The following is a 56,596-nucleotide window of genomic DNA, read 5'->3' on the forward strand; positions in this document are numbered from 1 at the left end:
AACCCGGGGGGGGGGGGGGGGGGGGTGGGGGGGGGTGGGGGGGGGGGGGGGGGGGGGGGGGGGGGGGGTGTGGCCGGGGGGGGGGGGGGGCGGGGGGGGGGGGGGGGGGGGGGGGGTGGTTGTGTGGGTTTTGGGGGGGGGGGGGGGGGGGGCCCCCCCCCCCCACCGGTGGTACGACGGACCTCAGCTCGCGGCGCAGCTCGCCGCGCGGCGGAGCCCGGCAGGTGCCGGCGTCCGGCGCGAAGCTGGACGCCGGAACGACGACGTGCGCAGATCTGCGGCGCCGCATGATTCCAGACGCTGCCCCTGCGGGTAACTGGTGCGTGGTTCCCGCCGGGTCCACTCACCACCAGGTGTGGCCTGCCTTCGGCAGGTGTTACAACACGGTGTTGTCGAAGCGGCAGCGTCCGCCGTGGACGGGCCACGCCTCCCTCACGTTCACCCAGGGCTCATATGCGCTCAACACCGTGATGAGGTACCCCATGGAGGTGTACATGCAGTTACCCGCTCGCCGGACCCAACCGGCGCTGGCGTCGAAGAGGCCGAGGGCGATTCTGGTCTGGAACTTGTAGTAGATGTAGGTGCCTTGTGTCTCGGCGGAGCCAGAGAGCTTCACCTCGCCCGCGGCTTTGGCATTCTCCCTTCCCGCCTCACCACCGACGGTCAACTCGGCGGCGCCGGTCAGCTTGGTGGGGTCGAAGAACGTGATGTCGACGTCGCAGCGCAGGTACCAGTACTCTCGGTCGCCAACGGTCTCAGGGTACGAGCTGCACGCCTCGCCCTGTTTCTTGCTGGTGGTGTAGGTCCAGAGGGTGGGCACCCCGGGGGCCATGTTGACGGAAAGCTCGCTGAAGTAGCCCTTCTGGAGCTTGCCGATCGGGTCCTCGACGAAGGCCAGGTTCATCTTCAAATCAGCCAGTTTGTAGCGGACCCCATTAGTGGTGACGTAGAGCGAGTCCGTGAGCAGGCCCGAGTTGGTGGCCAAACGCGGCGAGTAGTAGTACGGTACGTAGACCGTCCAGACCTCGCTTCCGGCCACGGAGTAGTCCGGGTGCCGCATCTGGTGGACCACAGTGTAGATATAATGGTTGATGCCCCATTTGACTGTCGTTCCGGTTCGTTCAATCACAAATCTCTCAAGAGTGTGGTTGTCGAACCATCCGCGGTCGATGCGCTCCGGCGGGCAGCCGAAGTATCCGTCCCCCGCCAGGTATCCGGAGGGGATGTTGCCCGGTGTGCCCAAGTTGCCGGCGTAGACGCCGCTAGCCACTGTGATCCGGTCGGCACTGTTCCGGTTGGTTTCGCAGTGCACGACGGGCGCGGCGGCGTCGGCCGGACCCGAGTCGACGACGACCAGCGAGAAAAGCGTCAGGACCAGCGCCATCACCCCGCGCAGTGCCCTGGACGGGCTGGTAACCACGGTCTTCCGGCCCGAGGATGGGCCGTGACGGCGCCTTGACAGGCGTAGCGACATTCTGACTCCTGGGGGTGTCGAGGTGCCCCGCGAGGGTTCGGGGTCGGGCAAAATCCTGTCCTGCCTGCACCGCCGGATCCAATGCCGACCCGGTCCCCCCGATGGGGGATCCGAAGGTGATGGACCGGACCGGCGACCCGGCGACGGTCGAGGTAGGCTGCCTCCGTGGAGCTGGAAACGCGCCACCTGCGGTACTTTCTGGCCCTCGCCGACGAACGCAGCTTCACCAGGGCTTCGGCCCATCTGGGCATCGCCCAGTCGGCTCTCAGCACCCAGGTGCAGCGCCTCGAACGGCACTTCGGCGTGCCGCTGGTCCAGCGGGGAGGTCGACGCCTCGTCCTCACCGCCGCGGGCGAGGAACTCGCCACCCAGGCACGGTTGATCCTCGCCACCATACGGGGCGCCGAGAAGTCCGTCCGCGCCCAGGCCGACGTCGTCGTGCTGCGCGTGGGCTGCCACCGGTCGGCCTGGTGGCCGCACGAGGTCACCCGGGTGGTCGAGGAGCAGGCGTCCGGGTTGCGGGTCCAGACGGAGACCCTCGACACCGCGGACGCCGTCCGCCAACTGGCCGAGGGTCGGCTGGACCTGTGCGTCGGCGCCGACTTCCCGTTCCTGCCATTGACCCCGGCCGCTCCGCTGCGCTTCCGGGAACTGCTGCGGGAGCCGGTCTGGGTCGCCGTGCCCGCCGGGCATCCCCACGCCCACGCCGACCTGGTGCCCCTCGCCGCGCTCACCGACGACGACTGGCTGACCCAACCGTCCGGCTCGTACCTGCGGCGCGGCCTGGAACGGCTCTGCCAGGACGCGGGTTTCGCACCTCGGATCCTCGCCTGTGGCGAATCCTGGGACCTGTCGATACTGCTCGCCCAGGGCCGAGGAGTGACGCTCTGCTCACCGCTGGCGACAGCCTCCGACGGGTTCGTGATCCGTCCCACGGCACCCCTCGCATGGCGGCGCATCTTCGCCGCCTGGCGTCCCGAGGCGGTGGACGACCGGTCCGTGGACGTCGTCGCGGCCGCGGTCCCGAGCCTGCACGACCAGTACGCCGCACGGGTTGCCGGGTATCCCTCCGAGTTCCGCACCACACCGGGTTGACCCGCCCATCGACGTACGCACGATGCGGTGGCCGGGTCCGTGCGGACCCGGCCACCGGTGGTACGACGGGCCTCAGCCGGCGGTGCAGGTCACCGCGGGGACCGGGTTGCTGCTGCCGTTCCAGCTGGCGATGAAGCCGAAGGTGGTGCTGGCGCCGGCGCCGACCTGGGTGTTGTAGTCGACGTTACGGCCGGTGTACGTGCTGCCGCTGTTGGTCAGCGTGGTGCTCCACGACTGGCTGATCGTCTGGCCGCCGGTGAAGGTCCACCGGGTCGACCAGCCGTTCAGCGGCGTCGCGCCGGCGGTCACCGTGATCTCAGCCTGGAAGCCACCCTGCCAGCTGTTGACGATCTTGTAGCTGGCGGTGCAGCCGCCGCTCGGCGGGGGCGGGGTCGAGCTGGTGGACGGGCTCGGGCTGTCCGTCGGGTTCGGGCTGTTGGTCGGGCTGGGGCTGTTGGTCGGGCTGGGGCTGTTGGTCGGGCTGGGGCTGTTGGTCGGGCTGGGCGGGGTGGTGCCGGCGTAGACCGACGCCTCCTTGGCGGTGGCCTTGATGCCGTTGGCGCCGTTGAAGATCCGCTGGCCCCACCAGGTCAGCTGGTTGGGGTTGAAGCCGGTGGCCATGTCGAGGTACTCGACGCCGCCGCCGTTGCCGCTCCACGACCAGCCCAGGTAACCGATCCCGTTGGCCTGGGCGTACGACATGATGGTGTCCTCGTCCGGGTTGCCGTCCGAGTGGTTGAAGCCGAACTCGCCGACCACGATCGGCAACCCGGCGCTGCGGAACCGGCCCAGGTAGTCGGTGATCTCCCCGGCGGTGTCGAAGACGCCGTACATGTGGATGTCGAAGACGGTGTTGCGCTGCGGGTCGGCGTTGAACACGGTGGACGCGTTGTTGCGCATGGTGAACGACCAGTCCTGGCCCCAGTTCGGGCCGTCGACCAGGATGGTGTGGCTGAGGCCGCCGGCCCGCAGCTTCTTGATCGCGTTGGCGGTGTCGTTCGTCCAGGCGCCGTAGTTCTGGTTGCCGTACGGCTCGTTGCCGATGTTGATGATGACGTACTTCTCCTGGCCCTGCAGGGCGCTGGCGATGCTCAGCCAGTAGTTGGCCGCCTTGTCCAGGGTGGTGGCGGCGCCGTCCTCGCCGTAGCCGGTGGTGTCGTGCGCCTCCAGCACGCAGATCAGCTTGTTCTGCTTGCACAGCGAGATGACGTTGGCGACGTCGGCGGTGTCGTTCTTGGCCCACCGGTCGCCGGTGGCCAGCACCACCCGGACGGTGTTCGCGCCGAGGGCCTTGATGTTGGCGAGGGAGGAACTGGTGTACTGCGGGTACCAGGTGTGCGCGTGGTTGACGCCGCGCATCACGAACTCGTTGCCGTTGGCGTCGTAGAGCCGGCCGTTGGAGACGGAGAATCCGGCCGCGGCGTGCGCCGGCTGGACGAAGGCGAAGACGGCCGCCAGGACGGTGAGCAGCGCGGCGCCGGCGACGGTGAGTCGCTTTCTCATGGGCTTTCCTCAGGGGGAAGTCGACCCCGTGCCCTGGCGGGGTCGTGGTGATGGTGGTGACGGTGCGACGACTGCAGCCCGACAGCCGCCGCCTGGCTCCCTGGCAGCGCGAGCTCAGCCTAAGCCGCCGAAAATCGGAAAGCAACCGGTTAAGTTCATCGACCGTTGGCCGGACAGTCCTGTGGCGGCCCACGCCGACCGTGGGCCGCCACAGGGGCGATCATCCCCACCACAGGATGTGACGCCACCGGCTGAACCGGTTAAGCCCGGACACTAACCCCGGCATCGGGCCGCCGTCAAGAGGCGGTTGGCGACGGGCGGCTCGGGGTACCGGTGCACGATCGACGGACGAGAGGGGAATCCAGGATGGTCAGCGTCGGCTACACCCTGATGTGCGAGCAGGCCGGCCCGAAGCAGTTGGTCGACCACGCGGTGCGGGCGGAGGCGGCCGGCTTCGACCAGCTGGTGATGTCCGACCACTACTACCCCTGGCTGGACGCCCAGGGCCACTCCCCGTACGCCTGGTCGGTGCTCGGCGCGGTCGCCCACGCCACCAGCCGGGCCGAGCTGATGTCCTTCGTGACCTGCCCGATCCGCCGCTACCACCCGGCCGTCGTCGCGCAGAAGGCCAGCACGGTCGGGGCGCTGTCGGACGGCCGGTTCACCCTGGGCCTCGGCGCCGGGGAGAACCTCAACGAGCACGTGGTCGGCGGCTGGCCGCACGTGCAGCAGCGGCACGAGATGTTCGAGGAGGCGCTGCAGATCATCCGCCCGCTGCTGCGCGGCGAGACGCTGACCTTCTCCGGCAACCACTTCGACGTCCCCGAGGCGTACCTGTGGGACCGGCCGGAGCGGCCCGTCCCGATGGCCGTCGCGGCCTCCGGGCCGTCGTCGGCCGCGCTCGCCGCCGAGTACGCCGACGGCCTGGTCTCCACCGAGCCGGACCCGCACATCATCCAGCTGTACGACGACGCGGGCGGCGCCGGCCAGCCCCGCTACGGCCAGGTGGCGATCTGTTACGGCCCCGACGAGGCGGAGTGCCGCAAGCTGGCGCACGAGCAGTTCCGCTGGTTCGGCACGGGCTGGAAGGTCAACGCCGACCTGCCCGGCCCCGAGGCGTTCGCCGCCGCCACCCAGTTCGTCCGCGAGGAGGACGTGGCCGAGGGCATCCCCTGCGGCCCGGACGTCGAGCGGCACGTCGAGGCGTTCGCGAGGTTCGTCGACGCCGGCTTCACCCACGTGTCGATCGTGCAGGTCGGCGGGAACACCCAGCCGATGTTCCTGGACTGGGCGCAGGAGCAGCTGCTCCCCCGACTCCGCGCGCTCTGAGCCGGACCGGGCCGATCGCCGCCGCCGGGTGGGCCGATCGCCGCCGCCGGATTGGGCGGCGATCGGCTCCCTGCTCGACCCGACTCTGCAAGGGTGACCTGATGCGCATCGGCAACACGGAGGTCCGGCCCGTCGGCGGCGGGCTCGGCTGCCTCCTGATGATCCTCTTCTCGATCCTCGCCTCGGTGGTGCTGACGGTGCTGCTCAACGTGGTCCTCTGACGCCGGGCCGCCGCTGATCGCCGGTTGTTCCGATTCCGGGGCCCGGCCTGCCTCCGCGCGGCGACAATGGGCGCGGAGGGAGGCCGATGAACCTGCTGACCGTCCTGCCGCTGGTCGTGGTCATGATCGCCGGGCCGCAGCTGATCAGCGCCGTGTTCCTGGCGGCCAGCCGCGACCCGCGGCGCAGCTCGGTGGCGTACCTGGCCGGCGCCGCGCTCGGCATGCTGATCGGCCTGACCATCTGGTACGTGGTCTTCCACGCGGTGAAGGGGGCCGCCGGTGGCGGTGGCGACAAGGACAGCAGCTCCCGGCACCTGATCGACTGGATCGTGCTGGCGCTGCTGATCGTGCTGATGGTGCTGGTCTTCCTGCGCCGCGGCAACAGCCAGCCGCCCTCCTGGATGCGGAAGCTGGAGGACCCGCGACCCGGTTTCGCCTTCGGGCTCGGGCTGCTGCTGTTCCTCGCCATGCCCAGCGACGAGGTCACCATGGCGTCGGTCGCCGGCAGCCTGGCCGGGCACGGCAAGCCCTGGTGGCACCTGCTGCCGTTCCTGCTGCTGACCCTGGTGCTGCTGGCCCTGCCGCTGCTCGCCCTGCTGGTGCTGGGCCGCCGGGCCACCGAGGCGTTGCCGAAGGTGCGGGACTGGTCGAACGCCCACTCCTGGATCATCAGCGAGCTGGTCATCCTGATCTTCGTGGCGATCGTGGTGTCCGACCTGGCGAAGTGACGGCCGTTCGGCGCCCGCGCGCTCAGCCGGGGCCGAGGGCGAGCTCGGCGACCACCGGGTAGTGGTCGGAGGCGGTGTCCGCGTCGCCGCCGCGCACCACCTCCACCCGGGTGGCCAGCGCGGCGAGCGGGGCGGTCGCCAGCAGGTAGTCCAGCCGCATGGCGGCGAACTCGGCGCCGCCGAACCGGGTGGGCACGGTGAACCCGTCCCGCTCGCCGCCGCCGGAGGCCGCCCAGAGGTCCGTCAGGCCCGCCGCCAGCCGGGCCACCGCGCGGGTGTCGACGGTACGGCCGTCCCGGCGCAGATGCCGACGCCGGTACGCCGCGGGCAGAGTGGCCAACCGGGCGGCGTGGTCGACACCCGGTTCCAGCGTGTTGAGGTCGCCCGCGACCAGGGCCAGCGGCCCGGGGGCCCGCCGGACGGCCGCCGCGAGCCAGCCCGCCTCCAGCCGCCGCCGCCCACCACGGTACGGGTACAGATGGGTGCTCAGCACGGTCAGCGGGCCGGCGTCGGTGGCCAGCAGCATCCCCTGTGCGGCGTGGTGGAACGGCCGACGCACCGGGCCGGCGGCGAGCACCCGCCACGGCGGGCGGACCAGCACCGCCACCGGCTGGCCGAACCAGGAGCGGGCCAGGTGGGGCGTCATGCCCACCCGACCCGCCACCTCGGCCAGCAGCCCGCCGCGGTCGAAGCCGCGCAGCTCCTGCAGGGCCAGCACGTCCGGCCGCTGCTCGGCGACGACCCGGACCACCGCGTCCAGCCGGTCAGGGCCGCCGCGGTCCCGCCCACCGGTACGGATGTTCCAGGTCATCACCCGCAGCATGGTGTCACTCGGCCCGGGCGGCCTTGGCCAGCTCGTCGTCCAGCTCGTCCACCTGCTCCGACTCGATCGCCGGCTGGTTGCCCTGGTGCACGTCGGCGTTGGGCTTGACCACCCAGTACAGCAGCCCGATCCAGAGGGCGCTGAGCAGGATCGCGCCCATGAAGTCCGTCGGGTGGTGCATGCCCCGGTACATCCGGGAGGTGGCCACCCCGACCGGCATGATCACCGCCATCGCCACGAACAGCCAGCGCCACCACCGGTCGGTGCGGGCGAACACGATGATGGCGATCGCCGACCAGATGCAGATGGTGGCCGCGATGTGCCCGGACGGGAAGGACGAGGTGGGCATCTGCCCGTCCAGGTTCTCCACGGCCGGACGGGGGCGCTCGACCACCCGGGCCGAGGCGAGGAAGAGGGTCAGCTCACCGATCATCGCCAGCGCCACGAAGAGCACCGGCCGCCAGCGCCGCCAGATCGCCAGCACCAACGGGCAGAAAACAAGCGAGATCAGCAGGATCGCGTGGGTGTCGCCGAACTTGCTCCACCACCAGCTCAGGTCGGTGAGGGTGTCGGTGTGCCGGGCGGCGAACCACTCCGGCACGTCGGTGTCGAGGGTGTCGAAGAAGGTGCCCTTGGCGTGGTAGCTGACGTACATGCCGAAGCCGTAGAGCGCGCCGAAGACCAGCACCCAGCCGACCAGCAGCTCCGCCACCGCCGAGCGCGGGTGCTCCAGCAGGTGCTCCTCGTCCGGCGCGGGGGAGATCTCGTGGCCCGCCTCCGGCTCCAGCCCCTCGGACAGCGGCGGCACCGCCTGGCCGCGCTCACGCCGCCAGAGCCGGAACGCGTACGCGGTGACGCCCAGCCACACGGCGCCGAGCAGCCACCCGGCGAGCACGTCCGAGACGAAGTGGACGCCCAGCGCGATCCGGGTCAGGCCGATCAGGGTCACCAGCACGGCGACGATGGCGATGGCCGGCTTGCGCCAGCGCGGCGCCATGGCCGGCAGGAAGACCAGCAGCAGCGCACCGTACGCGACGAACGAGCCGAGCGCGTGGCCGCTGGGGAAGCTGTTGCCGGGAGCGCTGGCCACCGGCACGTCGACGACCGGACGCAGCCGCCCCACGATGGCCTTCAGCGACGGGTCGAGGATCAGGCCGCCCACCCCGGTGATGATCAGGTAGACCGCCAACCGGGGCTGGCGGCGGATCAGGAGGCCGACGACGGCGATGGTGACCAGCCAGATCAGCACCGGCCGCCCGCCCAGGTCGGTGACCGCCTGGAGCACGGTGACCAGCGCCTTGTGCGGGGCGACCAGCCCGTTGAACCACTCCGCCGTCTCGTGGTCGGCGTGGTAGAGCGGGCCCCACTTGAACCGCACCAGCATCAGCAGCAGTCCGAACGCGACGCCCGCGCCGGCGATCACCACCAACCCGGCGATACTGCGTCCGGCGAAATGGCCGAGCGGCCGTCGGGCCGTAGTCTCCTTGACCGCGGTCACCCCGCACCTCCCTTGTCTTCTGGCGAGGCGCAGTACCCTGGCGGCGTTCCGCGTACACGCGGCACCGGCGCGCCGGGTCTAGAGCGCGGTCATCTCGCCGGTGTCCAGCAGCTCCGCCCGGTCGGCCTCGGGCTCCCACAGGTCCGGTTGGGCCGGCTCCGGCACCCCGATCCGCATCGCCTCCAGCTGGGCGGCGAAGGCCAGCCCGCCGAAGAGCGCCATGCCGGTCAGGTTCGCCCAGAGCAGCAGAGCCATCATCGCGGTCAGCGCCCCGTAGGTCTGGCCGAAGCCGCCGCTGTAGCGCACGTAGCCGGCGAGCAGCACGCTGGCCAGCCACCACAGCACGATGGCGATGCCGGCGCCGAAGAACAGCCAGGACAGGCCGGGCTGGTTGCGTCGGGGCGCGTGCCGGAACAGCACGGCCACCGCCACCACGGTCAGCCCGAGGCTGAGCGGCCAGCGGACCACGTCCCACACGCCGTTGGCGACGTCGCCCCACTCGTAGTGTCTTCGTACCGAGTCGCCCACCGCGCCGCCGCCGACCAGGATCAGGAAGCCGGTGAGGGCGGGCAGGCCGGCGGTCACCGCGAGGACGGCGGCCCGGACGTACTTGGGGATCGCCGGGCGGTCCCGCTCGACGCCGTAGATCCGGTTCGCGCCGCGCTCGATCTGCGCCATGGTGGTGGTGAGCGCCACCAGACCGGTGAGCAGACCGAGGGTCAGCGCCAGCTCGCCGGCCCGCTCGGTGCGCTCGCCCTCGCCGAGCAGCTCCTGGACCACCGACTCGCTCTGCCCGGGCGTGAGGGCCAGGACGGTGTCGGCGACCACCTGGCCGCCCTCCTCGACGCCGAGGTTGGTGATCAGACCGGTCAGCGCGATCATGAACGGCACCACGGCGAGGCAGAGCTGCAGGGCGAAGGCCCGCGAATGGCTGAACCCGTCGCCGTAGCGGAACCGGACGAAGGCGTCCCGCAGCAGGCACCAGCCGCCGTGGCGGCGCAGCGTACGCCAGGCGTCGTCGGCGGAGAGCTCCTCGGTCGCCATCAACCGGGTCTCGGGGACGAGCCGGGTGCTACTCACGGCGCGCCTCCTCCACCAACCGCTCCCCTCGCTTCGCCGCCGCGTCGGCGTCGACCGACAGGTCCGGGTGCTGCTCGGGCCGCGGTACGCAGAGCCAGAGCGACTGCGGCCGGATCTCCGCCGTCAGGTCGGCGCCCGGGTCGATCAGGTCGCCGTCCAGCTGGCGCGGCTGCGGCCGGTTGCTGGTGATCTCGACCTTGCGGGCCCGGTGGACCTCCATCCGGGGCACGCTGCCCCGGCGGCGCATCAGCGCCCAGCCCATCGCCACCCAGTGGCCGAGGGTGCGCGGGGTGAGCACGGCGACGTCGAGCCAACCGTCGTCGGGCTCGGCGTCGGTGAGCAGCCGGACCCCACCCTGCAGCCGGCCGACGTTGGCGATCAGCACTGAGCGCGCCCGGCGGCGCATCGGCGGCTTGTCGTCGACCCGGATGGTGAGCCGCATCGGCCGGTCGCGCAGGTGCTTGGCGGCGCCCACGACGTAGGCCGGCCAGCCGATCCGCGCCTTGGTGGTCTCGGAGGTGGAATCCAGCATCTGCGCGTCGAAGCCCATCCCGGCCATCACCGCGAAGTACTGGTCCCCCACCTGGCCGACGTCGAGCTTGCGCATGCCGCGCTCGACGGCGACCTCCAGGCCGGCGGCCAGGTCGTTGGAGAGGCCGAGGTTGGCGGCCAGCAGGTTGCCGGTGCCCTGGGGCAGCACGGCCAGCGCCGTGTCGGTGCCGACCAGCCCGCTGACGCAGGCCATCACGGTGCCGTCGCCGCCGCAGGCGAAGACCACCTCGGCGCCGTCGGCGACGGCCTGCTCGGTCTGGCCGCGGCCGGGGTCCTCGACCGTGGTCTCGTGCCACACCGGGGCCGGCCAGCCGGCCGCCGCGAGGGTGTCGTCGACCGTACGACGGAACTCGTCGAGATCGGTCACCTTGGCGGGGTTGACCACCACCGCCGAGCGCGGCGCGGCGTTCTCAGCGGTCACCGGGCGCTTGTGCTCTCCACCATCCACGGCGCAAGTGTGCAGCAACTCGGGCCGCCCAGCGAGTCGACGGGGCGGGACGTTGCCTGTGCCGCAATCAGGTTTGGGCGCAGGCGCCACCGCCAGGGCACCCGGGCCCCCGCTCAGGCGCCACCGCCGGCCACCCGGGCCGCCCCTGCCGCCGCCGTGCCGTCCGGTGGCGCGGCGGCGGCAGCCCCCGTGGGCGGTCTCGCTCAGGCGGTGGTACGCAGCGCGAGCTCGACCCGTCGTCGCAGGTCGTCCAGGTCCGCGCCGGCCTCGGTGAGCACCTGCGCGCCGAGCCCGCCGCCCTCGCGCAGCAGCCCGAGCAGGATGTGCTCGGTGCCGATCTGCCGGTGGTGCAGCCGGAGCGCCTCGCGCAGCGACAGCTCCAGCACCCTCTTCGAGCGCGGCGAGAGCGGGCCGCCGAGCTGCCGCCGCCGGCCCCAGCGCCGGCGCGGCCCCGGCGTCGCCTCGCGCAGCGCGTCCGGGCCGAAGGACTCCTCGATCCGGGCGACGATGGCCGCCAGGTCGATGCCGATCTCGCGCAGCGCGGCGGCGTCGGTCTCGGCGAGGCCGGTGCCGCCGGCCGCGGTGTGCCGGCGGATCCGGACCCGCAGGTCGTCCACGCCGATCCCGGCCTCGGCGAGCAGCCGGGTGGCGAGCGCGTCGGGGTCGGCGAGCACGCCGAGCAGCAGGTGCTCGGTGCCGACCGGGCGCTGGCCCTCGGCCCGGGCCTCCTCCAGCGCCCGCCGGACCACGGTGCGGGCCCGGTCGGTGAACCGTTCGAACATCACGCCTCCCAGGTTCCTCTGACCGCCGGTCGCCCGGCGTGCTTCTTGTGGACCGCCTGCCGGCTGACCTCGAGCGCCTCGGCGATGTCCTGCCAGGACCAGCCCTGCCGGCGGGCGTTGTCGACCTGGACCACCTCGAGCCGTTCGAGCAGCCGGCGCAGGGCGAGCACCGCCCGCAGCCCGACCTTCGGGTCGGTGCTCCCGGCGTCCGCCGCCAACTTCGTCGCCTGACTCATGCTGTCAATCTACATTGACGCCGTCCGCGCGTCAACCAATGTTGACAGCGTAGGCGAGAGTGACCGCCGACACCTTGACGTACTGACATTCTGTGCAAAAATTGTCAGCATGTCGAACGAACGGCTGGACACCATCCTCACCGCGGCCTACGAGTGCTTCACCCGGCACGGGGTACGCCGCACCACGATGGACGACATCGCGGCCACCGCCGGTATGTCCCGTCCCGCCGTCTACCAGTACGTCCGGAACAAGGACGACGCCTACCGCCGGCTCGCCGAGCGGCTGTTCGCCGGCTCGCTGGCCGAGGCGCGGGCCGCCGCGGCCGAGCCCACCGGCTCCACGCAGCAGCGGTTGCACGCCGTGCTCGCCGCCAAGCTCGACCTCACCCTGCGGCTGCACCGGGACAGCCGGCACGCCGCCGAGCTGCTGGACACCAGCACCAGGCTCACCGGCGACCTCGCCGAGGCGTACACCCGGGAGCTGACCGACGTGGTGGCCGGCGCGCTGGCCGACGCCGCCGGGCCGCGGGCCGGCGCGGTGGCCGACGTGCTGGTCGCGCTCACCCGCGGCCTGGAGGCCGACCTCACCGACCCCGACCTGCCCCGGCAGCGGCTGCGCGACGGCGTCGCGCTGGTCGTCGCCGGGCTCACCCACCCAGGAGACCCCGCATGACCACCGTCCTGATCACCGGCACCTCCTCCGGCATCGGCCGGGCCACCGTGCACCGGCTGGCCCGTCGCCCGGAGCTGACCGTCTACGCCACCGCCCGCAAGGTGGAGGCGATCGCCGACCTGGCCGCGGCCGGCGCCCGGCTGCTGCCGCTCGACGTCACCGACGAGGCGTCCATGCGTGCCGCCGTCGCCGCGATCGAGGCCGAGCACGGCCAGGTCGACGTGCTGATCAACAACGCCGGCTACGGCGAGTACGGCCCGATCGAGGAGGCCCCGATGGACCGGGTCCGGGCCCAGTTCGAGACCAACGTCTTCGGGTTGAGCCGACTCACCCAGCTGGTGCTGCCCGGCATGCGCCGGGCCGGCCGGGGCCGGATCGTGAACATCAGCTCGATGGGCGGCCGGCTGGTATTCCCCGGCGGCGGCTACTACCACGCCAGCAAGTACGCCGTCGAGGCGATCTCCGACGCGCTGCGCCAGGAGGTCCGCCCGTTCGGCATCGACGTGGCGATCGTCGAGCCGGGGCTGATCCGGACCGGCTTCGGCGCGGTGGCCGCCGAGTCGCTCGGCGCCGGGGCGGACCCGGCCGGGCCGTACCGGGCGATGACCGCGTCGGTGGACGCGTCGATGGCGAAGTCGTACGCCAACCCGGCGCTCGCCGCCACGCCGGACACGGTGGCCCGGGTGATCGAGCGGGCGGTCACCGCCCGCCGCCCCCGCACCCGCTACCTGGTCACCGCCGCGGCCTGGGCGATGGTGCACACCCGCCGGCTGCTCGGCGCCCGAGCCTTCGACGCGGTGAACCGGCTGCAGTTCCGCTGAGCCCGGCTCGCCCGATCCGGCCCCGCCGACGGTCCCTCCCGACTAGCGTCGGGAGGGACCGCGTCTGGCCAGGCCGGGAGGTGCGCCCGATGACCGGATCCGCCGCCCCGCCCGTGGTGGCCGGCGTCGGCCCGTCCGACGAGAGCCTGTCGGTGGTCCGCGAGGCCGCCCGGGAAGCCGCCGGTCACGACCGTGAGCTGGCCCTGTTGCACGCCTTCAACTGGGAGGCGGCCTGGCAGTCGCCCTCGGTCGGCGGGTCCCGGGCGGAGGCCGACGACCTCATCTCCCGGGCCGCCGCCCTGGCCAACCAGGTGGAGCCGGCGCTGTCGGTCAGCGGCGAGATCGTCGAGGGAGCGCCGGTCGCCGCGCTGATCCGGCGCTCCGAGACGGCGTTCCTGGTAGCCATCGGAGACGGCGGAATGGCCGCCTGCGGCGCCTGCGTACCGGCCGACGCGCCCGCCGTCCAACTGGCCGCCCGGGCGGGCTGCCCGGTGCTGGTGGTCCGTCCCGAGCCGCCGCCGCCCGGGCCGGTGCTGGTCGGGGTGGACGGCACGGCCAGCTCGCTCGCCGCGCTGGGCTTCGCCTTCGACTGCGCGGCCCGCCGCGCGGCCCGGGTGCTGGCGGTACGGGTGGTCGAGCCGGGCCGCCCCGACGACGGCGACGGACCGCTGGTCGAGGCGGTCGCCCGGGCCGGCCGTGGGCACCCGCGGGTGCTCACCGAGTGCCACACCGTCCGGGGCGACCCGGGGACCGTCCTGATCGAGCAGTCCCGCTCGGCGCAGGTGGCGGTGGTCGGCGCCCGGGGCGACGAGCCGTCCCGCGGCATGCTCGGCGAGGTCAGCCAGTCCCTGCTGTACCACTCGCCCACGCCGGTCATCGTGGTGCGCGGGCTGGTCTCCGTCGCGCCGGCCGGGGCATGACGCCCCCGGGCACCGGGACCATCGGCCCTGACCGGTTCCCGCCCGGAACGCCAAGCTGGACCGGCCCGGACGAATGCGCGCTTCCGGGTGTGCGACTCCCCGACCCGCGAGAGGCTCAGGCAGTATGGACACCGCTGTAGACCTGCACAGCCCCCTGACCGACGACGAGCTGCGCCGGCTGGACGCCTACTGGCGGGCGGCGAACTACCTCACGGTCGGGCAGATCTACCTGCTCGACAACCCGCTGCTGCGCGAACCGCTGGCCCCCGAGCACGTCAAGCCGCGGCTGCTCGGCCACTGGGGCACCAGCCCCGGGCTGAACCTGCTCTACGCGCACCTGAACCGGGTGATCGTCGCGCGTGACCTGTCCGCGATCTTCGTGACCGGGCCCGGCCACGGCGGCCCCGCCCTGGTCGCCAACACCTGGCTGGAGGGCACCTACAGCGAGCTCTACCACTCGATCGGCCAGGACGAGCGGGGTATGCAGCGGCTGTTCCGCCAGTTCTCCTTCCCCGGCGGGATCCCCAGCCACGTGGCGCCGGAGGTGCCGGGCTCGATCCACGAGGGCGGCGAGCTGGGGTACGCGCTGAGCCACGCGTACGGCGCCGCGTTCGACAACCCCGACCTGCTGGTCGCCTGCGTGATCGGGGACGGCGAGGCGGAGACCGGCCCGCTGGCCGGCAGCTGGCTGTCCAACGTCTTCCTCAACCCGGCCCGCGACGGCGCGGTGCTGCCGATCCTGCACCTCAACGGCTACAAGATCGCCAACCCGACGGTGCTGGACCGCATCCCCACCGACGACCTGCTGGCCATGATGCGCGGCTTCGGCTACCAGCCGTACGTGGTCGCCGGCGACGACCCGGCCACGGTGCACCAGCTGCTGGCCGCCACCCTGGACCGGGCGTGCGACGAGATCGCCGAGATCCAGCGCCGGGCCCGCTCCGGCGGCGTGGTCGAGCGCCCCCGCTGGCCGATGATCGTGCTGCGGACGCCGAAGGGCTGGACCGGCCCCGACCGGGTCGACGGCAAGCAGGTCGAGGGGACCTTCCGCGCCCACCAGGTGCCGATCTCCGAGGTACGCGACAACCCGGCGCACCTGGCCGAGCTGGAGCGCTGGCTGCGCAGCTACCGGCCGGCGGAGCTGTTCGACCCGACCGGCGCCCCGGTCGCCGAGCTGGCCGCCCTGCCGCCGCGCGGCGAGCGGCGGATGAGCGCGAACCCGGTGGCCAACGGCGGCAGCGTGCTGCGCGACCTGGAGCTGCCGGACTTCCGCCAGTACGGGGTGGACGTGCCGCGGCCGGGCGAACCGGCGGTGGGCGCCACCGGCCGGCTGGGCCCGTGGATCCGCGACGTGATCACCAACAACCCGCAGACGTTCCGGCTGTTCGGCCCGGACGAGGTGGCCTCCAACCGGCTCGGCGCCGCGTTCGAGGTGACCGGCCGGGCGTTCGTGGCCGCCACCACCGCCGACGACGACCACCTCTCCCCGGACGGCCGGGTGATGGAGGTGCTCTCCGAACACCTCTGCGAGGGCTGGCTGGAGGGCTACCTGCTGACCGGCCGGCACGGCCTGTTCACCAGCTACGAGGCGTTCATCCACATCGTCGACTCGATGGTCAACCAGCACGCCAAGTGGCTGAAGGTGACCCGCCACATCCCCTGGCGGCAGCCGATCGCCTCGCTGAACTACCTGCTGTCCAGCCACGTCTGGCGGCAGGACCACAACGGCTTCTCGCACCAGGACCCGGGCTTCATCGACCACGTGGTGAACAAGAAGGCCGAGGTGGTCCGGGTCTACCTGCCGCCGGACGCGAACACCCTGCTGTCCACCATGGACCACTGCCTGCGCAGCCGGCACTACATCAACGTGGTGGTGGCCGGCAAGCAGCCCGCCCCGAACTGGCTGACCATGGACGAGGCGGTCCAGCACTGCCGGCGCGGCCTCGGCATCTGGGACTGGGCCAGCACCGACGACGGCGAGGAGCCGGACGTGGTGCTCGCCTGCGCCGGCGACGTGCCCACGCTGGAGACCCTGGCCGCGGCGGACCTGCTGCGCCGGCACCTGCCGGAGCTGAAGGTCCGGGTGGTCAACGTGGTCGACCTGATGCGGTTGCAGCCGCCGTCGGAGCACCCACACGGCCTGCCGGACAACGAGTTCGACACCATCTTCACCCGCGACAAGCCGGTCGTCTTCGCGTATCACGGCTACCCGTGGCTGATCCACCGGCTGACCTACCGGCGCACCAACCACGGCAACCTGCACGTGCGCGGCTACAAGGAGGAGGGCACCACCACCACGCCCTTCGACATGGTGATGCTCAACGACCTGGACCGCTTCCACCTGGTCATCGACGTCATCGACCGCACCCCCGGGCTGGCCGCCCGCGCGGCGCACCTGCGGCAGGAGATGGTGGACACCCGGCAGGCCTGCCGCGACCACACCAGGCAGTACGGCGAGGACGACCCCCGGGTCGCCGAGTGGACCTGGATCCGGGAGAACGACCCCGCGCTTAGGTCGGGCCGGTGAGCGAGGGCCTGCCCGGCGCCGAGGAGATCCTGGTCGGGTACGACGGGTCGGCGGACGCCGCGGTCGCCCTGGACTGGGCGCTCGCCGAGGCGGGGCGCAGCGGTCGACCGGTCCGGCTGGCCTACGTGTTCGAGTGGCTGACGGTGGCCGGCTGGATCGGTCCCGGGGTGGCGCCGGGGATCTGGCCCGACGAGGCGGCCCGCCGGCAGGTGGAGGAGCTGGTGCGGACCACTGCGACGGACGCCGCGAAGCGGACCGGGGCGACGGTGCACGGCGAGGTGTTCGACGGGCCGCCGGGCCTGGTGCTGGAGGAGCGGTCGGCCGAGGCGGGCCTGCTGGTGCTCGGCAGCCGGGGGCACGGCGGGTTCGGCGGCCTGCTCGCCGGCTCCACCGCGGTGACGGTGAGCGCGCACGCGCACTGCCCGGTGGTGGTGGTGCGGCAGGCGCACGCCGACGCGCGGGGCCCGATCGTGGCCGGCTTCGACGGCTCCGACCCGTCCCGGGTGGCGCTCGGCTTCGCCGTGCAGCGCGCCGCCCAACGGGACGTGCCGCTGCGGGTGGTCCGGGTGTTCGAGCCGCCGGACGCGCGGCGGCGGCCCGCCGACCACGACGCCGAGGCCGCCGGCGACCAGCTGCGGACGGAGGTCGACGAGGCGCTCGCCCGGTGGCGGGAGACCTTCCCGGACGTGCCGGTCACCGTCGACGTGCGGCCCGGCGCCCCGGCCGCGGCGCTGGTCGAGGCGAGCCGGCAGGCCCAGCTGGTCGTGGTGGGCAGCCGCGGTCGCGGCGGGCTGCGCGGCGCGCTGCTCGGCTCGGTGAGCCAGCAGCTGATCCAGCACGCCGACTGCCCGGTGGCGGTCGCCCGGGAACGGTGAGCGGGGGTCAGCGGGGGTTGGCCGGCAGCGAGAAGTAGTCCTCCTCCTCCTGGGCCAGGTGCAGCCGCAGCACGGCGTCCAGCCCGTACAGGGCGGCCAGCAGATCGGGAACCTGGTCGGGGCGCAGGTGGCCGTCGGCGGTCTGGGTGAGGTGGCCGCCGATCCGGTCGACCAGGCGGCGGATCTCCACGTGCCCGCGGCTCATCGTGGAGGTCGCCTCGGCGCTGCCCAGCGGCCCGGCCAGCGCCGGATAGAGCTGCCGCTCCTCGGCGCTCTCGTGCGGCAGCACCTCGTCGGCCAGCCGGCGGTGCGTCTCGCGCAGCGCCGGCAGGCACCGCGGCGAGTCCGGGCGGGTGGCCACCAGATCCGCGGTGTCCCGCACCCGGGCCAGCACCTCCCGGACGCCGCGGTGCTCCCGCGCGTACCGGTCCAGCAGGTCCCGGGTGGCCGGTGGCACGTCCCGCTGGCGCAGCCCGCCGCCGAGCGCCCGCAGCGCGTTGAGGATCACCAGCACGTCGATGCCCTCCTGAAGGAAGGCGCCGCCGACCGGGGGCAGCCGGCCGGCCGCCGCGACCAGCATCGCCAGCACCGCCAGCCCCATCCCCACGGCGGCGCTCTGCACCGCGATCCGGCGGGCGTACCGGGCGATCTCCACCGCATCGGCGAGCCGGTCCAACCGGTCCACGGTGAGCACCGCGTCGGCGACGTCCGCCGAGGCGGTCGCCCCGGTGGCGCCCATCGCCACCCCGACGTGCGCCTCGGCGAGCGCCGGGGCGTCGTTCACCCCGTCGCCGACCATCACGGTGACCGCCCGGCGGGACTCCTCCCGGACCCGGTCGACCTTCTCCCGGGGGGACAGCTGCGCCACCGCCTCGTCCACCCCGACCGCCTGGGCGACCTGGTCGGCGGTGCGCGGCCGGTCACCGGTGAGCATCACCAGCCGGGCCAGCCCGGCCTCGCGCAACCGGCGGACGGTGCGCCGGGCGTCGGGGCGTACCGGGTCCTCCAGCAGGATCGCGCCGACCGGGCCGCCCTCGTCGCTGACCCAGACCGTCGACCAGCCGGCCAGCTCGGCGCGTTCCCGGGCCAGCCGCGCCCACTCCGGCGGGTCGCCGTCGAGCTGGCCGACCGTCACCCGCCGGCCGTCCACCCGGCCGGTGACCCCGCGTCCCGGCTGCTCGGTGACCTCGGTCGGCTCGACCAGCGGCAACCCCCGCTCCCGGGCCTGTCGCACCAGCGCCGCGGCCAGCACGTGCGGGGACAGCTGCTCCACCGACGCGGCCAGCCGGAGCACCTCGTCCCGGTCGCCGCCGGGGGCGACCACCGTCTCGGCGGCGCGCGGCCGACCGGCGGTGAGCGTGCCGGTCTTGTCCACCAGCAACGTCCGGGCCCGGCCGAGCAGCTCCAGCGAGCCGCCGTCGCGGACCAGCACGCCCCGCCGGGCCACCCGGGACAGCCCGGACACGATCGCGATCGGGGTGGCCAGCAGCAGCGGGCAGGGGGTGGCCACCACCAGCACCGCCACCGCCCGGACGAACTGCCCGGACAGCAGCCAGGCCAGCCCGGCCAGCAGCAGCGTGAACGGCACGAACGCCGCCGCGTACCGGTCGGCGAGGCGGACCATCGGCGCCTTGTGCGCGGTCGCCTCCTCGGCCAGCCGGACGATGCCCGCGTACGTGCTCTCCGCGGCGTTGCGGGTGGCCCGCAGGCCGACCGCCGCGCCCGCGTTGGCCACGCCGCTGCCCACCTGCTCGCCGGCGCCCCGCTGGACCAGCTGCGACTCGCCGGTCACCACCGACTCGTCCAGGGTGGCGGCGTCCTCCAGCGTCCCGTCCACCGGCACCACGTCGCCCGGCCCGACCAGCAGCCGGTCGGCCGCCACCACCCGGTCCAGCCCGACCACCTCGATCCCGCCGTCCGAGGTGCGCCGGTGCGCCTGGCGCGGCGCGCGCTCCAGCAGCGCCCGCAGGTCCCGGGTGGCCCGGCGCTGGGCGTACGCCTCCAGCGCCCGCCCGGTCGCCACCATCACCGCGATCACCGCGCCGGCCAGGTACTCCCGGACGGCGAGCGCGCCGGCCAGCGCCAGCACCGCGATGACGTCCACCCCGAACTGCCGGTGCCACACCTGGCGCAGCACCGCCCATCCGGCCGGCAGCAGCGCCGCCAGGGTCACCAGCGCCCAGACCAGGTCGGCCGCGGGCCGCCGGCCGGCGAACCAGAGCGCCGCCCCGAGCAGCACCGCGACGGTCAGCAGGGTCAGCGGGGCCCACTCGAGCAGGCCCGGCCGCGCCCCGCCGCCCGACGTGCCGAGCCGGCGCCGCAGCCACCCGACCGGGCGCCGGGCCGCCGGCCGCTCCGGTACGCACTCCCGCTGCTGCGCACCCACCCGCGGATCGTCCCAGCGCCCACCGCCCCGGAGCGGCGGAACCGGCGGAATCACCCGGGCCGAACGACCCGCCGGAGGAGGACCTGCGGACCGTGTGCCCCCGAGGGCGATCGCACAGGATGGAGCCGCAACCCCGCCCGCGCACCCGTCCGCTTGGGGCACCATGGGGAGAAACGGAAAGGTCGTGACGATGAGCCAGGACACGCCGGCCACTGATCGCCCGCTGACCACCGCCCTCGCGGAGGCGGCGGCGACCGCCGGCTACGCGCCGTCGGTGCACAACACCCAGCCGTGGCTGTGGCGGGTGCTGCCGGACGCCCTGGAGCTGCGGGTGGCCCGGGAACGCCAGCTCGCCGCCACCGACCCCGAGGGGCGGTTGGTGGCGATCAGCTGCGGGGCCGCGCTGCACCACGCCCGGCTGGCGCTGAGCGCCGAGGGGTGGACGGCGGTGGTCGAGCGGCTGCCCGACCCGGCCCAACCGGACCTGCTGGCCCGGCTGACCGGCCCGCGCCGCGGCACGGCCGACCCGGACGCCATGCACCTGGTGCAGTGCATGCAGGTCCGGCACACCGACCGGCGGCCGGTCAGCGACGAGCCGGTGCCCGCCGAGGCGCTGGGCGAGATCAGCCGGGCCGCCGGCGCGGAGGGCGCCGGGCTGCAGATCCTCGCCGCCGACCAGCTGCTGGACCTGGCCGCGGCGGCCTCGCACGCCGGCACCGTCGAGGCGGAGGACCCGCAGCTACGCGAGGAGCTGCAGTACTGGACCAGCCGGGCGGGCGCCGGCACCGGCCTGACCGCGGAGGTGCTGCCGCAGGACCAGCCGCAGACCACGGTGCCCGGGCGGGACTTCGGCCGCCCCGGCAGCCTGCCGGTCGGCCCGGGCCACGACAAGGCGGCCGCGTACGCCCTGCTCTTCGGCGACGAGGACGAGCCGGACAGCTGGCTGCGGGCCGGCGAGGCGCTCTCCGCGCTGTGGCTGACCGCCACCCGGCTCGGCGTGTCGGTGACCCCGCTGTCCGGCGTGGTGGAGGTGCCCGGCACCCGGCAGACACTGCGGCAACTGCTCAGCGGGCTCGGTTACCCGTACCTGGTGCTCCGGTTGGGGATCGCGGACCCGGCGCACGGCGGCCCGCCGCACACCCCGCGACTGCCCACCGCGCAGGTGGTGGACACCTCGGCGGTACGCGACCAGCCGCGGTGACGGTCTCGTGCCGGACGGTGGCCGAGGGATAGCATCCCGACGTGGCCACCGCCCCGACCCCGCGCACCGAGCACCTGCCCTCGCTCGGGCTGAGCCCGCTGTCCCGGGTCCGGCTGGACGAGCTGCTCCAGGAGATGCTCGACCGGGTGGGCGAGGTGGTGACCAGCCGGGAGCGGTTGCGCGCCCTGCTCGACGCGGTGGTGGTGATCGGCTCCGACCTCGACCTGCGCAGCACCCTCCAGCGGATCGTGCGGTCCGCCTGCGAGCTGGTCGGGGCCCGGTACGGCGCGCTGGGCGTGATCGGGCCGGACCGGCTGCTGCACGACTTCATCGTGCACGGCATCGACGACGAGCTGCACGCCCGGATCGGCGACCTGCCGCACGGGCGGGGCGTGCTCGGCCTGCTCATCGACGAGCCCCGTCCGCTGCGGATGCCCGACATCACCCAGCACCCCCGGTCGTACGGCTTCCCGCCGCACCACCCGCCGATGCACGGCTTCCTCGGCGTGCCGGTCCGCATCCGCGACCAGGTCTTCGGCAACCTCTACCTGGCCGAGAAGCAGGGCGCGCCGGAGTTCACCGAGGACGACGAGGAGATCGTCGTCGCGCTCGCCGCGGCGGCCGGCGTGGCCATCGAGAACGCCCGCCTCTACGCGCTGGCCCACCGGCGGGAACGCTGGCTGGCCGCCACCGCGGAGATCACCACGGTGCTGCTCGGCGAGGTGCGCCGCACCGACGCGCTCACCCTGGTGGCCCGCCGGGCCCGCGAGGTCGCCGAGGCGGAGCTGGCCCTGGTGCTGCTCTACGACGAGGACGCCGCCGAGTTCACCGTGGAGGTGGTCGACTCGGCCGACGGCGCGGCCCGGGAGCTGGTCGGCGCGGTGCTGCCGACCGCCGACACCGCCTTCGCCGGCGCGGTGGTGCAGGGGCGGCACGAGGTCGTGGAGAACCTGGCGGCGACCGCCCCGTGGCCGGGGCCGGTGGTCGCCGGGCCCGCGGTGGTCTCGCCGCTGGCCGCCGCGGACACCCTGCACGGCGTGCTGGTGGTCGCGCACCGCCCGGACGCCGGCCGGGCCGCCCACGACGACGTGCGGTTGCTCAGCAGCTTCGCCGGGCAGGCGGCGCTGGCCATGGAGCGGGCCCGGGGCCAGGAGGAGCGCGAGCTGCTGGTGGTCCTGGAGGACCGCGAGCGGATCGCCCGCGACCTGCACGACGTGGTGATCCAGCGGCTGTTCGCCACCGGCCTGCAGCTGCAGAGCGGGGCGATGAACGCCCGGCCCGAGGTCGCCAAGCGGATCAACGCGGCCGTCGACGACCTGGACGCCACCATTCGGGACATCCGTCGCACCATCTTCGAGCTGCGCACCCCGATGAGCGCGGAGCTGCGCACCGAGATCCGAGAGGCGGTCGACGTGGCCGCCGACTCGCTCGGCTTCCGCCCCACCGTCGAGCTCGACGGGCCGCTCGACAGCGCCGTCCCCGACCAGGTCCGGCCGGACCTCGCGGCCGTGCTCCGCGAGGCGCTGTCCAACGTGGTACGCCACGCCGGGGCGAGCAAGGTGGCGGTCGCCGTCCGGGCCGCCGCCGACCGGGTGACGGTGACCGTCACCGACGACGGCGCCGGCTGCGACCCGGCGGCCGCGCGCGGCGGCCTGATCAACCTGCGCGAGCGGGCCGAACGGCACGGCGGCGAGTTCGAGGTACGCCCGGTCAGCCCGCACGGCACCGAGCTGTACTGGTGCGTGCCGCTGCGCGACTGACCGCCGTCCCGCGGCCCGGGCGTTGCGTGCCTTCCGCCGGCCCCGGCGTCAGTGCGTCTTGCCGAGCAGCCGGGTGGCCAGCACCGCAGCCTGGGTGCGCCGCTCCAGGCCCAGCTTGGCCAGCACGCTGGAGACGTAGTTCTTCACGGTCTTCTCGGCGAGGAACATCTTGCCGGCGATCTCCCGATTGGTCAGCCCCTCGGCCACGTACTCCAGGATCCGCCGCTCCTGCTCGGTGAGGGTCTTCAGCTCGCGCGGCTGCTCCACCCCGCTGCGGATGCGCTCCAGCACCCGGGTGGTGATGGCCGGGTCCAGCAGCGACTGGCCGGCGGCGACCCGGCGTACCGCGTCGACCAGGTCGGTGCCGCGGATCTGCTTGAGCACGTAACCGGCCGCCCCCGCCATGATCGCGGCGAACAGCGCCTCGTCGTCCTCGTACGAGGTGAGGATCAGGCCCTTGATCGACGAGTCGACGGCCCGCACGTCCCGGCACACGTCGATGCCGTTGCCGTCGGGCAGCCGGGCGTCGAGGATCGCCACGTCCGGCCGGAGGGCGGGGATGCGGCGGGTGGCCTCCGGCGCGGAGCCGGACTCGCCCACCACTTCGATGTCGCCGCCGCTCTGCAGCAGGTCGGCCAGGCCACGACGGACGACCTCGTGGTCGTCGAGCAGGAAAACCCGGATCATCCCTCGTTTCTACCCGCCCCGGGCCGGCCGGGCACGGGCCGAAGGTCCCTACCCGGACGCGCCGGCGGCGGGGAGGGCGACCCGGCCGGGACGGGACGTCCGGCCCTGCCTCGGCCGGGGACCGGTGCCGCACGGTGGAGACGGACCACCGGGGGGCGGCCCGACCGGAAGGAGCTTCACCATGGACACCGGTTTCACCGTCGCACAGCTGCGGGCCGCCGCCGCGGACGCCGTCCGGGCGCCGTCCCTGCACAACGCCCAGCCGTGGCGGTTCCGGGTCCGCGACGGCGGGATCGAGCTGTCCATCGACCCGGCCCGCCGGCTGCCCGCCACCGACCCGAGCGGGTGGGGCGCCCGGATCGCCTGCGGCGCGGCGCTGTTCAACCTGCGGCTGTCGCTCGCCGTGGCCGGCACCCCGGGCACGGTCCGGCTCCGGCCGTACCCCGGGGAGCCGGGGGTGATGGCCCGGCTGGTCCCGGACCTGCCGCGCCGCCCCACCCCCACCGAGCAGGCCCTGCACGCGGCTATCCCCCGCCGGTTCAGCAACCGGGCGCCGTTCTGGCCCGACCCGGTGACCGCGGACGCCCGCTGGCGGCTCGGCGAGGCGGCCCGCGCCGAGCAGTGCTGGCTGGAGCTGCTGATCGGGACCAGCGCGGTCAACGCCTTCGCCGAGATCGCCCGCAGCGCGCACCGCGTCCTCGAACGTGACCCCGGCTACCGCACCGAACGCGACGAGTGGATCCGTCGGGAGCCCGCGCCCGACGGGGTGCCGGCCAGCGCCGGCGGCCCGCAGAGCGAACCGCAGGACCTGCTGCCCGCCCGGGCCTTCGGCGGCCGCAACCGCGCGCCGGGACGCGACTTCGAGCCGGAACCGCTGGTTGCCGTGCTCGGCTCCGCCGGCAACACCGCCACCGACCAGCTCGTCGCGGGGCAGGCCCTGCAACGGGTGCTGCTCACCGCGACCGACGCCGGGCTGTCGGTGTCGCTGCTGTCCCAGCCGATCGAGGTGCCGGGGGCGCGCGAGCAGCTGCGGCTGTCGTTGGGCCGGTTCGGCACCCCGCAGATGGTGATGCGGATCGGGTACGGCCAACCGGGCCGGGCCACCCCGCGCCGCCCGGTGGACGAGGTGCTGGACCTGCCGGTGGTGCCCGCCTGACCCGCCGCCGCGGCCTCCCGGGCGGTGCTCAGCCGGCGGGCGGCGCGGCGAGCAGGGCGGCCTCCCGGGCGGGATCCAGACCGACCGGGGCCCGGGCCGGCCGGCCGGCCCGCGGGGGCACCGACCCCACCTCGCGCAGCCAGCGCCAGGTGTCCGCGACCGTCTCAGCCACCGGGCGACAGGTCAGCCCCGCCGCGTACGCCTTCTCGACGCCGCGCTCCTGCAACCACCGGAACTCGTGCCCGATTGGGATCCAGATCGGCAGGTCGACCCAGGGCGTCACCCCGGCGGCCAGGATCGGCTCGGGCGCCGTCCAGCGCGGTCGGGCGTGGGAGCCGGTCACCGCGACCACTGTGTCGATCAGCTCGCCCATGGTGGTGTGCCCGGGCCGGCTGATCACGTTGAACGCGCCGCCCAGCCTCTCGGCGGCCCGGTCCAGCGTCCAGGCCGCCAGGTCCCGCACGTCGACGTACTGCACGGGAAGCTCGGTCGGGCCGGGGGCCAGCAGGTCACCGCCGCGCGCGGCCCGGGTCAGCCACCAGGGCAGCCGGCCGATGTCCTCGCCCAGCCCGAGGATCAGCCCCGCCCGCACCAGCAACGCCCGCTCCCCGAACACCTGGGTCGCCGCGCGTTCGCCGCCGGCCTTGTTCGCCGGGTAGTCACCGTCGTCGGCGTCCGCCGCCGCCTCGACCGTGGGCGCCTCCTCCCCCACACCCGCCGGGGGCGGCGCCACGTAGACCGAGCCGCTGGACACGTAGGCGTAGTGCCCCGCCCGGTCGGCGAGGGCGCGGGCCGCGTCCCGCACGGCCCGCGGCGCGCCGTCCCAGGTGTCCACCACCAGGTCCCATTCGCCGCCGGCCAGTGCGGCCAACCCGTCGGGCGCCGTCCGGTCCCCCCGCAACCGGTGTACGCCCGGCGGGACCCCGCCGTGCAGCCCCCGGTTGAGCACGGTGACCGACCAACCCCGGTGGGCCGCCTCGGCCACCACGGCTCCACCGACGAACCCCGTCCCGCCCAGCACCAGCAGCCTCATGCGTCCCACCATGCCCGGTCACGCCGGGCTGCGGGGGGCGCGCGGCGCCCGATCTGCCAACGGCAGAACGCCAGGCGCTGAGCTTGATCCGTTCACGTCATCAGCTCCAGAGCGTCGGGTGGAGGTGCCTCGCCCGGCCCGCGCTGGCACCGACCCGCGCTGTCACCGAAATGTTGCTCGCATGTCCGGTTTCGTCGGCTCGCTCCGTTGACGGCGCGACTGTCCGGATCCGATTCGTTTACGTCATCAGCTCCGTAGCCTCCGTGGGAGGCACCTGGCCTGCCCGCCGCGGTGACGAGAGTCCGCAGCCGGTTGTCCGGTTCGCGGGGCGCGGCGAACTCCGGTGTACGGGCAACCCGCCGCCGCGGTCGACGGAGTCCGTGCCCGGATGTCCGATCCGCGTGATTGGCCGGCGAACCCGGGCGGCCGGTCTGGGTGGCGGTGTCCGGTGGTGTCCCGTGACGGGTGGCACTCTGGCGGTGGAATGGCGGGCCGGCCGGGGTCGTTACATCACCTGGATGACCGCAGCAGCGCCCCGCCCGGCCTGGCCGGTGGGTGGCGGGCCCCCGGGAATGATGGTGGGCGGGCGGTCGTTACACCTGGTCCGGCGCCGCGAACCCCCCGCGTTCGTGCAGCCGCCGAACCCCAAGACTTTCCCCTGATTGAGAGCGCCCCGTCGTGGTGCTTGCGTCCGTGTCCGGCCCCCGCCGGGTGTGGGCGCCAACCCCCGAGGAGCTGATTTCTGATGGCTACCACCATGCTGCGGAAGAGTGTTCTGGGTATCGCTGGTCTGGCCTTCGCCGGTGGCGTGTTCGCCGGTCCGGCCATGCACGCCGACGCCGCCCCCGCGTCGCACGCCAAGCCGGTCGCGGTGACGGTGCAGGCCGACAAGCCGGGTGTGGACAAGGGCAAGCTGATCCCGCACGGTGTGCAGGGTGAGCAGTCCCGCATCACCCTGAACGACGAGCAGACCAAGAACGTGAAGGCGATCATCGCCGGCACGAAGAAGTCGGGTCTGGACGAGCGGGCCGCGGTGATCTCGATCGCCACCAGCCTGCAGGAGTCGAAGCTGGAGAACCTGGGTCATCTGGGTGACCGCAACGACCACGACTCGCTGGGCCTGTTCCAGCAGCGCCCGTCCAGTGGTTGGGGCACCCCGGAGCAGATCACCGACACGGTCTACTCCACCATGGCGTTCCAGAAGGGCCTGAAGCAGGTCGACGGGTGGCAGGACATGCCGCTGACCGAGGCCGCGCAGACGGTGCAGGTGTCGGCGTACCCGGACGCCTACGCCCAGTGGGAGCAGCAGGCCGCCGACCTCGTGGCCCAGCACTGGAACAGCTGACCCGACAGGAACCACCGCTGGCCGGCACCCCCGAATCCGGGGTGCCGGCCAGCGGCATGAGAACCGGCGGTGGCCGGGGTCTCACTCCGGTGGCGGCTGCCGGGGCGCCCGCTGCGGGGTGTTGGCCAGGTGGCCGAGGTCCTTCGGCCTCGGGATGCCGTGGGCGCGCAGCAGCTCAGCGACCCGATCCCGGGTCGCGCGGTCCGGACCGCGCAGCATCCAGACCTGACCGATTGTCACCGGGCTGTTCGGGCCGGGCACGTCGTACGGGCCGCCGTCGGGCAGCACGATCAGTCCCATCCTGCCGTGCCCGACCTGGCTCAGCCCCGCCTCACGGATCTGGTCCCACCGGTAGCTGCGGACCACCCGCCCCCGCTCCCGGACCAGCAGCCCGGTCTCGTCGGCCAGCAGCCCGCCACCGCGCAGCAGCACGGCGAAGAAGAGCCACATCCCGATGCCGACGGCCGCCCCGATGAGGAAGGCCCAGTCGTAGCGCAGCGCGACCGCAGTCAGAGCCACCAGCACCCCGATGGGCACCAGCACGGCCGGCCAGAAGCGCGTCCGCAGCAACTCCTCCGGCTCCCCGTCCACCATCGCCCGGAGGTACCCCGTCCACGGTGGACCGACACCCGTTCAGCCGCCGAGATGGCTCATCACGTTGACCACCACCCCGTTCGGGTCCCGCACGAAGAAGCGGCGTACCCCCCACGGCTCGTCGGTGAGCGGGTGGACGATCTCCAGGCCGCGGCGCAGCGCGTCCGCGTACACCGGGTCGACGTCCTCGACCTCGACGGTGAGCGCCGGTACGACGGCGGCCGAGGGATCCCCGGTCAGGACGGTGACCTGGGCGGTCGGGTTGGTCGGCGACACGTAGGTGACCACCTCGCCCAGGTCCATGCCCACCTCCAGACCGAGCAGGCCGGCGTAGAAGTCCCGGCTGCGGTCGGTGTCCTCGGCGCCGATGTTCGGCACGACCCGTCGGACGGTCATGGCGCTCCCCCATCGTCTTGGCAGCGGTGGAACGAGTAACGGCTCGTCACCGGTACCGGTGACGAGCCGCTTCGCTGATCCGCTGGTGGGCGATACTGGGTTTGAACCAGTGACCTCTTCCGTGTCAAGGAAGCGCGCTCCCACTGCGCCAATCGCCCGTGATCAAACGAGCGGACGACGGGATTCGAACCCGCGACCCTCACCTTGGCAAGGTGATGCGCTACCAGCTGCGCTACGTCCGCGTGCCGCCCGGTTTCCCCGGCGACGAGATGAACTCTACCCGACGACAAGATCGCCTCTGCCGCCACCCCACCGCAACGCCACTGGCGGCTGGTTGCGCTGCTCACCGACGGGGTACTGAGCGCGGCGACAGCACACCACACCCCCCGAAGGAGGCTGTCGTGGGTATCGGAACGAGCATCTTCCTGCTGGCGGTCGGCGCGATCCTCACCTTCGCGCTGAACGCCACCGTCGCCGGCGTCAACCTGGACGTCGTCGGCTGGATCCTGATGGCCGCGGGCGCCCTCGGCCTGATCATGTTCACCGTGGTCTGGGGCGGTCGCCGCCGCCAGGTCGTCACCACCGCCGAGCCGGTGGAGTACCGCCGGGTCGAGGAGCGTCGGGACGTCGCCCCGCCGCTGTGAGCCGGCACCCACCGCGGCCGGCGGAGCTGACCGGTCGCGAATCGCCTGCCCGGGGGGCGTGCCGGCCACCGACATCGGCACGCCCCCCGCGGCTGCGGTCGACGGCACCACGGTCGGCAGCCGCCCCGAACGCAGAAGAGCCCGTCACCGGATCCGGTGACGGGCCTGCCGTTCTCACTGGTGGGCGATACTGGGTTTGAACCAGTGACCTCTTCCGTGTCAAGGAAGCGCGCTCCCACTGCGCCAATCGCCCGAGTCCTTACCGAGGTGGGGACGGGATTTGAACCCGCGTACACGGCTTTGCAGGCCGTTGCCTCGCCTCTCGGCCACCCCACCGAGGTTGCCCCCGTCATGCGTGGCGGCAGCTCCGAGCGGACGACGGGATTCGAACCCGCGACCCTCACCTTGGCAAGGTGATGCGCTACCAGCTGCGCTACGTCCGCTTGTCTCCGGTGTTCCCGGTGACGGATGAGAACTTTAGCCGAGTCGCCGGAGCGATGCCAAATCGGGGTGACGCCTCGGCGCGCCGCGGGGTGACGGTGCGGGCCACCACCCGCAGAGCGTCCTAGGAGACTGGGCGTCGATCGGAGCGGCCGGTGAGGCACGCCGGACGGGCAGGTCGCGGCTGCCCCGACGCGCCGGGGCGGCTGTCCGGCTTCCGACTGTCACATCCCCGACCGGCCGCTCACGGTAACTCCCTGTACGCGCATGGATGGTCTACCGTAACGGCGTGACGAGACGTGCGGCCGATCTTCGCCTGGATTCCCTGCTGCGCACGGCCTGCGACGTGATCGTCGAACGCGGACTCGCCAACACCCGCACGGCCGACGTCGCCCAGGCCGCCGGGGTCAGCCAGGCGCTGGTCTTCTACCACTTCGCCACCAAGGAACGGCTGCTCGCGCAGGCCTTCGCGTACGCCGCCGAGCAGGACATCGCCCGGCTCGACGCCGTGGCCCGCTCCGCCGCCCCGCCGCTGACGAAGCTGCGCCGGCTACTGCGCCTCTACGCTCCGGCCGGCCGCTCGATCTCCTGGTCGCTGTGGATCGACGGCTGGTCGGAGTCGCTGCGCACCCCCGAGCTGGAGAAGGTCTCCCGCCGGCTGGACCTGCGCTGGCGGCAGGACCTGACCACGGTGATCTCCGACGGCGTGGCCGACGGCACCTTCCACTGCACCGACCCGGCCGGTGCGGCCTGGCGGATCAACGCCCTGATGGACGGGCTCGCCGTCCAGCTCGCGGTGCACGACCGGGTGATCTCCCGGCGGCAGTGCGGCCAGTGGATCCGGCTGGCCGCCGCCCGCGAGCTCGGCCTGGACCCGGCCCAGCTCGACTGAACCGCCCGACCCCCCACTCTGCGGCCACGCCGCGGACCGGCGTGCGCCGGGCCGCCGGCCGGCGCAAGCCGGGCGAAACTCCTCGGGCCGGCCCGACCAGCCGGAACAATCGGCGCATGGACCTGCTGGAGACCTACCGACGCAGCCTGGCCGAGTTCACCGACCGGGTGGACCAGGTGAGCCCCGGGCAGTGGGCCGACCCGACCCCCTGCCCGGAGTGGGACGTGCGGACCCTGGTCGACCACGTGGTCACCGAGGACCGCTGGACCGTGCCGCTGCTCGCCGGCCGCGGCATCGACGAGGTGGGCGACCGGTTCACCGGTGACCAGCTCGGCGACGACCCGCTCGGCGCGGCCTGGCAGGCGGCCGCCCAGGCCGAGGTCGCCGCCACCCACCCGGGCGCGCTCGACCGGACGGTACGGCTCGCCGCGGGCGACACCCCGGCCCGGGAGTACCTGCACCAGCTCGTCGCCGAGCACCTCGTACACGGATGGGACCTGGCGGTGGCGATCGGCGCCGACCCGCGGCTCGATCCGGACGCGGTCGCGGCCTGCGCGCGGTGGTTCGTCGGGCGCAGCTCCGACTACCAGCGGGGGCGGCTGATCCGCCCGGGTGTGGACGTGCCCGCGGAGGCCGACGAGCAGGACCGGATGATCGCCGCCTTCGGCCGGGACCCGGACTGGACCCCGCCGGCCTGACCCCGGGCTCCGCCGGGAACGCCGGGCGCGGGAACGCCGGCCGGACGCGCGTGGGGGTGACGGCGTCCGGCCGGCGCCGGGGGTGGTCGGTGACCTACCCCCGCTCGGCGGTCGACCGGCCGGCCGCGCGTTCCCGCAGCCGGCGCCGGGCCGGTGGGTGCACGTTGGCCAGCGCGAGGTCGCCGCCGTAGTTCGCGAGCACCCGGTGGTCCATCACCCGCCGCCACACCGGCGGCACCAGCGCGGCGACCACCATGGTGGCGTAGCCGGCCGGCAGCCGCGGTGAGACGTCGAAGCTGCGCAGCGTCTGGTAGCGGCGCAGCGGGTTGGCGTGGTGGTCGCTGTGCCGCTGCAGCTGGAAGAGGAAGACGTTGGTGATCGTCCGGTCGCTGTTCCAGCTGTGCCGGGGGTCGACCTTCTCGTAGCGACCGGCGGCGGTGCGCTGCCGGGCCAGCCCGTAGTGCTCCAGGTAGTTGACGACTTCCAGCAGGGAGAAGCCGACCACCGCCTGGAGCGCCAGGAAGACCAGCACGCCGGGCCCGAAGACCGCGGCCAGCACCCCGAACAGCAGCGCCGTCATGGCCCAGGCGTTGAGGATGTCGTTGCGGTGCGTCCACGGGCTGCGGCCGCGGATGCGGAACCGGTTGGTCTCCAGCCGCCAGGCCGACCGCAGGCTGCCCAGCACGGTACGTGGCCAGAATGCCCAGAAGCTCTCCCCCAGCCGGGAGCTGGCCGGGTCCTCCGGGGTGGCGACCCGGGTGTGGTGGCCGCGGTTGTGCTCGACGTAGAAGTGCCCGTAACCGGTGGGCGCCAGCGCGACCTTGGACAGCCAGCGCTCCGCGGACTCCCGCTTGTGGCCCAGCTCGTGGGCGGTGTTGATGGCGATCCCGTTGACCACCCCGACCGTGGCCACCAGCCCGGCGGCGCCGGCGAGGGACAGCCCGCCGCGGGCCCAGACGGCGCAACAGAGCACCAGGGCGGCGTACTGGGCGGGCAGGTAGAGGTAGGTGAGCCAGCGGTAGTAGCCGTCGGCCTGCAGCCGCGGCACCGCCTCGTCGGGTGGGTTGCGGCGGTCGTCGCCGATCAGCAGGTCGATCGTGGGGATCAACCCGAAGACCACCGCCGGGGTCAGCCACCAGGCCCAGGCGCCGCCGGTGGCCCGCCAGCCGAGCCAGCCCAGGAAGGGCAGCACCGGGACGAGCAGGGCCAGCGGCCAGAGCGGTTTGCGCGCGTCGCGCCAGGCGACGGCGGGAGCCGTCGCGGCGGTGTCGATGGCCATCGCCGACCTCCGATCTGTGGACTCCCGTCGACTGTGGCACCGGTCACGCCGTTTTACAAGAGGGCAGTTTTTGTAAAGAGCAGGCGGATCTACCTTGCCCTCGTGCTCGCTCGCCTGATATCCACAAATGCGCATGCGTAACAGCGCGTGCTCCGCCGGCCACCCGCCGGCACCCGCTCCCACAAGGAGGTTCCGTGCCCAGACCGGAGTGGAAACCCCTGACGAGCCGGCCCCGACGCCGGCTCGTTCCCGTACTGGCGACCGCCGCCGTGGTCGCCGCCCTGCTGCCGGCCGGCCCCACCGCCGCCGCGCCGGGCGACGACCCGACCGCGGCACCGGGCCGCTCCGGCGCCTTCGCCGACGACAGCCATCGATCCGCCGACCTGGACAACCGCCGTGGTACGGCGACCCCCGACGCCCGCGCCCGGGGACTGGCCCGGCGGGTCGACGCGGGCGTCCGGTGGAACCGGCTGGGCACCCCGCAGGCGCTCGGCCCGACCGACGCGCCGCTGGCCACCGGCCTGCCCGCCGACCCCGAGGCCGCCGCCCGCCGCTATCTCGCCGACAACCGCGACCTGTTCGGCCTGGCCGACAGCGGGGTCGCCGCGCTGGAGCGGGTGCTGGTCCGGCCGATCGGCGCGGGAGCGGTGGTCACCCTGCGGCAGCGCTTCGGCGACCTGCCCGCCGGGCACGACGGCCTGGTCACCGTGGCGGTCGCCGGGGGCGAGGTGATCTCGGTCAGCTCCTCGCTGGCCCGGGACGCCGCCGCGCCCACCCCGGCCACGCTCACCGCGGACCAGGCGTACGCCGCCGCGCTCGCCGACGCCGGCCTGGCCGCCGACGCGGTGGCCAGCCACGACGTCCGCCCGGTCGCCGTGCCCACCCCGCTCGACGGCACCCGGGCCGGGTACGAGGTGACCCTGATCGGCCGGTCCACCGACCACCCGGCGGCCTTCACCACGTACGTCGACGGGATCACCGGCGCGGTGCTGATCCGCGAGGACCTGGTCGACTTCGACTCCGAGAACCCGAGCTGGGCGGTCTTCCCGGCCACCCCGCCGCGCGACCTGCCCGCCGGCCAGGACCCCCGGGTGCGCTGGTGCGCCGACCCGGCCCCCGGGTGCGCCGCCGCGTTCCGCGACCCGGCGAGCGGGCGACCCTGGGACGTCGACCTGGCCACCGGGACCCCGACCGGCACCTCGCGCGGCAACTCCGCCAACACGGTGGTCTCCTGGGGCGCCGGCAGCCCGCTGCTGCCCGCCACCGCCAGCCCCGAACGCCGCTACGAGTACCCGTTCACCGACCAGTGGCACCAGGCCCGGTGCAACCCGGCCGCGTTCACCTCGGCGCAGCGCAACGACGCCGACGCCGCCATCACCAACCTGTTCGCGATGCACAACCGGATGCACGACTGGGCCTGGTACCTCGGCTTCACCGAGGCCACCTGGAACCTGCAGGCGGTGAACCTGGGCGGCGCCGGGCTCGGTGGCGACGCCGAGCAGGGCCGGGCCCAGCAGGGCGCGCTGAGCGGCAACCGGAACAACGCCAACCAGGCCACTCCGCGCGACGGCGTGCCGGCGACCAGCAACATGTACCTGTGGCAGCCGCAGGCCGGCGGCCCGTACCCGCCGTGCGTGGACGGTGACTACGACATGACGGTGATCGGCCACGAGTACACCCACGCCATCACCAACCGGATGATCGCCGGGCCCGACACCGGCATCGGCGGCCTGCAGGGCGGCGCGATGGGCGAGTCGTGGAGCGACCTGCTCGCCGCCGAGTATCTCTACGAGCACGGCCTGCGCGCCCCCGGCGAGACGCCGTTCGTCACCGGCGGCTACGTCACCGGGAACCTGGTCAGCGGCATCCGCAACCACGACATGAGCCGCAGCCCGCTGAACTACTCCGACGTCGGCTACAACACCGGCGGCCCGGCGGTGCACGCCGACGGGGAGATCTGGAGCGCCACCAACCACCGGATCCGGGCCGCCATGGTGAAGCGGTACGGCCTGGGCACCCCGCAGCGCCAACTGGACTGCGCGCAGGGCCGGGTGGCCGCCGACCAGTGCCCCGGCAACCGGCGCTGGGCGCAGCTGGTCTTCGACTCGTTCCTGCTCCAGGCGGCCAGCCAGGTCAGCATGCTCGACATGCGGGACAACCTGCTCACCGCCGACCGGCTCCGCTTCGGCGGGGCCAACCAGGCGCTGATCTGGGCGGAGTTCGCCCGCTCCGGAATGGGCCGGGACGCCGCCACGGCCGGCGCCGCCGACACCGACCCGACGCCGAGCTTCGTCAGCCCGGCCGGCGGCAACGCCACCATCACCCTGCGGGCCAGGGGGGACAGCGCGGACGCGCCGATCCGGGTGTACGTCGGCGCCTACGAGGCCCGGGCCACCCCGATCGCCGACACCGACCCGGCCACCCCGCTGCCGGACACCTTCGAGGCGGTCGACGGGACGTACGACCTGCTGGCGGTCGCGCCCGGCTTCGGCCACCAGCGGCTCAGCGTGGTCGCCCGGGCCGGCCAGGAGGCGTACGCCGACCTGCGGCTGAGCCGCAACCTGGCGTCCACCGCGTCGGGTGCGGTGATCACCGGCGACGGGGTGAGCCTGGACCGGATCGGCGACGACACCGAGGCCACCAACTGGGCGTCGCTGGACGGGGTGGCCGGTAGGGCGGTCACCGTGGCGCTGCCCGGGGACGCCCCGCAGGTGGTCAAGCGGGTGAACGTCAGCGCGATGCTGCGCCCGGCGATCACCGGCGACCCGGACGCCGGCTCGCAGAACGCGCTGAGCTCGCTGCGCTCGTTCGCGGTGTGGACCTGCAACGCGAAGACCACCGACTGCGCTGATCCGGGGCGCTGGGAGCGGATCTTCACCAGCCCGGCGGACGCCTTCCCCGGCGGGACCTACCGGCCGTACACCCGGGACATCACCCTGCGCTCGTTCCGGGTGCCGACCACGCTCGCCACCCACGTCCGGCTGGAGGTGCTGGCCAGCCAGTGCACCGGCGGTCCGGCGTACGCCGGTGAGCAGGACGACGACCCGGCGACCACGACGGACTGCGCGACCGCCAGCCCGGCGCGCGACCAGGTCCGGGTCGCCGAGTTCCAGGTGTTCTCGAAGTGAGCGACCGTCGGGGGTCGGGTGGTGGCGCCACCCGACCCCCGGCGACCCCCGATCAGCGGCCCGCCGCGGTCCACCGGACGGGCCGGCGCTCGTACCGGGCGGTCTCGTCACCGCCCGCGTCCGCCGCCCGGGTCAACTGGCGCAGCCGCAGCAGCAGGCCCACCCCGAGGAAGAGCAGCAGCCCGCCGAGCAGGAAGGCCGCCTGCACCACCCCGAACCCGCCGCCCCGGCTCGCCGCGCGGCTGGCCGTCGCGGCCGGCGGCACCTCGGCGACCGCTTCCTCGGTCGGCGAAGCCTCCGCCGCCTCCTCGGTGGGCTCGACCGACGGCTGCGCCGGCTCCGCCGACGGGGTGGGCTCCGGTGGGGCGCTGGTCGGGGCGAGCAGGCCGACCACCTCCCGGGTGGCGGTCTGCCGGGCGAGCAGGCGCAGCCGGGGGTCGTACGCCTCGGCGGCCAGGGTGAGCCGCCCCTGCGTGACGTCCTGCGCGAACGCCACCCGGTAGCGGGCGGTGACCGTGCGGTCCGGGCAGAGCGTGCCCGGGTCGAGCTGCCGGTCCGTCAACCGGGCCACGTCACCCTCGGTCCGGATCTCCGTCGGGAAGTCGCCGGAGTCCTCCACCCGGTCCATCTTGACCTGGTCCAGCCGCAGGCCACCCTGCACGCTGAGCACCATCGACCAGCGCACCTTGACGCAGCCGCCGCCGTCGCGCCGGACCACCGCGGACAGCGTCCGCACCTGGTCGGCGGCGCTGAACTCGGCCGGCAGGCCGCTCAGCTCGGTGGCGAAGCCGGGCGCCGCGGACGCCGGCGCGGGCGCCACCAGCCCGGTCGCCGACACGCAGGCCAGCACCGCCCCGACCCGCAGCGCGTTGCGCCACACCGTCATCACCGCCTCGCTCCTGATCGTCGGGTCCACTCCACCTGCCACGCTAGGAGCGGGCGGAGCAAGCCGGTAGACGGGCGTGTTCGCACCGGACGACAAGTCCGGGCCCGGTTTTCACCGTTCGTGGTGAACCGGTCACCGCCGCCCCGCGACACGCCGACGCGACGGCCCGGGGGACAATTCCGCGGTGTCCGACCTGTCCGCCGCGTTCGTCCGGCTGCACGCCCGGCTCGCCCCGGTGCCCTTCGTCCCCGAGGTGCGGCTGCACCAGGCCGACGAGCCGATCGGCCTGTGGGAGCTCACCGAGGGTGAGTTCCGCAGCGCCCAACCGCCGCCGTTCTGGGCGTTCGCCTGGGCCGGCGGTCAGGGGCTGGCGCGGTACGTCACCGACCACCCGGACCTGGTCGCCGGCCGCCGGGTGCTCGACCTGGCCGCCGGCTCCGGCCTGGTCGCCATCGCCGCCGCCCGGGCCGGCGCCGCCGCCGTGCGGGCCGTCGAGGTCGACGACCGGGCGGTCGCGGCGATCGCGCTGAACGCCGAGGCCAACGGGGTACGCGTGGACGCCGAGCTCGCCGACGTGCTGGACGGCGACGCCGGCGACGCCGAGGTGGTGCTCGCCGGGGATGTCTTCTACAGCGAGGCGATGGGCCGCCGGATGCTGCGCTTCCTGCTGCGGGCGGCCCGCTCCGGCGCCCGGGTGCTGGTCGGCGACCCGGGGCGGGCCTTCCTGCCCCGCGAACGCTTCCGCGAGCTGGCCGGGTACGACGTGCCGGTGCCGGAGGCGCTGGAGAGCGTACGGGTCAAGCACACCACGGTGTGGGAGCTGGACCCGGCTCCGCCGGGCGCCTCCCGCCAGCCGGCTCGGCGGCACGGTGCCGCGGCGGCTGACCAGGGTCAGGTGCCGCCGGGCTGACCAAGGTCAGGGTGCCGTACCGCCGATCGGCAGCGGTGCCGAGCCCGGCCGGACGCCTACCGTCGCCGCATGATCACGTTACGTGGATTGACGAAACGCTTCGGCACGGTGACCGCGGTCGACGACCTCACGGTCGACGTGGCGGCCGGTCGGGTCACCGGGTTCCTCGGGCCCAACGGCGCCGGCAAGTCCACCACCATGCGGATGGTCCTCGGGCTGGACCGGCCCACCGCCGGGCGGGCGCTGGTGGGCGGCCGGTCGTACCGGCAGCTGCGGCACCCGCTGCGCGAGGTGGGGGCGCTGCTGGACGCCCGGGCCATCCACCCGGCCCGGCCGGGCCGGGCGCACCTGCTGGCGATGGCCCGCAGCAACGGCCTGCCGGCCCGCCGGGTCGACGAGGTGCTCGCCCTGGCCGGCCTGGACGGGCGGGCCGCCGGCAAGCCCGGACGGGCGCTCTCCCTGGGCATGGCCCAGCGGCTGGGCATCGCGGGGGCGCTGCTCGGCGACCCGCCGGTGCTGCTGTTCGACGAGCCGGTCAACGGCCTCGACCCGGACGGGGTGCGGTGGATCCGCGACCTCACCCGGCGGCTCGCCGCCGAGGGCCGGACCGTGCTGATCTCCAGCCACCTGATGAGCGAGATGGAGCAGACCGCCGATCACCTGGTGGTCATCGGCCGGGGCCGGCTGATCGCCGACACCCCACTCGCCCAGCTGCTGGCCGGCGCGACCGGTGCGGTGCGGGTCCGCGGCCCCCGGCTGGCGGGGCTCGCCGACCGGCTCGCCGCCGAGGGCGCCACGGTGAACCCGGACGGCGACGGCACCCTCACCGTCACCGGCCTCACCGCGGCCCGGGTCGGTGACCTGGCGTACGAGCTGGGGTTGCCGCTGCACGAGCTGTCCACCGCGAGCGCCACCCTGGAGGAGACGTTCCTGCGGCTCACCGGCGACGCCGTCGAGTACGTCGGAGGTGGGGCGCGATGAGCGCGACGTCGGTCACCCGTACCGCCGCTCCCCCTGCGAACGGCACGGCGAGCGGCGCCGGTGGCGGGTTCCGGGGCGCGGTGGCCGCCGAGTGGACGAAGCTCTGGTCCGTCCGGGCCACCTGGTGGACCCTGCTGGCCGGGGTGCTGGTGATGGCCGCGACCGCCGCCCAGCTCGCCATCTACGCCCAGAAGGGCAACACCGACGACGACCCCACCAACGACGCCGGAATCGTCGCCGTCGGCAGCGTGGTGGTCGACGCGCTCGAACTGGCTCAGTACGCCGTGCTCGCCCTCGGCCTGTTGGCGATCACCAGCGAGTACACCACCGGCACCATCCGGAGCACGCTGGCCTGCACCCCGTCCCGGGGCCGGCTGCTGCTGGCCAAGGCGACCGTGGCCGGCGGGGTCACCTTCGGCTTCGGGCTGCTGCTCGGCGGGGTCGGGGCGGCGGCCGCGCTGCCGCTGCTCGGCGAGTGGGGCCGGGTGCCGGCGGGCGACACGGCGCTGGACCTGCTGGCGACGGCGGCGTACCTGGCGCTGGTCGGGGTGTTCACCCTCGGCCTGGGCGCGGCGCTGCGCAGCGCGGTGCTCACCCTGACCACGCTGTTCGCGGTGCTGTACATCGTGCCGCTGTCGCTGGCCGAGCCGGACATCGCCGTGCTGACCCGGATCGCCGACGCGTTCCCCGGGGTGGCTGGGCGGCACTTCCTGGCCGGCGACACCGAGCCGTACCCGCCGGTGGTGGGGTTGCTGCTGCTCGTCGCCTGGACGGTGGCCGCGCTGGCGCTGGGCCGGTACGCGTTGCGTCGCCGGGACGCCTGAGCGGCGGGGCGGGGCGGGGCGGGCCGGGTCAGCCGGTCAGCCCCGCCTCGTACGCGAGGATCGCCGCCTGCACCCGGTTACGCACCTCGATCCGGTGGAAGATGCTGGTCAGATACCCCTTCACGGTGCCCTCGGTGAGGAACAGCCGGCGGGCGATCTCGGCGTTGGACAGGCCCGCCCCGACCAGGCCCAGCACCTCCCGTTCCCGCTCGGTCAGCCCGGCCGTACGGTCCCGGGCGGCCGGCACCCGGGCCAGCCGACCGGAGTTCAGCTCGATCACCCGGCGCGCCACCGGCGGGGACAGGTACGCCCCGCCGCCGGCCACGGCGTGCACCCCGGCGAGCAGCTCGCGGGGATCACCAGACTTGAGCAGGAAACCGCTGGCGCCGTGGCCGAGCGCCCGGGCCACGTGCTCGTCCTCGCCGAAGGTGGTGAGCATGACGGCGGCGGTGCCCGGCAGCGACCGGGCGATCTCGGCGGCCGCGGCCAGCCCGTCCAGCCGGGGCATCCGAATGTCCAGCAGCGCCACGGCCGGGCGGTGCGCGCGGGCCAGGTCCACCGCCGCCCGGCCGTCGGCCGCCTCGGCGACCACCTCGATGCCCGGGTCGGTGGCGAGGATGGCCCGCACCCCGGCCCGGATCATCGCCTCGTCGTCGGCGAGCAGCACCCGCACCGTCACTCGGTCACCTCGCTCTTGCCGGTCAGTCGCCCGTCGGTGAAGCACAGCCGCCAGGTGGGCCGGGCGAGCGGGAAGTTGCCGTCCGTGTAGTACACGCAGCTGGCGCCGGGGGGCGGCGCCGGCTGGTCCACCGGCGCCGACACCTCACGGCGGGGCAGCCCGGCCAGCTCCGACCGGGCGGCGCCCACCCGCATCCGGTCGAAGTGCTCCCGGTCGAGCTCCGCGCCGGCGGTGGCGACCGGGTAGTAGACCAGCGACAACAGCGCCGCCGCCGGCGGCGGGCCGCCGAGCGCCAGCAGCAGGCTCCGGCGTACGCCCCGACGCGCCGCCCGTACGACGGCGCCCGGCTCCGTCGTCGAGCCCTCGATCGGGTCGGCGAGTGGATCCAACCCCCACCCGCGGGCGGCGAGCGCGTCCGGTGCCCGCCGCGCCGTCGGACCGACCGGCGCGGGGTCGGCCCCGGGCGACGTGCCGTCGAGCGGCCCGGCCGCCGCGGCCAGCGGCAGGTTGACGGTCACCGCGAAACCGCCGTCGGCGCTCGGCCCGGCAGCGAGGGCGCCCCCGGCGAGCCGGGCGCGTTCCCGCAGCGCCAGCAGGCCGGTGCCGGTCGATGGCCGGGGAGCCGGCGGACCGTGCGGGGACGGTCCGTTCACCACCCGCACCGCGACGGCGTCGGGCGCGACCTCGACGGTCACGGTGACCGGGGCCCCGGGCGCGTGCCGGGCGGCGTTGGTCAACGCCTCCCGGATCACCCGCCGCGCCGCGAGCCGGGCCGGCTCCGGCAGGTCGTCCGCCGCCGGGTCGCACCACAGCCGCACCACCATGCCCGCGGCGCGGGCCCGGTCGACCAGCTCGGTGACGGTCTCCCCGACCGGCGCGGTGCCCGCCGGCTCGTCCCGGAGCAGCCCGATGATGCCGTGCAACCGGTCGGTCGCCGCGGCGACGCCGGCCCGCAGCTCACCGGCGGCCGACCGGCGGGCCGGCGGCAGGTCGGGTGCCACCTCGAGGGCGGCCGCCCGCAGCGCGATCAGGCTCAGCTCGTGGCCCAGCGAGTCGTGCATCTCCCGGGCGATGCGGGCACGTTCGGCCAGCCGTACCCGTTCCGCCGCGACCCGCTGCTCCCGCCGCACCGCCTCGGCGTACTCCCAGCCGGCCGTGGTCAGGGCCTGGTGCTGCCGACGGTAGCGGCCGACGAGCCAGGGCAGGACCCCGGCGAAGAGCAACACGCAGCTGAGCAGGAACCAGGTCGCCACGCCGCTGCGCAGCACCGCCAGGTGCAGCACGGCGCCGCCCACCGCGACGGCCGCGAAGAGGCGGGCCATCGGCGCGACCCGCTCGCTGCACCGCCCGGCCCGGTAGCTCACCGCGAGCAGGGCGAACATCATGTTGCCGTCCACCGCCGAGCCGAGCAGCACCAGCAGCACCGCGACCACCGGGCGCCGCCGGGAGGCGACGACCGCCGCGGCCAGCAGCACCAGCAGGCCGAGCAGGACCGGGACGCCGAGCCGATCGGGCGGCGGGGTCAACCTGGCGTACGCCACCGGGGCGCAGAGCAGCACCCACAGCGCCCCGTCGCCCGCCCACCGCCGGCCCGGCCACCGCCCACGTCGTCGCACGTCGGTCACGCTACCGACGCTCCGCCGGCCCGGGCACCGACGAAGGTCAGGTGCTCAGCCGATCTCCTCGGCCCAGGCCCGCCAGTCGTCGAGCACCCCGTACAGCGTCGGGGTCAACCAGCCGGGCGCGGAGCGGCGGAACACCCCCGGGTCCATCGCGCCGGCACCCATCGGCAGCGCGCCGAGCAGGCTCGGCACCAGATCGGTCAGGTTCGTCCAGTGCACCAGCTCGGGATCGGCCGGCCAGGCTCCGATCACCACGCCGGCCGGCACCGCCCGACGCTCCAGCGCCTCCAGGGTGAGCGCGGTGTGGTTGAGGGTGCCCAGGCCGGCGCGGGCCACCACCACGGCCGGCGCGCCCAGCGAGACGGCGAGATCGGCGACCGTCCACGGCTCGCCGGAGGGGCGCAGGCCCATCGGGACCAGCAGCCCGCCCGCGCCCTCGACCAGCACCAGGTCGTGCCGGTCGGCCTCCTCGCGGATCGCGTCGACCGCGGTGTAGAGCTCCAGCGGCTCCAACTCGGCGACCCGGGCGGCGGCCAGCGGGGCGAGCGGGTCCGGGTAGCTGGCCAGGGTTCGGCCGGTCGGCGGGGCGGCCAGCCGCTGCACCGAGTCGACGTCGCCGGGCTCCCCGGTGGCCGTACCCGTCTGGCCGGGTTTGATCACCGCGACCCGCAGGCCGGCGGCCTGCGCCGCGGCCGCGACCGCGGCGGTCACCACCGTCTTGCCCACCTCGGTGTCGGTGCCGGTGACCAGCACCACCCCCCGCCACGGCGCACTCATGGCCTGGTCTTCGTTCGCGACTGCGGGGCTCGCAAAACCGGCTCACTCCTCGCGCTCACGGTGACACCTTTGCTCGCGACTGCGGGGCTCGCAAAACCGGCTCACTCCTCGCGCTCACGGTGACACCTTCGCTCGCGACTGCGGGGCTCGCAAAACCGGCTCACTCCTCGCGCTCACGGCCGACAACCCACGATGACCTCCAGGGCCCGCTCGAAGTCCGCCCGCGGCAACCCGGCGGAGATGGTCAGCCGCAGTCGGGAGCGGTCGTCCGGGGTGGACGGCGGCCGGAAGCAGCCCACGGCGACGCCGCGCTCCCGGCAGTTCGCCGCCCACCCGGTGGCGGCCTCCGGGCCGGGTGCGGTCACCGACACCACGGCCGCGTCCGGGGCGGAGACCTCCAGGCCGGCCGCGGTGAGCCGGCGGACCGCCGAGGCGGCCCGGTCGGCCAGCTCCGCCCGCAGGTCGTCGCCGGCCCGGGCCAGCTCGAGCGCCGCGTGCACGCCGGCCACCACCGCGGGCGGCGGCGCGGTGTCGAAGATGAACGTCCGTCCGGTCTCGATCAGGTGCCGGACGAACTCGGCCGGGCCGGCGACCACACCGCCGGCCCCGCCGAGCGCCTTGGACAGGGTGGCGGTGACCACCACGTCCGGCTCGCCGGTCAGTCCGGCGGCGGCGACCGCGCCGGCGCCGGCCGGGCCGGTGACGCCGAGCGCGTGCGCGTCGTCGACCAGCAGCACGGCGCCGTGCCGGCGGGCCACCGCGTGCAGCTCCCGCAGCGGGGCGAGGTCACCGTCGACGGAGAAGACCGACTCGGTCACCACCACCGCCGGCCGGCCGGGCGCGGCGGCGAGCGCCGCGGCCACCGCGGCCACGTCGGCGTGCGGGGTCACCACGGTCTCCGCGCGGGAGATCCGGCAGCCGTCGATCAGCGAGGCGTGGTTATGGGCGTCGGAGACCAGCAGCGTACGGGGCTCGACCAGCCCCCGGACCGCGGCCAGGTTCGCCAGGTAGCCGGAGGAGAACACCAGCGCCCGGTCGACGCCGAGCCAGTCGGCCAGGGCGTCCTCCAGCGCGTGGTGCGCGTCCGTGGAGCCGCGGACCAGCCGGGAGCCGGTGGCGCCCAGGCCGTACGCCGACAGCGCCCGCGCCGCGGCGGCGGTGACCTCGGGGTGGACGGCCAGGCCGAGGTAGTCGTTGCCGGCCAGGTCGGCCACGACCTCGCCGGCGGCGCGCGGGCGCAGGGCGCGGGTCAGCCCGGCCGCCGCCCGCTGCTGCGCGCCGCGGTCGAGCGCCGCCAGCCAGTCCGCCACCGTCACTCCCCACGTCGTCCGCCACTTCGCGGGGCGAAGTTACCACCCGCCCGCCGACACCCTCAGAATCCACTCACCGCACCCGCTCAGAACCTCACCAGCCGCCTGAAAGCGGACGTTTCCCGGGCCCGTGGGCGCCTTGTAGGGTACGAGCCATGCCAGAGATCCTCGACCAGGCCCGGACCCAGGTGCTGGAGAACGGCGTCGGCCTCGACGAGGCCGGTGTCCTCGCCGTGCTGAACCTGCCCGACGACGACGTCCCCGCCGCCCTGCAGCTCGCCCACGAGGTACGGATGCGCTGGTGCGGGCCGGAGGTCGAAGTCGAGGGCATCGTCTCGCTGAAGACCGGCGGCTGCCCGGAGGACTGCCACTTCTGCTCGCAGTCGGGTCTGTTCACCTCGCCGGTCCGGTCGGTCTGGCTGGACATCCCCAACCTGGTCGAGGCGGCGAAGCAGACCGCGGCGACCGGGGCGACCGAGTTCTGCATCGTGGCCGCCGTGCGGGGGCCGGACGCCCGCCTGATGAAGCAGATGCGCGAGGGCGTGGCCGCCATCAAGGCGGAGGTCGACATCCAGGTCGCCGCGTCGTTGGGCATGCTCAGCCAGGAGCAGGTCGACGAGCTGGTCGAGATGGGCGTGCACCGCTACAACCACAACCTGGAGACCTGCCGCTCCTACTTCCCCAACGTGGTCACCACGCACTCCTGGGAGGAGCGCTGGGAGACGCTGACGATGGTCCGCGAGTCCGGCATGGAGGTCTGCTGCGGCGGCATCCTCGGGCTCGGCGAGACGGTGGAGCAGCGGGCGGAGTTCGCCGCGCAGCTCGCCGCCCTGGACCCGCACGAGGTCCCGCTGAACTTCCTCAACCCCCGGCCCGGCACCCCGCTCGGCGACCGCCCGGTGGTCGAGGGCAAGGACGCGCTGCGGGCCATCGCCGCGTTCCGGCTGGCCATGCCGCGCACCATCCTGCGGTACGCCGGCGGCCGCGAGATCACCCTCGGTGACCTGGGCACCCGGGACGGCCTGCTGGGTGGCATCAACGCGGTGATCGTCGGCAACTACCTGACCACCCTGGGCCGGCCGGCGAACGCCGACCTGGAGCTGCTCGACGACCTGAAGATGCCGGTCAAGGCCCTCTCGGCCACCCTGTGAGGCGACGGTGACGGAACTGCTCCGACCCACCCCGCCGGCGGACGATGCCGCCGCGGTCGGCCTCGCGGCGCCGACGGAGGGCGCCGGGGCGGTGACGCCGTGGTGCGACCGGTGCGGCGAGGCGCTGGCCGACGGGGGGCACGAGGCGTGCGCCGCGGCCCGGACGCTGGAGCCGCCGCGCTGGTGCCCGTCGTGCCGGCGGCGGATGAAGGTGCAGGTCGTGCCGGCCGGCTGGTCGGCGGTCTGCGTCGAGCACGGCGAGCGGCGGGGCTGAGGCATGCTGCGGGGACGGGCGGTGACGCTGCGGCCGGCGACGGACGCCGACGTGGCGACGCTGGCCGCGATCCGCGCCACCCCGGAGGTGCGCCGCTGGTGGCGCGGCGATGACGACCTGGCCGGGGCGGTCCGCGCCGACCTGGCCGACGAGGCGCTGACCGTCTACGTGATCGAGCACGACGGCCGGCTGGTCGGCGCGATCCAGTGGTACGCCGAGACCGACCCCGACTACCGCCACGCCAGCCTGGACATCTTCCTCGACCCGGCGGCGCACGGGGCCGGCCTGGGCGGGGACGCCATCCGCACGCTGGCCCGGCACCTGGCCGACGAGCACGGCCACCACCGGTTCACCATCGACCCGGCGGCGGCGAACACCGCCGCCATCCGGGCGTACGCCAAGGTGGGGTTCCGCCCGGTGGGCGTCCTGCGCCGCTACGAGCGCGGCGCCGACGGCCGCTGGCACGACGGCCTCCTGATGGACCTGCTCGCCGAAGACCTGGCCGACTGATCCGAGGCTCGCCGAGGACCGGCCGGTTGAGTCGAGGCTCGCCCGAGGACCGGCCGGTTGAGTCGAGGCTCGCCGAGGACCTGGCAGATCAGCCGGACGGGCGGGTCCGGCACCGCGCGGTGCCGGACCCTCCCGCTCTCCTAGCGCTGCAGGGTCAGCACGCCCGGCCGCCAGGGCAGCAGGTTGTAGTCGCCGCCCGCGCTCGGGTTCTTGCCCTGGTAAAGAAACTGCAGGTTGCAGGCGTCGACGGTCTTGGTCTGGTCGGGGTTGGTGCGGACCAGGTCACCGTGGCTGATGTCGTTGGTCCACGTCGCGCCGCTGTTGGCCTTGCCGGCGAAGGGGTTGCTCTCGCTGGCGGCCTGCGGGGTCCACGAACCGCTCAGGCTGTTCGACGTGAACGAGCGGAAGTAGCGCCCCTGGCTCCCGATCGCCTCGACGATCATCAGGTACTGGTTCTGGCCCTGCACCTTGTAGACCTCGACGCCCTCGAACAGGTTGTTCGTCGAGTCGGTCATGACCGTCGTGTAGGTCGCGCCGAAGCTGCCCGGGAAGTTCCCGAGCGGCATGCTCGACCGGTAGATCTTGCCGTTGTCCCCGGCGAAGAAGAGGTACATGTTCTGGTCGTCGCCGATGAGGGTCTGGTCGATCACGCCGTACGGGGCGTCGGGCAGGGTGGCGGTGGAGAGCGTCTGCGGCGCGGACCAGCCGTTGGCGTTGGCCGGGTCGCTCGACGTCTTGTAGCTGAACGAGGTCGGTCCCCACTGGTACGCCAGCACCCAGATGTTCTTCGGGGCGAAGTACAGCAGGGTGGGCGCCACCGTGCCCTGGCCCATCCCGGTCTGGCCGGCCGAGGCCATGTCGGACCAGTTCGTGAACAGGCTGAAGTTCATCGATCCGTACGAGCCGGAGCCGTTGACGTTCGACCCGTAGACCAGGTGCTTGCCGTTGTAGACCACGTTGGTGAAGTCCTTGAGCGAGACCCAGCCGTTCTGCGGGTTGGCCAGCGCGCCGGTCGACGACCAGCGGTACGTCGACGGAAGCGCACACCCACCGGGCGGTGGCGAGGACGGCGGCGGCGTGCTGGTCCCGCCGAACTCGGTCCGCCACTGCTGGTTGGCCTGTCCGTTGCAGTCGTAGAGCTGGATCTGCTGGCCGTTGCCGGCGCCCCAGACGTCCAGGCAGCGGCCGGACTGGACGCCGGTGATGGTGCCGTTGGCGTTGACGTTCCACTGCTGGTTCGACTGGCCGTTGCAGTCCCAGATGATGATCGCGGTGCCGTTGGCGGTGCCCTTCGCGTTCGCGTCGAGGCACTTGCCGCCGAAGACGGTCAGCTGCCTGCCGGCGGTGTACGTCCACTGCTGGTTGGACTGGCCGTTGCAGTCGTACAGCTGCACCCGGGTGCCGTTGGTCTGGGTGTAGTTCGGCACGTCCACGCAGCGGCCGGACTGCACGCCGACGATCCGACCGGCGCCGCCGCCCGGCGTCGGGCCGGTGGTCGGCGTGGCGGTCGGGGTCGGGGCGGCCGCGTTGAGCGCGTTGAGGACGGAGTTGTACGCGGCCTTCCTGTTGCCGCCGCCGTCGAAGAGCAGCGGGCTCTCGCCCGATCGCCAGGAGTCACTGTCGCGTACCCCCCAGACGGTGATGCCGATGCACCGGGGCACGTTCACGCAGGCCTCGGTGAGCCCAGCGTACTGGGAGGTGGACGCGTTGGTGACGTCGACCTCGGTCAGCGCCACGTCCACGCCGAGGGCGGCGAAGCTGGACAGCGTGGTCTGGAAGTTGCTCGGCAGCGAGCTGCCGCCGGTGAAGTGGGTCTGCAGCCCGACGCAGTCGATCGGCACGCCGCGGGCCTTGAAGTCCTGGATCATGCGGTAGACGCCCTGCGTCTTGCCGTACGACCAGTTCTCGATGTTGTAGTCGTTGTAGCAGAGCTTGGCCGACGGGTCGGCCGCCCGCGCGGTGCGGAACGCCACCTCGATCCAGTCGTTGCCGGTGCCCTGGAGGTTGGAGTTGCGGCGGCTGCCGTCCTCGTTGAACGCCTCGTTGACCACGTCCCACGCGGCGAGCTTGCCCTTGTAGTGGGCCATCACGCCGTTGATGTGGTCGATCATCGCCTGCCGCAGGTTGCTGCCGCTGAGGCTCTGCATCCAGCCCGGCTGCTGGGCGTGCCAGGCCAGGGTGTGGCCCCGGACCTTCAGGCCCCGCTGGGTCGCCCAGTTGTAGATCTGGTCACCGGAGGTGAAATTGAACTGGCCCCGCTGGGGCTCGGTCGCGTCCGGCTTCATCTCGTTCTCCGCCGTGACCATGGTGAACTCACGCGCCGCGATCGTGCTGTAGGTCGAGTCGCCGAGCCGGCCCGCCGCGATCGCCGTGTCGAAGTACCGGCCCGACTGCGCGGCCGCCGCGCCCAGGGTGCTCGCCGCGGCGTTCGCCGACGGCAGCATCACGGCGGCCGCGGCCACCGTCACGACGCTGACCGCGCCGGCGAGCAGCGCTCTGGCGACGGGCGATCGGCGCCGTCGGATCCCGCTCCGGGGAGCGGATGGGGTGGTGGTCATCGTGTTCTCCATCTCGGGTCGACCTCCGCGCCGTCCGCCTGCGGACGACCGGATGTCCTGGTGGTGGGGATGGGCATCGATATCGATACCGATATCGAAGATGCGGTACGGGTGCCCCGGCAGCGTTTCCGCCACCGGGGCGCCCCGGTGGCGGGCGTGGTCGGTGCGGGTGACCGGCCACGCCCGCCGGATCGGCGGTCAGGACAGGGTGCAGGCAGCCCCGTTGAGGGTGAACCCGGTCGGCCTCGGGTTGCTGCCGGTGTGGGTGCCGTTGAAGCCGAAGCTCGTCGACGCCCCCGCCGCGAGCGTCCCGTTGTAGGACAGGTTCGTCGCGGTCACCACGGCGCCGGTCTGGGTCACGTTCGCCGACCACCCCTGCCCGGCCTTCTGGCCGGTGGAGGGGAAGGTGAAGGCGAGCGTCCAGCCGTTGATCGTGGTGGTGCCGGTGTTGGTGACGGTGACGTTCGCGGTGAATCCGGTGTCCCAGGTGTTCGCCGTCCAGGTGACCGCGCAGCCGCCGCCGGCCGGCGGGTTCGCGGTGGTCACGGTGACCGGCGACGAGGCCGGCGAGACGTTCCCGGCCGCGTCCACCGCGACCACGGTGAAGGTGTACGCGGTGGACGCGGTCAAGCCGGTGACCGCGAGCGTGGCGCCGGCGGACGACCCGACGAGGACGGTCCCGGCGCGGTACACCCGGTAGCCGGTGACGGCGACGTTGTCGGTGGCCGGCGCCCAGCTGAGGGTCAGCCCGGTCGGGCCGATCGCCGAGGCGGTCGGGGTGCCGGGCGCGGTCGGTGGGGTGATGTCCGGCGCCGGGGCGGCCGAGGTGGTGACGGTGAGCGTCGGTGACGCCGCCGACCTGTTGCCGGCGCCGTCGAGCGCGCGCACCGTGAACTGGTACGCCCGCTCGGGCGCCAACCCGGTCACCACGAGCGTGGCGCCCGGGGCCGCGGTGACCACCGGGTCGACTCCGGCCGAGGTGCGGGTGACCTCGTAGCCGGCCAGTCCGCTGCCGCCGGTGTCGGTGGACGCGGGCCAGCTCAGGGAGAGGCCGGTGGCGGTGACGGCCGAGGCGACCGGGGCGCCGGGGACGGTCGGCGCGGTGGTGTCCGGGACGGCCGCGCCGGGCTCGTCGCCCCAGACCCGCACCCCGTTGGAGTAGAGCGGGACCTTCCGGTTCGGCCCGGCGGTGGCCTGGTACGACGGGTCGTTCGTCGGGTCCCAGGTGCCGCCCTCCGGCACGCCGATCTTGAACTGCACCTCCATCCGGTGCTGCGACTGCCCGGCCGGCGCGATGGTGTACCCGGTGCAGTCCACCTCGACGTACCAGATGTCGGCGCTGTACTGCCTGGCGCTCGACGGCGACGGGCAGCCCTGGGTGTAGCCGGGCGTGACGGTGACCGGGCCGGCGCCGTCGGGGCGGAAGTAGTAGCGGAACTTCGCGGTGGTCAGCGCGCGAGCCGGAAAGGCCGACTTGTTGTAGATGATGGCCTTGAGCCCGGTGGCGCGCGGCTCGGCCTGCATCACCGTGGTCTCCACGGTCAGCTCGTCCAGGTCGGGCTTCTCGGCGACCGGGAAGCCGGCGAGCGGGCTGCCGCCGTACTCCTGGGTGAGCCGGGCCAGCGCGGAGGTGAAGCCGGCGTTGTAGTCGGTGGCGACCTCGTTCATCACGTAGTCCGACCGGCTGTCGGTGTACGCGTCGTTGGCCGAGGACGGGCCGCCGACCAGCGCGCCGTAGAGCACGTGCCGGGTCTCGGTGGGTACGGTCTGGCTGTCCCACCAGGAGCCGTGCGCGGTGCGGTGGTGCGGGTTGCGCGGTGAGTTGTTCCCGAAGCCGATCAGGTAGCTGGAGTTGCGCGGGTTGTCGCCGAGCGCGTAGTCGATCTGCCGGACCGCGAAGTCGTGGTAGCGGGCCTTCCGGGTGGCGTCGGTGGTCCGGTCGCCGTAGACCAGGGCGGCGAAGGCGGTGTTGGCGGCGTAGCGCAGCGAGCCCCAGGAGTCGAGCACGGCCTCACCGCCGGGCGAGTACGCCACCCGGGAGCCGTTCACCCCCACGGTCCACCAGTCCAGCCAGCGATTCGCGTCGTCGACGTACTTCTGCTTCCCGGTCAGGTTGGCCAGCAGCACGTACGCCCCGAACTGCTTGTTGTCCCAGGCGAGTGTCCACTTGTAGGAGCGGGTGGTGGTCTGGTTCTCGGTGCCGAGCTTGTCGTACTCGCTCTCGGCCTTGGCCAGGTAGGCCGCCTCGCCGGTGGCCCGGTAGAGCCAGATCGCGCCCCAGACCAGCTCGTCCTGGTAGCCGCTCCAGGACTTGTAGAACGACGCCGCGTCGGTGATGCAGTCGCTGTAGGACTTCCGCACCGTGTCGGCGAACGTGTAGAGCTGCCGGGCGTGCCCGAGCAGCTTGTCGGCGTAGGCCGGGTCGGTGGGTCGGAAGACCATCGACGACGCGGCCATCGCGGCCGCCGTCTCCCCCGCCAGGTCCGCGCCGCCACAGCTCGCGTCGATCTTGTACGCGGGCCGCGCCATCGGCAGCACCTCGGCCGGCCCCCACCACTTGTGGTCGTCGTCGCCCCTGCCGACCTGTCCGTAGAGGACGTTCGGGGCGGGGTGCGCCTTGACGAAGTAGTCGTTGACGAAGCGCAGGTTGTTCAGCAGCGGGGTGAGCTGGCCGGAGGCGGCGTAGCCGTCCCGGTACTCGACCGCGCCCCAGGCCAGCATGGTGGTGCTGAACGCCATCGGGAAGCCGAACTTCACGTGGTCGCCGGCGTCGTACCAGCCGCCGGTGAGGTCGAGGCCGACGTCCGCGCCGTCGGTCAGCGCGGAGTCGCCGCGCCAGGAGACCCGGTTCCAGGCCGGCTTCTTTCCGGACTGCTGGGCCTCGTAGAAGAACAGCGACTTCTGCAACGCCTCGGCGTAGTTGTAACCGGGCGTGGCGGCGGCACCGGTCTGGGCGGCGGTGGCGGGCGGGGCGGCGGTGGCGGGCGCGGGCAGGGCGCCGGCGGCGAGGGCCAGGCCGCTGGTGAGCGCGGCCCCGGCGGCGAGCAGGCGCCGCAACCGGGTACGGCCACCGCCCGGCCCGGTGGGCCGGTTCGGGTGGTGCATGGCGGTACTCCTGTCGGTGGTGTCGCCGACGGCCCGCGCTCTCGGGACACGGGACGGTGTCGCGGGGCGAGCGCGGGCCGTCGGCGACCGTGGTGGTGGGGGTGACCGCGGAAGCCTCCGGGAGCGCTCCCATGGATAACCGACAATGTATGCCGGTGGCCGCCCGGTTGGGAAGGCCGGCGGGAGCGCCGGCCGCGTACCCGCACCTCGTGACCGGGTGGGGCGGGCCGGGCGGCGCGCGACCGGGCCCGGTGCGACAGGCCGGGCGTCCTGGCATACGAACGTACTGTTGCCGGCGCGTCGACCGGCGCGGGACAGTACCCGCACAGCGGTGCCGTCGACGCCGCCGCTCCCCCGGTCGACCCTGAGGAGAATCGCGATGGCCCTACGACTCGCCGACGGCACCGCGTGGTCGGACACGCTGGCCCGCGCGGTCGCCGCCGCACCCGAGGCCTTCGGGCCGCAGGTCGACGGCGTGACCACGCTGCACAACCTGCTCTCCGGCGAGTGGCGCCCGGTCGGCACGCCGAGCCCGGTGCGGACCCCGGTCGACAACACCCTCCTGGTGAACCTGCCCAAGGTGGACGCCGACACGGCGCGCGCGGCGGTCGCGCACGCGGCCGCCGCCCACCGCGACTGGGCCGCCACCGGGCTGGCCGAGCGCAAGGCCCGGGTCACCGACGCCCTGGACGCGCTCACCGCGCACCGCGATCTGCTGGCCATGCTGCTGGTCTGGGAGATCGGCAAGCCGTGGCGGCTCGCCTGCGCCGACGTGGACCGCGCCCTGGACGGCGTGCGCTGGTACGTCGGCGAGATCGACCGGATGCTCGCCGACGGCCGGGAGCCGCTGCCCGGCCCGGTCAGCAACATCGCCTCCTGGAACTACCCGATGAGCGTGCTGGTGCACGCCGAGCTGGTGCAGCTGCTGGCCGGCAACGCGGTGATCGCCAAGACCCCGTCCCAGGGCGGCGCGGTCTGCCTGACCGTGGCGCACGCGCTGATGCGCCGCGCCGGGCTGCCCGCCACGCTGCTCTCCGGCGGCGGCGAGGAGCTCTCCGAGGTGCTCGTCCGGGCGCCCGAGATCGGCGCGGTGGCGTTCGTCGGCGGGCGCTCCAACGGCGGCAAGGTGGCCGCCGCCCTGCTCGACACCGACAAGCGGCACTTCATCGAGCAGGAGGGCCTGAACGCCTGGGGCGTCTGGAACTTCTCCCAGTGGGACCTGCTCGCCGCGCACCTGAAGAAGGGCTTCGAGTACGGCAAGCAGCGCTGCACCGCGTACCCGCGGTTCGTGGTGCAGCGGGACCTGGTCGACGAGTTCCTGGACATGTACCTCCCGGTGGTGCGGTCGGTCCGCTTCGGACACCCGCTCGCCGTGGGCGACGACTGGGCAGCCGGCGACCCGCTGCCCGAGCTGGACTTCGGCCCGCTGATCAGCGCCGCCAAGGCCGACGAGCTGCGGCGCAAGGTCGACGAGGCGGTCCGCGGCGGCGCCGTGCCGCTGCACCGGGGCAAGCTCGACGGCGCGCCCTTCCTCGACGGGCAGGACACCTCGGCGTACGTGGCGCCGGCGGTGCTGCTCGCCCCGCCCGGCCGGTCCCGGCTGATGCACGCCGAGCCGTTCGGCCCGGTGGACACGATCGTCGTGGTGGACACCACCGACGAGCTGCTGGCCGCCATGAACGCCTCCAACGGCGCGCTGGTCGCCTCGCTGGCCTGCGACGACACCGACGAGGCGGCCAAGCTGGCGGTCGACCTGCAGGCGTTCAAGGTGGGCATCAACAAGCCGCGCTCCCGGGGCGACCGGGACGAGCCGTTCGGCGGCCGGGGCGCGTCCTGGAAGGGCGCCTTCGTCGGCGGTGACCTGCTGGTGCAGGCGGTCACCCAGGGCGGCGGCCGGCTCTACGGCAACTTCCCCGACTACAACAGCTACCCGGCCACCTGACCGGCGCCGCCGCGCCGCCGGCCGGACCGGCGGCGCGGCGGCGCGGCGGCTAGGCTCGACCGATGTCGATGATCGAGCAGATCTCGCTCGGGGTCGCCGACGACCAGCGGGCCGGCCGGTTCTGGGCGGCGGCGCTGGGCTACGTGCGCCGGCCGCCGCGCTACGACGGGGACGACTGGGTCGTGGTCGAGCCGCCGCCCGGGGTGGCCGGTTCGGCGATCGCGATGGACGTCAGCGAGAGCCCGGTGCAGGAACTCCCCCGGGTCCACCTCGACCTGCACGCCGGCGACCGCGATCTCGACGACGAGGTCGACCGGCTGCTGGCGCTCGGCGCCACCCGGGTCGACTGGCGGCACTACCCGGCGGAGCCGGAGCCGGGGCAGCTGCCGTACGTCGTGCTGGCCGACACCGAGGGGAATCGGTTCTGCGTGGCCGGTCACCGCCGGGCGGGTGACCACTTCGGCTGACCCCGGACATGGGCAGGGCCCCCGCACCGGGGGCCCTGCCGTTCCACCGCCCTCCGCACCGGAGGCCGGCCGTCCTCAGCCGCGCCGCTCGACCCCGGCCGGCGCGTCCACCGGGCGTGGACGGGGCGCCCCCTCGGCGTGCGCCGCCGCTCGGGCGGCCAGCGGCACGGTCACGGTCAGCACCGCGCCGTCCCGCTCAACCGGTGCCGGGCGCCCGAGCCGGGCCACCGTGCGCAGCAGCGCGACGTTCTCCGCCTGGGTGTGCAGCACCACGGCGGCGTACCCGGCCCGCTGGGCGTGGCCGACCAGCCGGCGCAGCAGCGCGCCGCCCAGCCCCCGCCGCTGCCAGTCGTCCCGGACCAGCAGCGCCGCCTCGGCCTCGTCCCCCTCGGCGAGCAGGTTGGCCATGGCGACGACCGGCTCCGCCGCCCCGCCGGAGCCGGCCGCCGCCAGCAGGGTGAGGCCGTGCGCCGGCTCCAGCAGCCGCCGCAGCCGGTGCGGCGTCGGGATCCCGGCCCCGCCCAGGTAGCGCCGCTGCCGGCTGCGCGCCGAGCAGGCCTCGTGCAGGGCGACCACGCCGGGCAGGTCCGCGCCGGTGGCCGGCCGGACGGTCGCCTCCGCCCCGTCGGGCAGCACCAGGGTGACCCGGTCGGCCTCCCGGCGGGCGGCGGCGCCGGCCAGCTCGACCAGCGCCTGCGCCCGGGCGTACTCGGCCGGGGTGAAGTCGGGCTGCCGCCGGCTCAGCGCGTACGAGCCGCCGGTCGGGTCGGCCAGCAGCATGGTGGACGCGCCGATCCCGGCCCGCGCGCCGGCCGGGGTGGGCCGCCAGCGCACCTCGTCCGCGCCGAGCAGGGTACGCAGCACCTCGCCGGTCGCCTCCGGGTCGCGGACCAGCCGGGTGGCCAGGCCCAGCACCCGGGTCGGCTGGTCGACCAGGCCGCGCGCCTCGCTGCGGGCCACCCAGCAGTCCCGACCCCGTCCCCGCTCGACCGCCGCCACCAGGTCGGCCTCGCCGAGCGCGTCCGGCGCGTCGACGAGGAAGTCGTCGACCGCGCCCGCCTCGGTGGTGTGCACCTGCACGGTGAGGATGTTGACCCCCCGCAACGCCAGGCTCGCCGTCAGCACCGACAGGTAGCCCGGTCGGTCGTCCACGGTGGCCCGGATCCGCCACAACGCCATGTCCGTCTCCCTTCCCCCGGTGGTCAGCCTGCCGGCCGGCTGTTGCGGCGCCGTTGCCCGGCCGTGACGGCGGGAAATCCGTCCGCCCCGTCAGACTTCCGGCTCGGGGCCGCGCCGGGCCTCGGCGCCGGTGCCGCAAAGCCGGGCGATCAGCCGCATGCCGTGGTAAATGACCAACGCGGCGGCCGTGCCCAGCGCGATGCCGTTGAACGACAGGTCACCGGCGACGATCGTGTAGTTCGCCGCGCCGACGATCAGCGCCACGGCGGCGGTCATCAGGTTGACCGGGTCGTGGAAGTCGACCCGGTTCTCGATCCAGATCCGGGCGCCGAGGACGGCGATCAGGCCGTACAGCGCGGTGGTGGCGCCACCGAGTACGCCGGCCGGCACGGTCAGGATCAGCGCGCCGAACTTCGGGCTGAGCCCGAGCAGCACGGCCGCCACCCCGGCCACCCAGTACGCGGCGGTGGAGTAGACCCGGGTCGCCGCCATCACGCCGATGTTCTCGGCGTACGTGGTGGTGCCGGAGCCGCCGCCGGAGCCGGCGAGGACGGTGGCCAGCCCGTCACCGAGGAACGCGCGGCCCATGACCCTGTCCAGGTTGCGGCCGGTCATCGCGGCGACCGCCTTGACGTGCCCGGCGTTCTCCGCGATCAGCACCAGGATCACCGGGATGACCAGCACCACCGCGCGCAGGCTGAAGCTCGGCGCGTGAAACTGCGGCAGTCCCACCCAGTCGGCCTGGCGCAGCGCGTCGACGGCCTTCGGGTCGAGGTCGCCGAGCGCCGCGGCGAGCAGCCAGCCGACCACCACCCCGAGCAGGATGGAGAGCCGGGCCAGGAAGCCGCGGAAGGCGACCGTGGCGACCAGGATCGCGACCAGGGTGACCACGGCGATCAGCGGCTGGGCGCGCACCCCGGTGCCGCTGCCGCCGCCGTCCCAGGCCACCGGGGCGAGGTTGAGACCGATCAGCGCGACGATCGCGCCGGTGACCACCGGCGGCATCAGCGCGTCGATCCAGCGGGCGCCGGCCAGCTGCACGACCAGGCCGACCAGGGCGAGCACGGCGCCGGCCACCACGATGCCGCCGAGCGCCGGGCCGATGTCGCCGCCGGCCTTGGCCGCCAGCACCGGGGCGATGAAGGCGAAGGACGAGCCGAGGTACGACGGCAGCCGGTTCCCGGTGATCAGCAGGAAGAGCAGCGTGCCGATGCCGGAGAAGAAGAGCGTGGTGGCCGGCGGGAAGCCGGTGATCAGTGGCACCGTGAAGGTGGCGCCGAACATCGCCACCACGTGCTGGACGCCGACACCGACGGTGCGCGGCCAGGAGAGCCGTTCGCCGGGGTGCACCACGTCGCCCGGTCGGATGGACCGGCCGTCGCCGTGCACGCTCCACGGGGAGCGGCCGGGACGCGACTCGGTGGGGCTCTGGGTCATGGCGCGCCCTTCGCTCGTCGGATGACGGGGGCGTGGTCGACCCTGGGAGTTGTTTCTAGCACGAGCCTCACCGGCCGGAACGCCGGCCCGCGGGTCAGGCGACCCCGGGCACCGGCGGCGCGCCGACCAGGTCGAGCCGGTCGCCGAGGATCACCGCGCTGGCCCGGACCAGCTGCGCGAGGCGGTCCACCTCGGTGGAGTGGAACCCGGCGGCGGTGAGCGGTTCGGTGTGCTCCCGGGCCACCACCAGCACCAGCCCGGCCCGGCCGAACGGCGCGATCGCGTGGTGCGCGCCGTCCGCTCCGGTCAGCGCCCGGGCCCGCAGCGGGGTGACCTCGGGCAGCCGGGCCGGCTGGGGCGCCCGCCAGCTGGCGTGCCCGACGGTCGCCGTCCCGCCACCGGTACGCGTCGCCCAGTCCAGCGGCACCACCGCGGCCACCGCCCAGTCGGCGGCGAGCAGCCCCGGCACGGCGTCGACCAGGGTGGCCACCCCGTCGGTCGGGTTCGCGGCGACCTGGGCCAGCAGCTCGGCGTCCTGCCCGGTGGTGGTCGGCGCGCCGATCGCCCGCCAGACCCCGTCCACGCGTACCCCCGGGATGGCGGCCAGGCCGGCCAGCAGGCGCTCGACCCGGGCCGCGCCGGGCCAGACCACGGTGAAGTCGTCCACCGCCCGGCCGCCGAGCCGCTCCAGCACCACCACCTGCACGATGTCGGCGCCGGAGACGCCGAGGGTCCGGGCCACCTGGCCGAGCGTCCCGG

Annotated in this window: 47 protein-coding genes, 5 tRNA genes and 1 pseudogene (1 of these 53 cut by a window edge); 24 read left to right on the forward strand and 29 right to left on the reverse strand. The window is 74.2% G+C overall.

Features of this window, described 5'->3' with window-relative positions:
• Window positions 1-376 precede the first annotated feature (376 nt).
• Window positions 377-1,384, reverse strand: coding sequence for a hypothetical protein (locus ACFY3U_RS24615; protein WP_387205807.1), 1,008 nt, complete (start codon window positions 1,382-1,384; stop codon window positions 377-379).
• 255 nt (window positions 1,385-1,639) lie between these two features.
• On the opposite strand from ACFY3U_RS24615, the gene ACFY3U_RS24620 reads away from it, so the two are divergent.
• Entirely contained in the window at window positions 1,640-2,569 is a 930-nt protein-coding gene (locus ACFY3U_RS24620) for a LysR family transcriptional regulator (RefSeq protein WP_387205809.1), read from the forward strand.
• A gap of 72 nt (window positions 2,570-2,641) precedes the next feature.
• Here the strand turns inward: ACFY3U_RS24620 and ACFY3U_RS24625 are convergent, their stop codons facing one another.
• Window positions 2,642-4,072, reverse strand: coding sequence for a cellulase family glycosylhydrolase (locus ACFY3U_RS24625; RefSeq protein WP_387205811.1), 1,431 nt, complete (start codon window positions 4,070-4,072; stop codon window positions 2,642-2,644).
• Between the two features lie 366 nt (window positions 4,073-4,438).
• On the opposite strand from ACFY3U_RS24625, the gene ACFY3U_RS24630 reads away from it, so the two are divergent.
• Both ACFY3U_RS24630 and ACFY3U_RS24635 read left to right on the forward strand, forming a co-directional pair.
• The gene (locus tag ACFY3U_RS24630) at window positions 4,439-5,401 is read left to right on the forward strand and encodes a TIGR03557 family F420-dependent LLM class oxidoreductase (protein WP_387205813.1); all 963 of its coding nucleotides are present in this window, start codon (window positions 4,439-4,441) and stop codon (window positions 5,399-5,401) included.
• 307 nt (window positions 5,402-5,708) lie between these two features.
• The gene (locus ACFY3U_RS24635) at window positions 5,709-6,350 is read left to right on the forward strand and encodes a GAP family protein (RefSeq protein ID WP_387205815.1); all 642 of its coding nucleotides are present in this window, start codon (window positions 5,709-5,711) and stop codon (window positions 6,348-6,350) included.
• A gap of 22 nt (window positions 6,351-6,372) precedes the next feature.
• Here ACFY3U_RS24635 and ACFY3U_RS24640 read toward each other — a convergent pair whose 3' ends face one another.
• The 6 genes from ACFY3U_RS24640 to ACFY3U_RS24665 form a co-directional block, all read right to left on the reverse strand.
• The gene (locus tag ACFY3U_RS24640) at window positions 6,373-7,173 is read right to left on the reverse strand and encodes an endonuclease/exonuclease/phosphatase family protein (RefSeq protein ID WP_387205817.1); all 801 of its coding nucleotides are present in this window, start codon (window positions 7,171-7,173) and stop codon (window positions 6,373-6,375) included.
• 4 nt (window positions 7,174-7,177) lie between these two features.
• The gene (locus ACFY3U_RS24645; protein ID WP_387205818.1) at window positions 7,178-8,671 is read right to left on the reverse strand and encodes a phosphatase PAP2 family protein; all 1,494 of its coding nucleotides are present in this window, start codon (window positions 8,669-8,671) and stop codon (window positions 7,178-7,180) included.
• Window positions 8,672-8,749: 78 nt separating this feature from the next.
• Window positions 8,750-9,751: a YihY/virulence factor BrkB family protein gene (locus ACFY3U_RS24650; protein WP_387205820.1), complete on the reverse strand. Its 1,002-nt coding sequence runs from the start codon at window positions 9,749-9,751 to the stop codon at window positions 8,750-8,752.
• Window positions 9,744-10,751 (reverse strand): diacylglycerol/lipid kinase family protein, encoded by a 1,008-nt coding sequence (locus ACFY3U_RS24655; RefSeq protein ID WP_387205822.1) that lies wholly within the window; start codon window positions 10,749-10,751, stop codon window positions 9,744-9,746. Before ACFY3U_RS24655 ends, ACFY3U_RS24650 begins: the two co-directional genes overlap by 8 nt.
• A gap of 203 nt (window positions 10,752-10,954) precedes the next feature.
• Complete coding sequence (locus ACFY3U_RS24660; protein WP_387205824.1) at window positions 10,955-11,533, reverse strand: Clp protease N-terminal domain-containing protein; 579 nt, start codon at window positions 11,531-11,533, stop codon at window positions 10,955-10,957.
• Window positions 11,533-11,769, reverse strand: a complete 237-nt coding sequence (locus ACFY3U_RS24665; RefSeq protein ID WP_387205826.1) for a helix-turn-helix domain-containing protein — start codon at window positions 11,767-11,769, stop codon at window positions 11,533-11,535. Before ACFY3U_RS24665 ends, ACFY3U_RS24660 begins: the two co-directional genes overlap by 1 nt.
• A 109-nt stretch (window positions 11,770-11,878) precedes the next feature.
• On the opposite strand from ACFY3U_RS24665, the gene ACFY3U_RS24670 reads away from it, so the two are divergent.
• From ACFY3U_RS24670 to ACFY3U_RS24690, 5 genes are all read left to right on the forward strand, one after another.
• Window positions 11,879-12,442, forward strand: coding sequence for a TetR/AcrR family transcriptional regulator (locus tag ACFY3U_RS24670; protein WP_387205828.1), 564 nt, complete (start codon window positions 11,879-11,881; stop codon window positions 12,440-12,442).
• Window positions 12,439-13,263 carry an oxidoreductase gene (locus tag ACFY3U_RS24675; protein WP_387205830.1) on the forward strand — a complete coding sequence of 275 codons (825 nt, stop codon included), beginning with the start codon at window positions 12,439-12,441 and terminating at the stop codon, window positions 13,261-13,263. The genes ACFY3U_RS24670 and ACFY3U_RS24675 overlap by 4 nt, the downstream gene beginning before the upstream one ends.
• An 89-nt stretch (window positions 13,264-13,352) precedes the next feature.
• Window positions 13,353-14,183: a universal stress protein gene (locus ACFY3U_RS24680; protein WP_387205831.1), complete on the forward strand. Its 831-nt coding sequence runs from the start codon at window positions 13,353-13,355 to the stop codon at window positions 14,181-14,183.
• Window positions 14,184-14,307: 124 nt separating this feature from the next.
• The gene (locus tag ACFY3U_RS24685) at window positions 14,308-16,710 is read left to right on the forward strand and encodes a phosphoketolase (protein WP_387205833.1); all 2,403 of its coding nucleotides are present in this window, start codon (window positions 14,308-14,310) and stop codon (window positions 16,708-16,710) included.
• An 8-nt stretch (window positions 16,711-16,718) separates the two neighbouring features.
• The gene (locus tag ACFY3U_RS24690) at window positions 16,719-17,585 is read left to right on the forward strand and encodes a universal stress protein (protein ID WP_387205981.1); all 867 of its coding nucleotides are present in this window, start codon (window positions 16,719-16,721) and stop codon (window positions 17,583-17,585) included.
• 7 nt (window positions 17,586-17,592) lie between these two features.
• On the opposite strand, the gene ACFY3U_RS24695 is transcribed toward ACFY3U_RS24690, so the two are convergent.
• Entirely contained in the window at window positions 17,593-19,971 is a 2,379-nt protein-coding gene (locus tag ACFY3U_RS24695) for a heavy metal translocating P-type ATPase (protein ID WP_387205835.1), read from the reverse strand.
• 190 nt (window positions 19,972-20,161) lie between these two features.
• Between ACFY3U_RS24695 and ACFY3U_RS24700 the strand changes: the two genes are divergently transcribed.
• Window positions 20,162-21,172, forward strand: a complete 1,011-nt coding sequence (locus ACFY3U_RS24700; RefSeq protein ID WP_387205837.1) for an Acg family FMN-binding oxidoreductase — start codon at window positions 20,162-20,164, stop codon at window positions 21,170-21,172.
• Window positions 21,173-21,261: 89 nt separating this feature from the next.
• Window positions 21,262-22,932: a GAF domain-containing protein gene (locus ACFY3U_RS24705; RefSeq protein WP_387205983.1), complete on the forward strand. Its 1,671-nt coding sequence runs from the start codon at window positions 21,262-21,264 to the stop codon at window positions 22,930-22,932.
• A gap of 48 nt (window positions 22,933-22,980) precedes the next feature.
• Here the strand turns inward: ACFY3U_RS24705 and ACFY3U_RS24710 are convergent, their stop codons facing one another.
• A complete protein-coding gene (locus tag ACFY3U_RS24710; protein ID WP_387205839.1) occupies window positions 22,981-23,619 on the reverse strand; it encodes a response regulator in 639 nt (212 codons plus the stop codon).
• A gap of 181 nt (window positions 23,620-23,800) precedes the next feature.
• Between ACFY3U_RS24710 and ACFY3U_RS24715 the strand changes: the two genes are divergently transcribed.
• Entirely contained in the window at window positions 23,801-24,775 is a 975-nt protein-coding gene (locus ACFY3U_RS24715; RefSeq protein ID WP_387205841.1) for an Acg family FMN-binding oxidoreductase, read from the forward strand.
• Between the two features lie 28 nt (window positions 24,776-24,803).
• Here ACFY3U_RS24715 and ACFY3U_RS24720 read toward each other — a convergent pair whose 3' ends face one another.
• The gene (locus ACFY3U_RS24720; protein ID WP_387205843.1) at window positions 24,804-25,808 is read right to left on the reverse strand and encodes an NAD-dependent epimerase/dehydratase family protein; all 1,005 of its coding nucleotides are present in this window, start codon (window positions 25,806-25,808) and stop codon (window positions 24,804-24,806) included.
• 745 nt (window positions 25,809-26,553) lie between these two features.
• Between ACFY3U_RS24720 and ACFY3U_RS24725 the strand changes: the two genes are divergently transcribed.
• Window positions 26,554-27,153, forward strand: coding sequence for a hypothetical protein (locus ACFY3U_RS24725; RefSeq protein WP_387205845.1), 600 nt, complete (start codon window positions 26,554-26,556; stop codon window positions 27,151-27,153).
• 81 nt (window positions 27,154-27,234) lie between these two features.
• Here ACFY3U_RS24725 and ACFY3U_RS24730 read toward each other — a convergent pair whose 3' ends face one another.
• The 4 genes from ACFY3U_RS24730 to ACFY3U_RS24745 form a co-directional block, all read right to left on the reverse strand.
• Window positions 27,235-27,747, reverse strand: coding sequence for a hypothetical protein (locus tag ACFY3U_RS24730; protein ID WP_387205847.1), 513 nt, complete (start codon window positions 27,745-27,747; stop codon window positions 27,235-27,237).
• Between the two features lie 39 nt (window positions 27,748-27,786).
• Window positions 27,787-28,143 (reverse strand): VOC family protein, encoded by a 357-nt coding sequence (locus ACFY3U_RS24735; RefSeq protein ID WP_387205849.1) that lies wholly within the window; start codon window positions 28,141-28,143, stop codon window positions 27,787-27,789.
• An 83-nt stretch (window positions 28,144-28,226) separates the two neighbouring features.
• A tRNA-Val gene (locus ACFY3U_RS24740) sits at window positions 28,227-28,301 on the reverse strand.
• Window positions 28,302-28,312: 11 nt separating this feature from the next.
• Window positions 28,313-28,385, reverse strand: a tRNA-Gly gene (locus ACFY3U_RS24745).
• Window positions 28,386-28,544: 159 nt separating this feature from the next.
• Between ACFY3U_RS24745 and ACFY3U_RS24750 the strand changes: the two genes are divergently transcribed.
• Entirely contained in the window at window positions 28,545-28,787 is a 243-nt protein-coding gene (locus tag ACFY3U_RS24750) for a DUF6458 family protein (RefSeq protein WP_387205851.1), read from the forward strand.
• A 178-nt stretch (window positions 28,788-28,965) separates the two neighbouring features.
• Here the strand turns inward: ACFY3U_RS24750 and ACFY3U_RS24755 are convergent.
• The 3 genes from ACFY3U_RS24755 to ACFY3U_RS24765 all read right to left on the reverse strand — a co-directional run bounded on the left by ACFY3U_RS24755 (window position 28,966) and on the right by ACFY3U_RS24765 (window position 29,230).
• A tRNA-Val gene (locus ACFY3U_RS24755) sits at window positions 28,966-29,040 on the reverse strand.
• Between the two features lie 12 nt (window positions 29,041-29,052).
• A tRNA-Cys gene (locus tag ACFY3U_RS24760) sits at window positions 29,053-29,123 on the reverse strand.
• Between the two features lie 34 nt (window positions 29,124-29,157).
• Window positions 29,158-29,230, reverse strand: a tRNA-Gly gene (locus ACFY3U_RS24765).
• A gap of 287 nt (window positions 29,231-29,517) precedes the next feature.
• On the opposite strand from ACFY3U_RS24765, the gene ACFY3U_RS24770 reads away from it, so the two are divergent.
• Together ACFY3U_RS24770 and ACFY3U_RS24775 are read left to right on the forward strand one after the other, a co-directional pair.
• Window positions 29,518-30,120 (forward strand): TetR/AcrR family transcriptional regulator, encoded by a 603-nt coding sequence (locus tag ACFY3U_RS24770; RefSeq protein WP_387205853.1) that lies wholly within the window; start codon window positions 29,518-29,520, stop codon window positions 30,118-30,120.
• A 116-nt stretch (window positions 30,121-30,236) separates the two neighbouring features.
• Window positions 30,237-30,818, forward strand: a complete 582-nt coding sequence (locus ACFY3U_RS24775; RefSeq protein WP_387205855.1) for a TIGR03086 family metal-binding protein — start codon at window positions 30,237-30,239, stop codon at window positions 30,816-30,818.
• A gap of 94 nt (window positions 30,819-30,912) precedes the next feature.
• Here the strand turns inward: ACFY3U_RS24775 and ACFY3U_RS24780 are convergent, their stop codons facing one another.
• A complete protein-coding gene (locus ACFY3U_RS24780) occupies window positions 30,913-32,097 on the reverse strand; it encodes an alkane 1-monooxygenase (RefSeq protein WP_387205857.1) in 1,185 nt (394 codons plus the stop codon).
• Window positions 32,098-32,291: 194 nt separating this feature from the next.
• On the opposite strand from ACFY3U_RS24780, the gene ACFY3U_RS24785 reads away from it, so the two are divergent.
• The gene (locus ACFY3U_RS24785) at window positions 32,292-35,225 is read left to right on the forward strand and encodes a M36 family metallopeptidase (RefSeq protein WP_387205859.1); all 2,934 of its coding nucleotides are present in this window, start codon (window positions 32,292-32,294) and stop codon (window positions 35,223-35,225) included.
• 52 nt (window positions 35,226-35,277) lie between these two features.
• Here the strand turns inward: ACFY3U_RS24785 and ACFY3U_RS24790 are convergent, their stop codons facing one another.
• The gene (locus ACFY3U_RS24790) at window positions 35,278-36,153 is read right to left on the reverse strand and encodes a hypothetical protein (protein WP_387205861.1); all 876 of its coding nucleotides are present in this window, start codon (window positions 36,151-36,153) and stop codon (window positions 35,278-35,280) included.
• A 142-nt stretch (window positions 36,154-36,295) separates the two neighbouring features.
• Between ACFY3U_RS24790 and ACFY3U_RS24795 the strand changes: the two are divergent.
• The 3 genes and pseudogenes from ACFY3U_RS24795 to ACFY3U_RS24805 form a co-directional block, all read left to right on the forward strand.
• Window positions 36,296-36,961, forward strand: a pseudogene (locus ACFY3U_RS24795) (class I SAM-dependent methyltransferase); the annotation flags it as partial.
• Between the two features lie 129 nt (window positions 36,962-37,090).
• Window positions 37,091-38,002, forward strand: a complete 912-nt coding sequence (locus ACFY3U_RS24800) for an ABC transporter ATP-binding protein (RefSeq protein ID WP_387205863.1) — start codon at window positions 37,091-37,093, stop codon at window positions 38,000-38,002.
• Window positions 37,999-38,826: an ABC transporter permease subunit gene (locus ACFY3U_RS24805; RefSeq protein WP_387205865.1), complete on the forward strand. Its 828-nt coding sequence runs from the start codon at window positions 37,999-38,001 to the stop codon at window positions 38,824-38,826. Before ACFY3U_RS24800 ends, ACFY3U_RS24805 begins: the two co-directional genes overlap by 4 nt.
• A 28-nt stretch (window positions 38,827-38,854) precedes the next feature.
• Here the strand turns inward: ACFY3U_RS24805 and ACFY3U_RS24810 are convergent, their stop codons facing one another.
• The 4 genes from ACFY3U_RS24810 to ACFY3U_RS24825 all read right to left on the reverse strand — a co-directional run bounded on the left by ACFY3U_RS24810 (window position 38,855) and on the right by ACFY3U_RS24825 (window position 43,214).
• Complete coding sequence (locus ACFY3U_RS24810) at window positions 38,855-39,505, reverse strand: response regulator (RefSeq protein WP_387205867.1); 651 nt, start codon at window positions 39,503-39,505, stop codon at window positions 38,855-38,857.
• Window positions 39,502-41,121 (reverse strand): histidine kinase, encoded by a 1,620-nt coding sequence (locus ACFY3U_RS24815; protein ID WP_387205869.1) that lies wholly within the window; start codon window positions 41,119-41,121, stop codon window positions 39,502-39,504. The genes ACFY3U_RS24810 and ACFY3U_RS24815 overlap by 4 nt, the downstream gene beginning before the upstream one ends.
• A gap of 54 nt (window positions 41,122-41,175) precedes the next feature.
• Window positions 41,176-41,904, reverse strand: coding sequence for a dethiobiotin synthase (bioD, locus tag ACFY3U_RS24820; RefSeq protein WP_387205871.1), 729 nt, complete (start codon window positions 41,902-41,904; stop codon window positions 41,176-41,178).
• A 173-nt stretch (window positions 41,905-42,077) separates the two neighbouring features.
• On the reverse strand, window positions 42,078-43,214 hold the full coding sequence (locus ACFY3U_RS24825) for an 8-amino-7-oxononanoate synthase (protein ID WP_387205873.1): 1,137 nt from the start codon (window positions 43,212-43,214) through the stop codon (window positions 42,078-42,080).
• Window positions 43,215-43,369: 155 nt separating this feature from the next.
• On the opposite strand from ACFY3U_RS24825, the gene bioB reads away from it, so the two are divergent.
• The 3 genes from bioB to ACFY3U_RS24840 are packed head-to-tail and all read left to right on the forward strand — an operon-like array spanning window position 43,370 to window position 45,149.
• Window positions 43,370-44,365 (forward strand): biotin synthase BioB, encoded by a 996-nt coding sequence (bioB, locus tag ACFY3U_RS24830; protein WP_387205875.1) that lies wholly within the window; start codon window positions 43,370-43,372, stop codon window positions 44,363-44,365.
• Window positions 44,366-44,372: 7 nt separating this feature from the next.
• Window positions 44,373-44,639, forward strand: coding sequence for a hypothetical protein (locus tag ACFY3U_RS24835; RefSeq protein ID WP_387205877.1), 267 nt, complete (start codon window positions 44,373-44,375; stop codon window positions 44,637-44,639).
• Window positions 44,640-44,642: 3 nt separating this feature from the next.
• Window positions 44,643-45,149 carry a GNAT family N-acetyltransferase gene (locus ACFY3U_RS24840; protein WP_387205879.1) on the forward strand — a complete coding sequence of 169 codons (507 nt, stop codon included), beginning with the start codon at window positions 44,643-44,645 and terminating at the stop codon, window positions 45,147-45,149.
• 140 nt (window positions 45,150-45,289) lie between these two features.
• Here ACFY3U_RS24840 and ACFY3U_RS24845 read toward each other — a convergent pair whose 3' ends face one another.
• Window positions 45,290-47,707, reverse strand: a complete 2,418-nt coding sequence (locus tag ACFY3U_RS24845; protein ID WP_387205881.1) for a non-reducing end alpha-L-arabinofuranosidase family hydrolase — start codon at window positions 47,705-47,707, stop codon at window positions 45,290-45,292.
• Between the two features lie 198 nt (window positions 47,708-47,905).
• The gene (locus tag ACFY3U_RS24850; RefSeq protein ID WP_387205883.1) at window positions 47,906-50,812 is read right to left on the reverse strand and encodes a glycoside hydrolase family 9 protein; all 2,907 of its coding nucleotides are present in this window, start codon (window positions 50,810-50,812) and stop codon (window positions 47,906-47,908) included.
• A gap of 379 nt (window positions 50,813-51,191) precedes the next feature.
• On the opposite strand from ACFY3U_RS24850, the gene ACFY3U_RS24855 reads away from it, so the two are divergent.
• Together ACFY3U_RS24855 and ACFY3U_RS24860 are read left to right on the forward strand one after the other, a co-directional pair.
• The gene (locus ACFY3U_RS24855) at window positions 51,192-52,754 is read left to right on the forward strand and encodes an aldehyde dehydrogenase family protein (RefSeq protein ID WP_387205885.1); all 1,563 of its coding nucleotides are present in this window, start codon (window positions 51,192-51,194) and stop codon (window positions 52,752-52,754) included.
• 62 nt (window positions 52,755-52,816) lie between these two features.
• Window positions 52,817-53,221: a VOC family protein gene (locus ACFY3U_RS24860; RefSeq protein ID WP_387205887.1), complete on the forward strand. Its 405-nt coding sequence runs from the start codon at window positions 52,817-52,819 to the stop codon at window positions 53,219-53,221.
• Between the two features lie 75 nt (window positions 53,222-53,296).
• Here ACFY3U_RS24860 and ACFY3U_RS24865 read toward each other — a convergent pair whose 3' ends face one another.
• From ACFY3U_RS24865 to ACFY3U_RS24875, 3 genes are all read right to left on the reverse strand, one after another.
• On the reverse strand, window positions 53,297-54,400 hold the full coding sequence (locus ACFY3U_RS24865) for a GNAT family N-acetyltransferase (RefSeq protein ID WP_387205889.1): 1,104 nt from the start codon (window positions 54,398-54,400) through the stop codon (window positions 53,297-53,299).
• 90 nt (window positions 54,401-54,490) lie between these two features.
• Complete coding sequence (locus ACFY3U_RS24870; RefSeq protein ID WP_387205891.1) at window positions 54,491-55,837, reverse strand: uracil-xanthine permease family protein; 1,347 nt, start codon at window positions 55,835-55,837, stop codon at window positions 54,491-54,493.
• A 94-nt stretch (window positions 55,838-55,931) separates the two neighbouring features.
• Window positions 55,932-56,596, reverse strand: the 3' portion of a protein-coding gene (locus ACFY3U_RS24875; RefSeq protein WP_387205893.1) for an amino acid-binding protein. Its footprint extends 37 nt past the window's final position; the window shows 665 of its 702 coding nt (coding positions 38-702); the start codon falls outside the window, past its right edge; its stop codon occupies window positions 55,932-55,934.

This window comes from Micromonospora sp. NPDC000089, from assembly GCF_042899365.1.
GTDB lineage: Bacteria > Actinomycetota > Actinomycetes > Mycobacteriales > Micromonosporaceae > Micromonospora.

Coding starts and splice junctions, on each gene's coding strand:
- ACFY3U_RS24660 (WP_387205824.1), bottom strand. CDS start 11,533: ATGTTCGAACGGTTCACCGACCGGGCCCGCACCGTGGTCCGGCGGGCG.
- ACFY3U_RS24860 (WP_387205887.1), top strand. CDS start 52,817: ATGTCGATGATCGAGCAGATCTCGCTCGGGGTCGCCGACGACCAGCGG.
- ACFY3U_RS24715 (WP_387205841.1), top strand. CDS start 23,801: ATGGACACCGGTTTCACCGTCGCACAGCTGCGGGCCGCCGCCGCGGAC.
- ACFY3U_RS24670 (WP_387205828.1), top strand. CDS start 11,879: ATGTCGAACGAACGGCTGGACACCATCCTCACCGCGGCCTACGAGTGC.
- ACFY3U_RS24700 (WP_387205837.1), top strand. CDS start 20,162: ATGAGCCAGGACACGCCGGCCACTGATCGCCCGCTGACCACCGCCCTC.
- ACFY3U_RS24850 (WP_387205883.1), bottom strand. CDS start 50,812: ATGCACCACCCGAACCGGCCCACCGGGCCGGGCGGTGGCCGTACCCGG.
- ACFY3U_RS24635 (WP_387205815.1), top strand. CDS start 5,709: ATGAACCTGCTGACCGTCCTGCCGCTGGTCGTGGTCATGATCGCCGGG.
- ACFY3U_RS24805 (WP_387205865.1), top strand. CDS start 37,999: ATGAGCGCGACGTCGGTCACCCGTACCGCCGCTCCCCCTGCGAACGGC.
- ACFY3U_RS24800 (WP_387205863.1), top strand. CDS start 37,091: ATGATCACGTTACGTGGATTGACGAAACGCTTCGGCACGGTGACCGCG.
- ACFY3U_RS24680 (WP_387205831.1), top strand. CDS start 13,353: ATGACCGGATCCGCCGCCCCGCCCGTGGTGGCCGGCGTCGGCCCGTCC.
- ACFY3U_RS24730 (WP_387205847.1), bottom strand. CDS start 27,747: ATGGTGGACGGGGAGCCGGAGGAGTTGCTGCGGACGCGCTTCTGGCCG.
- ACFY3U_RS24865 (WP_387205889.1), bottom strand. CDS start 54,400: ATGGCGTTGTGGCGGATCCGGGCCACCGTGGACGACCGACCGGGCTAC.
- ACFY3U_RS24725 (WP_387205845.1), top strand. CDS start 26,554: ATGGCTACCACCATGCTGCGGAAGAGTGTTCTGGGTATCGCTGGTCTG.
- ACFY3U_RS24675 (WP_387205830.1), top strand. CDS start 12,439: ATGACCACCGTCCTGATCACCGGCACCTCCTCCGGCATCGGCCGGGCC.
- bioD (WP_387205871.1), bottom strand. CDS start 41,904: ATGAGTGCGCCGTGGCGGGGGGTGGTGCTGGTCACCGGCACCGACACC.
- ACFY3U_RS24780 (WP_387205857.1), bottom strand. CDS start 32,097: ATGGCCATCGACACCGCCGCGACGGCTCCCGCCGTCGCCTGGCGCGAC.
- ACFY3U_RS24720 (WP_387205843.1), bottom strand. CDS start 25,808: ATGAGGCTGCTGGTGCTGGGCGGGACGGGGTTCGTCGGTGGAGCCGTG.
- ACFY3U_RS24685 (WP_387205833.1), top strand. CDS start 14,308: ATGGACACCGCTGTAGACCTGCACAGCCCCCTGACCGACGACGAGCTG.
- ACFY3U_RS24630 (WP_387205813.1), top strand. CDS start 4,439: ATGGTCAGCGTCGGCTACACCCTGATGTGCGAGCAGGCCGGCCCGAAG.
- ACFY3U_RS24615 (WP_387205807.1), bottom strand. CDS start 1,384: ATGGCGCTGGTCCTGACGCTTTTCTCGCTGGTCGTCGTCGACTCGGGT.
- ACFY3U_RS24855 (WP_387205885.1), top strand. CDS start 51,192: ATGGCCCTACGACTCGCCGACGGCACCGCGTGGTCGGACACGCTGGCC.
- ACFY3U_RS24640 (WP_387205817.1), bottom strand. CDS start 7,173: ATGCTGCGGGTGATGACCTGGAACATCCGTACCGGTGGGCGGGACCGC.
- ACFY3U_RS24845 (WP_387205881.1), bottom strand. CDS start 47,707: ATGACCACCACCCCATCCGCTCCCCGGAGCGGGATCCGACGGCGCCGA.
- ACFY3U_RS24775 (WP_387205855.1), top strand. CDS start 30,237: ATGGACCTGCTGGAGACCTACCGACGCAGCCTGGCCGAGTTCACCGAC.
- ACFY3U_RS24710 (WP_387205839.1), bottom strand. CDS start 23,619: ATGATCCGGGTTTTCCTGCTCGACGACCACGAGGTCGTCCGTCGTGGC.
- ACFY3U_RS24870 (WP_387205891.1), bottom strand. CDS start 55,837: ATGACCCAGAGCCCCACCGAGTCGCGTCCCGGCCGCTCCCCGTGGAGC.
- ACFY3U_RS24735 (WP_387205849.1), bottom strand. CDS start 28,143: ATGACCGTCCGACGGGTCGTGCCGAACATCGGCGCCGAGGACACCGAC.
- ACFY3U_RS24840 (WP_387205879.1), top strand. CDS start 44,643: ATGCTGCGGGGACGGGCGGTGACGCTGCGGCCGGCGACGGACGCCGAC.
- bioB (WP_387205875.1), top strand. CDS start 43,370: ATGCCAGAGATCCTCGACCAGGCCCGGACCCAGGTGCTGGAGAACGGC.
- ACFY3U_RS24665 (WP_387205826.1), bottom strand. CDS start 11,769: ATGAGTCAGGCGACGAAGTTGGCGGCGGACGCCGGGAGCACCGACCCG.
- ACFY3U_RS24625 (WP_387205811.1), bottom strand. CDS start 4,072: ATGAGAAAGCGACTCACCGTCGCCGGCGCCGCGCTGCTCACCGTCCTG.